The organism is Marinobacter sp. (assembly GCF_034669625.1).
GTDB lineage: Bacteria > Pseudomonadota > Gammaproteobacteria > Pseudomonadales > Oleiphilaceae > Marinobacter.
Genome location: NZ_JAXMOY010000017.1, coordinates 1 through 57,671, shown reverse-complemented (window position 1 = coordinate 57,671; position 57,671 = coordinate 1). Strand labels below are relative to the sequence as shown.

Below are 57,671 nucleotides of genomic sequence, written 5' to 3'. Positions count from 1 at the left end.
GGCAGCTCCGTAATGATGATGGCATCGCGCTTGGTCTTGGCATCATGCTCGACCTCGTGACGGGCACGAATGTAAATCCGGCCACGGCCTGTACGGTATGCTTCAACGATGCCCGCACGGCCATTGATGATGCCTTGAGTCGGGAAATCCGGGCCGGGGATGTGTTCCATCAGCTCATCGATGGTCAGGTCCGGATTTTCAATCAAGGCAAGACAACCATTAATGACTTCAGTCAGGTTGTGCGGTGGAATGTTGGTTGCCATACCAACGGCAATACCGGAGGAACCGTTCACCAACAGGTTCGGTACCCGGGTAGGCATAACTTCCGGAATTCGCTCGGAACCGTCGTAGTTATCGACGAAATCAACCGTTTCTTTCTCAAGATCTGCCAGCAGCGAGTGAGCCACTTTCTCCATGCGGATTTCGGTGTAACGCATGGCGGCCGCGTTATCACCGTCGATGGAACCGAAGTTACCCTGACCATCAACCAGCGGGTACCGGAGAGAGAACGGCTGGGCCATACGAACGATGGTGTCGTATACAGCAGAGTCACCGTGAGGGTGATACTTACCGATAACGTCACCTACCACACGGGCAGATTTCTTGTACGCCTTGTTCCAGTCATTGCCCAGTTCGGACATGGCGAACAGCACCCTACGATGCACTGGCTTGAGGCCATCCCTTACATCCGGCAATGCTCGACCTACAATTACGCTCATGGCGTAATCGAGGTAGGACTGTTTCAACTCGTCTTCAATATTGACCGGCAGGATCTCTTTGGCTAATTCACCCATCGAGAAAGGTTCCTTTGCGTTATCTGGAAGTCGTCTCGAGGCCGTGTCCCGGCCTCGTCTTTATTCTTCATCAAGCCGCCCAGCATACCATAGTCCCAACAGACCCGGGGTAGCCGTAGCGACTTGTTAATCAAACACTACCGTCTTGTTTTCGTAGGTAATCACGCGATCTTCAACGTGCGAACGAAGACCCCGAGCCAAAACGTTCTTTTCAACGTCTTTACCCAGACGGACCATGTCCTCAATCGAATCCCGGTGACTGATACGAATCACGTCTTGCTCAATGATCGGACCTTCGTCCAGGTCCTGAGTCACGTAATGACAGGTTGCCCCGATCAGTTTCACACCGCGGCTGTATGCCTGGTGGTATGGCCGCGCTCCGGCGAACGAGGGCAGAAAGCTGTGGTGAATGTTAATCACCTTGCCCGCGTACTTCTCGCATAAGCCCGCTGGCAGTATTTGCATATAGCGCGCCAAAACAATGACATCGGCTTCGTACTTGTCGAGCAGCTCTTCAATCTGGCCAAAGGCCTCAGCTTTATTTTCCTTGCTCACCGGAACGTGGTGATACGGAATGTCATGCCATTCCACCATGCGACGTAAATCATCATGGTTGGAAATCACGGCCGCCATTTCGGCATTCAACTCTTTGCTGTGCCAGCGATGAAGGAGATCCGCCAAACAATGGGATTCCTTGCTGCACATCAGGACCACACGCTTTGGACGCGCCGAATCGGCAATATGCCAGCGCATATTGAACTCACGAGCAATCGGCTCAAATGCTGCGCGGAATTGGTCCAATCCGAAGGGAATTGATTCAGCTTTGATCTGGTGCCGCATAAAGAACCAACCAGACTGGGTATCTGAATGGTGACTCGCCTCGGTAATCCAGCCGTTATAGGTGGACAGAAAATTACTCACCTTGGCAACTATTCCCGTCCTGTCCGGACAAGAAATAACAAGACGATAGGTATGCTCCATTAAGCCATTCCTTAACTAAAATCCGGGGAAAGCGAATGCGTTAGAAAACCACCAGCGAAGACGCACGAGGAACTATCAACACGCACCTATAAAAATGACCAGCTATGATAGCGTATATGACCGCCAGAAACGAGGATTCCCCATGCACGACAGTTACCACAGCCTCGACATTAAACTTCGCTCAAGGCTCCTGTGGAGCCTGACAGCATCAATGCTGCTAAGTTTGATGTCATTTTCTACGTTTGCCAGGAACGAGCCGCCAACCAATTAAACACTGGCCAGCCACCAAAGCCACCTTTTACAGGGAAGAATGATTCGCACCCCAACCCAGCGAAGTACTCAAACAACCCGAGTTGGCCGCCGCCCTTCAACGCACTGCCGATAAGGGCATCAAAGGCTTTTACGAAGGAAAAACGGCGCGCCTGCAGCTGGCGGCATACCCCGAGTTGAAACCGGTTACTCTGGAGGCATCACGTGCGAACGCCATGGAGGCGACAAAAGCTATCCTTCAGGCGCGAGGGTGAGAGCTTGCTAACACCCTTGAAGCCACCGCAACCACCAGCTGGTTCGGATTCAAGGCTTTCTCGAGGACCCGGCGGCGTACGGGTAACACAATAATGGGTTATTTATAGCATTATCACAGCGCGCCCGATTGATTGAATCGGCCCGGTTGGCTTTCCGGTAGGAGAGCCTGACGCTTGCTCCACCGTAAATTCAAACAGCTGGTCTTCGATGAGCGGAGGCAATTGATCGATAGCAACTTTTAACGGCTCACCTTTCCTGACCAATCCTAAAGAGACTGGCGCCTCCCAACCTTCTGCTTTGGTCCAGAACTGAAGCGCTTTGCCGTCTGGAATGTCTACCGCGGCCAGAGGTACGAGCTGCATCTGGCTGGCATGACTTGCTTGAATCACCCAGCTCGGCGTTCTGTCTTCGGGCGCGACCAAGACTGCAATAAAGCTTGGCCCGCCCGTGGCTGGTTCCAAGACTTGCAGTTGAAGCCCGAGAACGACAGCCAGTAATAGGCAAGCTGCAGACAGCCCTCGCCACAAAGACAGGTTGCTCCAGAATGAAGTGCTTCTTTCCGTCTTAGGGGCCGCGTTTGCTCTCTGGCTCTGATCCATTGCGTCCAGACTTCGCTCAATACGAGCAGACAGCGGCTGAGGGGCGGGCACAGGTTCTAATTGATCCGTAATCGATAAAAAATGTTCTTGCCACTGATTCACCTGCTTTTGTAGTTCTATGCTTCCGGCCAATCGGATTTCAAAAGCAGCACGTTCTTCCGTACTTAATGTTCCAAGCACATATTGCCCTGCCAAAGAGTTATCCGTTTCAGGAGTATTGTTTTCATGATTGTTCATTGCAAACACTCCTTTAAGGCATTCAGGCTGCGCTTAATCCAAGACTTTACCGTACCAAGAGGCTTATCAAGCAAGTTGGCTATTTCGTCTTGTGTATAACCATCTACATAGGCATGTAAAACACAGAGCTTACGCTCAGGCTCTAGCCGGTCTAAGCATTTATGAAGGGCCGCCTGCCCGAGGTGATCTTCAGCGAGTTCGGAGAAATGATCAGGCTGGTGCTCTGCCTCCATGGCTTTTTTGTCGCAGAGGTCGAGTAAAAAGTCGGGCTCAGCAAGAACTCTTCGCTTGCTGTATTTCAGCGCATTCAGCGCCAGGTTTCGAGTCAGCGTATAAATCCAGCCACGAGCCGAGCCAAGGTTGGTATTGTAACTATGAGCACTTTGCCAGATTTTGATGAAGGCATCATGGACCACATCTTCCGCCAAAGGGCGGTTTTGCAGAATTCGCATCACAACTGCGAGCAATCTCGGTGTTTCCTGAGCATAGAGTTGCATTAGAGCGTGCCGGTTACCTTCTGCACAGTTTTTCAGAACACGTTCATAATCAAAAGTTGTTGATGGCGGCACGCAGTTCTTCCTAATGAAAAACCCAGCGTACAAGACCGGGCTTTTCAAGTCATTAAGGACACAAGGCTAAAGCTTCATGTAATGGCTGGGCGTAAAGAGGTTATTTAGCTTTCCAGAACAGATAGTCGCCAGAATAGTTCACGACAACTTTGTGGCCAATTTTATCGACGTTACAGCCTGCTTCCGGGGCCGCACCACCCTGTAAATTAATACGCTGAATATAGGTTACACCCTCTAAAGCGCCAGGCCGGATTGATGCATTAGCTTTCACCAACTGCATAGGTATGCTGCCTTTTGAAGAAGGTGCTACTGCTAATTGTGTTCCAGTGACTGAAGAGCCGTCTAATGACTCCCACGTCGCAGGAGGCCCAAAATAAGACACAGAATGCACTCCGTCTTTATCACTCAAAATAGCGCGTGGACCTGCGAAGGCCCAGCTTGCTTCTTTCATATTCTGCTCGCCAGCTTTGCACTCCCAAGTGATGTTGCCTTTCGCTGAGGTGTGCATGGCTACGATATTGCCCGCTGGAACCTGTACTTCGGTTGGCAGGTTATTCTGTGAAAAATCACCCGCGTACGATTGACTCGTTGCCGCCATCAACATGGATACCGCAGCCACTTGCAGGCCTCTTACAAAATATTGATTTTTCATAGTCGTTTTCCTATTTGATTGTGAGTTCCGATTTGCACAATAGTCAATGCCCTACTGCTAACCGGTACTACAATTCAGAACGCGTTCTGGATGCAGGAAAACGAAAAAACTTTCTGAAATATTCTGAAGGACTAAATTGTCGATCTCGACCCGAACAATGCGATTGGTGGCACTCTGGTGGATCAGCAGGTTACCGTCGTGTGTTGGACGCAGGGACGAGGAACTTTCACCACACACCCATAAAAATGGTCAGCTATGATAGCGTATGTGACCGTCAGAAATGAGGATCCCCCATGCACGACAGCTACCACAGCCTCGACATTAAACTTCGCTCAAGGCTCCTGTGGAGCCTGACAGCATCAATGCTGCTAAGTTTGATGTCATTTTCTACGTTTGCCAGCAACCAAGCTATTCTGGAAGGCGAACGATTCCATCCTACTCAAGGCAGTCTGGGCATGGTTGCCACCAGCCACACACTCGCGACCGACGTAGCGCTGGATGTACTGAAGAACGGCGGTAATGCGGTGGATGCGGCGGTAACCGCCGGCTTCGCCCTTGCCGTCACCCAACCGAGATCCGGCAACATTGGCGGTGGCGGTTTCCTGCTGTACTCGCCAGGTGACGGCAAAGCGCCGGAAGCGATTGATTATCGTGAAACCGCCCCTGCCGCCGCAACCGAAGCCATGTTTCAAGACAGCGACGGTAACGTGGTGAAAGAACGCAGCCGGTTCAGCCATCTGGCGGCGGGCGTTCCGGGCACTGTCGCCGGGCTGGCCCTCGCTCTGGAGCGCCATGGAACGATTTCGTTAAATGAAGCGCTCGCCCCGGCCATTCGCTTGGCGAAAGACGGATTCATCGTGCCCCATCGATTTACGATCGGACTGGAACGAGCCGCCAACCGATTAAAACGCTGGCCAGCCACCAAAGCCACCTTTTACAAGGAAGACGGTTCCGCACCTCAACCCGGCGAAGTGTTCAAACAACCCGAGTTGGCCGCCGCCCTTCAACGCATTGCCGATGAGGGCATCAAAGGCTTTTACGAAGGGAAAACAGCGCGCCTGATCGTTGACGAAATGCAGCGAAACGATGGCCTGATTACGCTGGATGACCTGAAGCGCTATCGCCCCACCATCCGCCAGCCGGTGCACGGCACGTACCGCGGATACGATATTTTTTCTATGTCGCCACCCTCCTCCGGCGGCACGCACATTGTGCAAATACTAAACATTCTGGAGGGCTACCCGATTGGTGACATGGGCCACAATTCTGCCACCACCATTCACTACATGGCTGAAGCTATGAAACTGGCCTACGCAGACCGCGCTCAATACCTTGGCGACACAGACTTCGTTGAAGTCCCTCTTGAAGGACTGACTGACAAGGAATACGCAACGGAACTGAGAAACACCATCTCACCCGACAAAGCTAGGCCTTCCAGTGAAATCAAACACGGCAAACCTGCGGATTGGGAAAGCCCTGAAACAACCCACTTCTCTGTCGTGGACCGTTGGGGCAATGCGGTGTCGAACACCTACACCATCAACTTCAGTTATGGCTCCGGCATTACCGTCGCGGGTGCCGGCTTTCTGTTGAACAACGAAATGGACGATTTCAGCGCCAAGCCCGGCGTACCGAACGCCTACGGACTCATCGGTGGGGAAGCCAACAAGATAGAGCCAGGCAAACGTATGCTCAGTTCCATGTCACCCACCATCGTGCGCAAAGGGGACAAAAACCATCTGGTGACCGGTAGCCCGGGCGGGTCACGCATCATCACCACTACTCTGCAAGTGCTGATGAACGTGATCGATCACAAGATGAACATTCAGACTGCGGTGAACGCACCGCGCATCCACCACCAATGGTTCCCGGATGAAATCCGCATCGAACAAGGTGTTAGCCCAGACACCATCAGCCTGCTTGAGGCCAAAGGTCACACCGTGACCACCAACACCGCCATGGGGGCGATTCAAAGCATCATGATTGGCGAAGACGGCACGCTTTACGGCGGCGCTGACGCCAGGCGAAGCACGTCTTCAGCCAAGGGCTTTTGAAAGAACACGAAAGCGGCGCGCCGCTTTCGTTATTTGCCGGACTCTAGCTTGTCCTGGGTCCGCAATTCAAAGTCACTTGCATCATGACGCTCATGCAGCTGTGACGACAAATCACCCCAAGCCTTATTAACCATCCGCCCTCGCTTAACCGCAGGGCGCTGAGCCACCTCATCCGTCCAACGCACCACGTTGGTGTAGGTGTGCGTCTCCAAAAACTCAGCCGCTTCGTACACCATGTTCTTCACCAGAGCGCCGTACCAAGGCCAGATGGCCATATCAGCAATGCTGTACTCGTCGCCCGCAATGTAGCGGTTATCCGCCAACTGACGATCCAGCACATCCAGCTGCCGCTTCACTTCCATCGCGTAACGGTTAATGGGGTACTCATACTTTTCCGGCGCGTATGCATAGAAATGCCCAAAGCCACCGCCCAGGAATGGAGCGCTGCCCATCTGCCAGAACAGCCAGTTCAAGGTTTCTATCCGTTTGGCAGGATCTTTCGATAAAAACTGCCCAAACTTCTCAGCCAGATACAGCAGAATGGAGCCGGACTCGAACACCCGCACAGCCGGATCTACACTATGATCCATCAACGCCGGAATTTTGGAGTTGGGGTTCACGTCCACAAAACCGCTACTGAACTGCTCCCCTTCCATGATGTTAACCATCCAAGCATCGTATTCCGCTTCCTTGATCCCCAGCTCAAGCAACTCCTCAAACATGATGGTCGCTTTCACCCCGTTCGGGGTCGCCAGAGAATACAACTGGAAAGGATGATCACCCACCGGCAAGTCTTTTTCATGAGTAGGACCCGCAACCGGGCGGTTGATATTGGAAAACTTGCTTTCACCCTCTTGGTGCCACTTCCACACCTTAGGCGGGGTGTATGTAGGATCGCTCATCAATAACTCCCGTAGTTAATAATCATGTGTCCACCGTATCAGCAACCGGTAACACTCACCATAACAAAGACATTACCCATTACACCGGTTATAAACCATACTGACAATCTCGCACTATCTGTAAGTCATCAAGGGCTAACCAGCCTCATTTCAGTAACGGTAAGCCTAACGCCTAATAATAACCAGAGGTACGCCAAGTGTCTGAAGATTCGGTTTTCATTGGCAAAGGCCGCCACATTCAGAACTTACTGTTACGCCGCGCTAACCGTCATGGCCTGATCGCTGGCGCCACCGGCACAGGCAAAACCGTCACCCTGCAAATCCTTGCCGAAGGCTTTTCCTCCCAGGGCGTACCGGTGTTCATGGCCGATGTAAAAGGCGACCTTTCCGGCATTTCACAACCGGGCACCACAAAACCCTTTCTAACCAAACGCGCTGCGCAGGTGGGCCTTGAACCCTATGCATTTGAAGGCTTCCCCACCGTTTTCTGGGATGTACTAGGCAAACAGGGCCACCCGATGCGGGCCACCATTTCTGATATGGGGCCGTTGTTGTTATCACGCCTGCTTGAGCTCAACGACACTCAGGAAGGCGTCATCAACATTGCGTTCAAACTGGCCGACGATCACGGCATGGCGTTGCTGGATCTGAAAGATCTGCGGGCGCTGATGACCTTCGTTGCTGAGCAATCCAAAGAACTCTCGGCGCTCTACGGCAACGTCAGCAAAGCCTCCGTCGGCGCTATACAGCGGCGCCTGTTACAACTGGAGCAACAAGGTGGCGATCATTTTTTCGGCGAACCAGCACTGGAACTTGCCGACCTGATGCGCTGTGATTCGGCCGGGCGCGGGCACATCAACTTGTTGGCCGCCAACCAGCTGATTGAACGGCCACGACTCTACGCCACCATCCTGCTCTGGTTGCTAGCCGAACTGTTTGAAGAGTTACCCGAGGTTGGAGACCCGGAAAAACCCAAACTGGTGTTCTTTTTCGACGAAGCCCATCTGTTGTTTGATGACGCGCCCAAGGCGCTGCTGCAAAAAGTCGAACAAGTGGTGCGACTGATACGCTCCAAAGGCGTAGGCGTTTATTTTGTGTCGCAGAACCCCACCGACATACCCGACAAAATACTGGGCCAACTCGGCAACCGGGTTCAGCATGCCCTACGGGCCTTCACTTCACGGGACCAGAAAGCCGTTCGAGCCGCCGCCTCGACCTTCCGACAAAACCCGGAGCTGGATACCGAAAAGGTCATCACGCAACTTGGCGTAGGCGAGGCACTCGTATCCACTCTCGATGATAAAGGCACGCCATCCATCGTGGATCAAACACTGATACGACCGCCCTCTTCCCGTTTGGGGCCTGCCGCCGCTAAAGAACGTAAAGCCATTCTCTCAGCCAGCGAATTTGGCGTTCGATACAATGAAGTGATTGACCGGGAATCGGCCTTCGAAAAACTGCAAAAGCGCGCAGAAGATGCCGCAAAAGAGGCCGAACAGGCCGCTGTCACCCACGAACGGGTCTACGAGGCGCCCACAAAGACAAGCAAAAAGCCCGCACCCAAACGGCGCGCATCCCGCCAGAGCGTGTTCGAAACACTGGCGAAAAGCATTGCGCGCACAATGGGCCGAGAAATGACCCGCGGCTTTTTGAGAGGGCTGCTGGGTTCCCTGTTTAAGGGGCGTTAAAGCGCGGTGCAACTCTCAAGAATATCACCGGAGCTTCCGCCGGCCCTATGCTTCAGCAAAAGGCCTTCAGCGTCGGAACCGGAGCCCTTCACCCACCATTCGATACCGCCGCCGACATACCGCGCGCCACTGCCGGAGACCGCTATGCTCATATCATAGCTGTTGCCCTTATAATCAACTTCGGCGGTGTCGCTGGTTCGATAGGAAACGGCTACCGTTTTACCACTCTCGCACTGATAGTTCTGAGTTACCGATGAGGGGATGCCCGCACAGGCAGAGATGAGAAGCGCTGAAGCGAGCGCCAACAAAGAATAAAGTTTCAAGCGTACCTCCATTGTAAGTAGGCAACCTGCCCGCAGCCTCTTCTAGAGGTCTTGATGAGGCGTATCGTGTGACAGGTGCGCTTAAATCAGGTTCGAATGCGATGCAGACGCAGGCGAAGCTGTTTCTCGGATTCAATGATCGCCAGAAGCGCTATCCCGACACAAATAACAATCACACCTTCCTGGAAAGGAACGGCGACAGTATCAAACAACGCCTGGAAGGGCGACAGGTACGTGATGGCGAACTGGGCAAGGGTTACGGCGATCACCGTGGCCCAGACCACCTTCGTTCCCCTAACTGCTTTCCAGGTCAGTGAGGTGCCGTAGATATTGCGAATGAAGAACAGATGGAACACCTCCATCACCACCAACGTGTTGAGCACCATTGTACGCGCTAGGTCAATGGAATAACCCTGAGCCATGGCATAGGCATAGATACCGAAGACCCCACCCAGAAACAGGGCCGACACAAGCACAATGTGCCATGCCAGCTCTCTGCTCAGCAGCGCCTCGTTTCTGGCGCGCGGCGGGCGACGCATGCTATTCGCTTCGCTCGGCTCAAACGCAAGGGCCATGCCGAGCGTGATCGAGGTGATTAAATTGACCCAGAGAATCTGGATCGGCGTAATCGGAAGTGTCATGCCGAACAGCAATGCCACAAAAATGCTCATGGCTTCCCCGGCATTGGTGGGCAACGTCCAGCTGATGACCTTTTTGATATTATCGTAAACCGTTCGACCTTCCCTGACCGCAGCCACGATTGATGCGAAGTTGTCATCGGCCAGAACAAACTCGGATGCTTCTTTGGCGGCCTCGCTGCCCTTACGTCCCATGGCGATACCAGCATCTGCACGTTTGAGCGCAGGCGCGTCGTTTACGCCGTCTCCGGTCATGGCCACAGTCATGCCTTGAAACTGCAGCGCCATGACTAAACGTAATTTGTGTTCTGGGCTGGTACGGGCAAATACATCCACATCCAGAACGGCGGCCGCCAGAGCACGCTCATCCATGCTATCGAGATCTGCACCGGTCAAAACCTTGTCGAAATTCTGTAGCCCAACCTGCTTTCCAATAGCCGTTGCGGTACCCTTGTGATCCCCGGTGACCATCTTCACGCGGATGCCTGCGCCCTGGCACTCAGCAATAGCGGAGATGGCTTCGAGGCGCGGCGGATCAATCAACCCCACCAAACCAATCAGCGTCAGCCCGTTTTCTACGTCCGAGAACTCAAGAACCGTATGTTCCGGCGCCACCGGTTGCAAAGCAAACGCCAGCACCCGTTGCCCCTGTGCCGCGATATTCTCCGCTTTGTTCTGCCAGTACACTTCATCAAGTGCCTCCGTGCTACCGGCAACCGTGCGCTGCGTGTTGCACATCGAGAATATCTGCTCGGGCGCGCCCTTCACGGAGACGTAGGCTTGATTGTCATGATTATGATTGAGCGTCGCCATGAAACGGTGCTTGGCGTCGAAGGGAATGACATCGGTGCGCGTCCAGCCGACTAACTTGTTACGGATATCGATGCCGATTTTGCCAGACATCGCCAACAAAGCCCCTTCCATGGGGTCGCCCTCCGCCGTCCAGGCGCCGTCACACTCCCGCAAGGAAGCATCGTTACACAGAGCCGAAACACGACCGAGTTCGTAGAGGGCATCGTGCTCCTGAGCGTTCACCACAACATCGTTAAGCTTGATATTGCCCTTGGGCTCATACCCGGCACCTTCTAGCGAGAACACTTCAGCACCCGTCACCACCGAAGCAACCATCATCTCGTTGCGTGTCAGAGTCCCGGTCTTGTCGGTACAGATAACCGATATCGACCCCAGCGTCTCGATGACGGGCAAGCGCCGAACAATCGCATTGCGCCGGGCCATTGCCTGTACGCCCACCGCCAACGCGATGGTCAAAACGGCGGGCAAGCCTTCGGGGATGGCCGCAACGAACAAGCCGACAACGGCCATAAAAATCACGGAGAATTCGAAATTCTGGACGAAATAGCCAAACATCAGAAGTGCAGCAGCGACGAGGAGAATCAAGGCCGTGAGCCACCGGGAAAACACGTTCATCTGCCGGATTAACGGGGTTGTCAAAACCTCGACGGAAGACAGCAGCCCGCTGATACGGCCAATTTCCGTGTTCGTACCCACGGCGACGACCACACCACGCCCCAAACCACTGGTCACAAGTGTGCCGCTATACGCCATGCACGTACGGTCGCCAAGAGGCGCAGTCGCACTAACGGGTTGGGTATGCTTTTCAACCGGGACAGACTCGCCCGTGAGAATGGATTCCTGAATCTGAAGCGCGCTTACACGAAGGAGCCTCAGGTCGGCTGGCACCTTGTCCCCTGCTTCCAGCAGAACAATGTCGCCGGGTACCAGAGCTTCGCCTTCAACCGAGCTCCGCACGCCTTCACGCAGCACCGACGCCTTCAGTGCCAGCATGCGACGAAGGGCGTTCATCGCCTTTTCCGCTTTACCTTCCTGAAAGAAACCGATACCCGCGTTGGCAATCACGACCGCCAGTATTACCAGCGTATCGGCCAAGTGCCCCAGTGCGGCGGTGATGACGGCGGCACCGAGCAAAACATAAATGAGAATATTATGAAAATGCCACAGAAAACGGATCAACGGGTTTCGTTTCGCTGCCGCCGGCAGTCGATTCGGTCCATATGCTTGAACACGCTTTGCCACCTCTTCGGATGACAGTCCTTGTTCATTGGCATTCAGAGCATCGATAACGCTCTGCGAGGCAAGCTCGTGCCACTTGCCGTCTGCGTCCATGGCATCAACACCTCACCGGTATCAGCGTGCACCGATTCGCTGCTGCGAACCGGGCGAACCAACTCACTCAACTCTCATTCAGTTTAGAGCCACTGCTTGAGTTCAGCTAATACCAGGAAAGTTTTTCACCAATCACTAACGATGCAGCAAACGCGGCCAGAACACCGATCCCCGAGACCGAATGCCCTAGCCGCCCCAGGCTTCAAAGACTAGGGTGCCGTGTTCAGCGATCCTTCTAACATCGGAAGCTGCACCGTGCCCGCCACATTCACAAAGGGTACCAAGGCATCCTGCGACCAGCTTTTTGGGTACTGCAAGTGATAACCGGACACCAACAACGCCAGCTCATCACCGGGTGCCAAGGACTCTGCCACGCCTACCATCTGAATGACGGCCTGATCTTTCAAGCCGCGCACCGGCATCACCTGATCGTCAATCAAGTCCCAGCGGCTTTCGCCTTCAGCTCGCTTACCCAAACCGACAAACACAATCGGATCACAGCCCGGCGCGTATGGGTCCAGCTCGATATCACAAGCAGATTTCCCGGTCAGATCCGACACCGTCAGTTTCATGGTCGGAATGCCGCCCAGAACGGCGCCTTCTTCACCCACTTTACCCAACATTAGAGCAAGTGGAGGCTGGGTGATGGTAGCAGCGGCTTCGTATCCAGACGCCACAGGTTGATCGGAAGCAAATGCTCGCTCAACCGCATAGCGGCCTGTAAGGATGTCGCTCTCACTGACCGGCGCCGGGAACTCATCCATGGGCACCATCACCGATTGATCATCGGCAAGCGACAAACACACGTTGGATTCGGTACCTTCGAAATAGCCCGACAACGGCTTACCCTGCAGATGATGCTCCAGCCAATTCAATGTGGCATCAGCTATCGAAATGCTACCGCAATGAAACTTTCCAGCCGCTCCCTGAAAGCCCGGAATTTCAAGCAAACCGGCCGCTGGGTCAACGTAGGTACCCGGTTGCGCTTCATCTGGCGCCTCTACCGGCAGTATGTGGCCCGTCTGATGGGTCAGCAGCCGCACATCCCCATTCGTTTGCGCCGACAGACATGAAAAGTTGCGCCACGCTTCGTTGAAGTTAAACAGCGTGTCCTTCATGCCTTGGGTCAGCAGCACATCAACGTTATTAAACGGTGTCGGAGGCACGTCGTAGGCAGGAGGATTAATCCGATAGGAAATCAGATCAGCGTCTCCCGAAACAGCCAGAGGTGCCCCTGCGCAACGATATGCCGGGCTGTGATAATAGACAAAGTCCAAGCCCGCCTCGGGGAACCGGTTCAAGGAAACGCCCTGCGCAAGACTTTCCCTTAAAATCGGATCCAGGCCGCCATTGCCCTTACCCGTCGAACCATTTTCGCCGATGCCAACCAGTATCAGATCCCAGCCGGTCTTAATCACCCCCCCGGGGTTCAGACTGTAACGTAAATCGTTCCACGTCATATCCGGCACCAAGGCATCTAGCCGTTGCTTCGGATCCAGGCCATGAAGAAGGAATTGGAAACCGCCCCCGTAACTTCCCCCGATGGCACCCGCCACCAGATTCGGATTCAACGCTTCGGGAAGGTCGGCTTCATTGCGAAACTGCAGGTAGTCCAGGTTGGCCTCCGCCCAATCAAGAATCTGCACCAGATCTTGCCCCTCGAACTCCGGGTCCATTACCCGCACGGTACCCGTACTTTCGCCAAAGCCACGCTGGTCGATGGAAATCACCGCGAAACCAGCGTCGCGGTAGCTATCGTAACCATCGGTGCTACGCGATCCGCCGAAGCCATGCCCTTGCAGAACAAGAGGATGCCCAGCTTCGCAGTCAATACCGCCCGTAGGCTCAAGCACCTGGAAAGTAATGGTCTCATTACTGGCGGAATTGAGCGAAACCGAATAACTGCGCCCCCCTTCACGGGGTGAGCCATCGGCACATGAAACCAGCACAGGGTTAGGCAATTCGCACTGCGGTGCCTGACTGTTACCGGGATTGTCGCAGGCTTGGGCCGGCGGATCTGTGCGTTCGGCTGTTTGATCAGACCCGCCGTTATCGGAACTAGAATCAATGCACCCAGTGACAGCAAACGCTAAGACCATCGGCGCCAAAGCAAAGCGAGCAGGTAGGAATGTAGAACGGGAGGGCATCGACTGTTCTCCTTATTGTGTTTTGATTAACCCAATAGAGAAAACGTGTCGTGGAAAAATACGTTCCCATGCAAAACCAGAAAGGCCTAACATGACATCATGGTGCGGCAGTCGTTCAATAATAAAATGGGTGGTCGTTCATCAAAAACAGCGCCAACCACCCATCTAAATCATTCAACTTTGATCGTGATTTTGTCGGAAATCACTGGCGAGCTGTGAGGCACGTGTGCGTGGTTGCCCAGTAAAAGCTGCAAAGTATGGGTGCCAGGGGCGAGTTTTATTTCGGTCTCCGTCTGGCCGCCGCCAAAATGCTTGATCTTATCAGTAGCCGGCAGTGGCTTACTCAGATCAGTTGGCACCTCGGTATCAATCAGAAGGTGATGGTGCCCGGTATTGCTTTTATCGACACCAGCCGGCGCCACACCCATATTCCGAAGACCAAACACCACTTTGACGTTTTGCTGAACCGTGGCCCCATCACTCGGTTGAACAAAGTAAACTTCCGCATTAGCCGGCGCTGATGACGTCATGCTGCCAGCGAAAGTACTCATCGGTGCAACCAGCAAAGCCGACAATAAGGTAATCGTGCTTTTTTTCATGCTCCTACCCCCTATCTCCGTTCACTGCCATCCTTGTTGGAGCAGAGCACGCAGCCTGTCCAACAACATAACAAGGCTAGACCAAGATGAGCATCGCTGCATATCCGGAATGGGAGTTACGGCAGCCGGGCAAACGCTGCGTCGGTCTTAGCCGCCATAACGAAGTCGTTCCGATGCAGACCGCCGATGGCGTGGGTCCACCAGCTGACGGTCACCTTGCCGTATTCCAAAAGAACAGCGGGATGGTGATTTTCTGCCTCGGCCAGGTCTCCCACCTGGTTGGTGAAAGCCTGAGCTTGAGCGAAGTTTTTGAACTTGAACACCTTCTGCAACTTTTCTTCGACATCCGCATCGACAAGGTTCCAGTCCGGGATTTGCCCATGCAGGAACGACCGCTCGTCCTCGGTTGCCTGGGGCGCGCCTTTGCGGCACGCCTCGCAGTGTTGCTTCGCCAATTCACTCATATTTTCCCTCCTCGAACGCCATGTCCTTAATGGTGCGTGAGCGCGTAATCAATTCCAGCACACACGGCGGCAACCTGCGCTGCGTTGCATTGCTCGGGAGTCGCACGCGGGCTGTCGGGATAGACCTCGGTCGTGGTTCTGTAGGGGGCGCTCGTGATGCTGGCACACAAACCCAGCTGTTTCAGTGGGTATTGGATAACGCCTTCCGAAGCCACAGGCGAACCGAAAATCTCACCTCTGTCATCGGCTGGAGCAATATGTGTGATCTCTTCCACCGTTTCGATGATTGCCTGCTGAAAGTCAGGTTGAGGACTCACACTATCATCCACCAAGTAAAAGCCGTCGGGGATATCACCCGGTTCGAACGGCTGGCCGTCTCGTGCTGCCAAGGCGGGGCGAAACTCGCTCTCATCCGTATCAGTGGTCTCGTGCAGGTCCATATGTAACCGCACACGATCGCGAATTGGCGCTATTAATTGCATAAGCGCCGCTGATTCTTCCGCGGGACTGTTTTCGTGGAACGAGCGGTTCGGATCGACCGCGTTCGGGTTCCAACGATGGATACGCTCGTATGCCCAAGGGCTAACACAGGGAGCGACCAGCAAGTTAACGCGGCCTGCATAATCCGCCGCACGCTGCTCAACAAACTGCAGCGCGCCGTGTACACCACTTGTTTCGTAGCCATGAACCCCGCCCGTTATCAGCACAACCGGCAGATCATCACGCCAATCGCGACTGCGGATCGCCATCAGCGAATAGCGCTCAGTGCCGTAGTCCAAACAACCGTACTCTTCAACGTCAAAGCCCAGGCGCAAGCGCTCGACCACACCCAACACCTCGGATTCGTAGCTGCGCTGGCGTGACTGTTGCGACAACCACTTCGCGCGCTCCTCATCGCCCCAAGGCTTGCCGGGTTTGCCGATTGGATAGAATGCGGTGGCTAAGTTCATATCGCTTTTCTCCAGTAATCATCGATGCGATCGGCGATTCTAGCATTCACAGGTGAGCCGAAGCAGACGACCGCCAGCCCCATCTTCAAGAACCCAAAGTGCACCTTCAGGCCCAAGCTCAACCTCTCGGATACGCTCCCCCATGGAAAAACGCTCTGCTTCTTCGGCCTCCTGACCATCAATTCTGATTCGCACCAGAGACTGTGATCGAAGCCCGCCAATAAAAGCCTGCCCCTGCCAGTCGGGAAACATAGAACCGTAATATAGCGCCAGCCCAGACGGTGCCACTGTTGGCACCCAGTAGATCTCCGGCGCATTAAATTCAGGGCGCGTATCATGATCAGGAATGGGGAAGCCGGAGTAATGATCCCCCCAGGAAACGATGGGCCAACCGTAATTCTCGCCCGCCAGGGTCAGGTTAAATTCGTCGCCGTGTCTGGGGCCCATTTCGTGGGTCCACAGCTGCCCCTGTTTGTCGAAAGACATTCCTAACAGATTGCGGTGCCCCAGCGACCAGAAGGTTTTCGCAAGCTCTCCCCTATCCTGAAACGGATTATCAAGTGGAACGGAGCCGTCCGCGTTTATCCGAATAACCTTACCCAAATTTTGATCCCACCTTTGAGCCGGCTTCAGCTTTTGCCTATCACCAGAGGTGATAAACAAATGCCCCTCCGGGCCGAATGCCAGCCGGTGAGAGTAATGCCCCGTACCTGAAACTTTGGGGGTTTGCTGCCAGATGACTTCGAGGTCTTCAAGTGTTGGCGGTTCAGCCTCGAGGTTCAAATAGGCCCGGGCAACAACGGCCCCTTGTTGCCTCCCGGCACCCTGCTCCGCGTACGATAGATAAACCCGGCGGTTGTCCGCATAGTCAGGATGAAGAATCACGTCCCCCAGACCGCCCTGACCACCATATGCCACCTCTGGCACGCCTTGGATAGACACTCTCGCGCGGTCTTTCAAGCGAACCAAATACAAAGCCCCGGATTTTTCAGTGACGAGGAGATGCCCATCCGGCAGAAAAGTCATGGCCCAGGGTTCATCGAAATCACCATAGCTCTCGGCCATTAGCTTCGAACCTGCACTGCCTTGAATCACATTAGCTGCAGGCTCAGCGTAGGTATGAAAGGACAGCAAAACCGCTATCAGGGATAGGTAAGGTATGAATCGCGATGGTTTCATCATTCGCTCCATTTCGAAGACAGCATTGAATCTCAAAATATCTGAAAACTTGCCCCAGCGCCCTTATCTCAAGTTTAGCGCGTTGTTACACGCAAACCCCAGATGGATAGAGTTACTGCAACAAGCGATGTAAGCGCAACGCTGATCAATAGAACTGCAACAATGAGTTCCGCGCCACCTCCAGCCTCGCGCCCCGCCGAAGAGATCGGTGTCATTTGGCCCGCACCGCTGAATGCACCAACCAAGCAACCCAGCCAATTTGCGTAACTCGAGTAGACCCACATGCAATACATAGTTTTGGATAGAGCTTCAGGAAGCTTAAAAACTGGCCAAACCGCACCAATGGCAATGAGCAGAGCACCACTCAGCAATCCGATGGTATGAGAAGAAAGACCAAGCCTCGGAATCTGCATCTGGGGCAGAAGAAGACCAGTTATTAGAGCTAGTAGGATAAGAACGAAACCATGACGGATGATCCTGCGATTCATAACCTAATCCTCCTGAAAGACGCCCAGCGACAGCTGGCATGTAATGCTTTAGAGTATAGGTGAAAGCGTATTCCTCATTCCTTGCCTATATTCAACGCCATCCGCTGTTAATGACCTGTTTCGACAAACTCCCCGTATAAACCCTGCATCGCACACGAGTGGAGATATCCATGTTTTCCTTTTTTAAGAAAGACCCAGCTAAAAAGCTCAAAAAACAACACTCAATACTGCTCGAGAAAGCCATGCAGGCCCAAAGAAAAGGTGATATCAGAACTTACTCTGAGCTCTCAGCTGAAGCTGCTGAAGTATTAAGCCAAATACAACACCTTGAACCGCCCAAAACCTAACGTCAGTAAAGTTCACAGTGTAGGCGAGGCAAAAAACAGTCGGCAGGGCTGGTGCCGCGCCCACCTTCCACTATTATCAAGGTAGGCTCGCGTTTGAGGCGACGTTACTGTGGGACTGTCGATCAACAAGTCGGAGTTTACGGCGGAAGAATTTGAGCGTTTTGCGGCCAAGGTTCGGATGGATCTGACAGCACTCTCTGGCCTTCTGAGCTGGCCCGGCTTTGGTGAGGGCGATAGCTCCATCGGCGCTGAGGTTGAGTTCTACATCGTCAATTCTGACCTGAACGTTCAGCCCATTAACACAGAAATCACCGCCCGCGTTAAAGACCCCCAACTAACGCTTGAGCTCAACCGGTTCAATCTTGAATACAACCTCAGCCCTCAAGCTTTCAAAGGCACTCCGTTTACCAGAACAGAGCAAGAACTGCTCGCGGCCATTCAACGAATCAATCGGCACGCCTCACCATTAGGTGGAGAACTGGTACCGATCGGCATTCTGCCCACACTCCGCCAGTCCGATACGGGCCCGGAGGCGATGACCGACGAACCCCGCTACCACGCTCTATCCAAGGCGCTGGTGAAGCAACGGGGTGAGCCATTCAGCATCCACATCAGTGGCGACGATGCCATCAATCTGGCAACCGACGACGTCACCATGGAAGGGGCGAACACCTCATTCCAGCTACATTGGCGTGTCCCCGCCCGTCGTTTCGCCGATTACTTCAATGCGATCCAGCTGGTTACGCCAATTGCCCTGGCCCTGGCCAGCAATTCACCCAGCCTGTTTGGCCACCGCCTCTGGGACGAAACCCGCATTGCCCTGTTCAAACAATCCATTGACAGCCGCTCCTCCAGCCATAAAACGTGGCGCCATCCGCCCAGAGTCTTTTACGGCAACGGCTGGGTACACAGCGCCTGGGAATTGTTTGCGGCGTCCGCATCGTTATACCCCCCCATCATTCCATTGATGTCAGCGGAGGATCCGATGGCCGTGATGGCTCGAGGCGAAGTGCCGGAACTGGCCGAACTGCGCCTGCACCATGGCACCACCTGGCCCTGGAACCGGGCCATCTTTGATCCCGCGGAGGGTGGCCACCTGCGTATCGAGCTTCGCTTCATGCCCGCCGGCCCGACTCCCGTAGATATGTGTGCAAACGGACTGTTTGTAATCGGAGCGGCATTAGCTGTGCTCGACGATATTCATCATCTAACGTCGATCCTGCCCTTCAATTACTCCGAACACAATTTCTACCGCGCCGCTAAATATGGCCTGGACGCAGACATCGTTTGGCCACACAAAGATCAGGTTCAGTTGCAAGATACCCCGCTGTTAACCGTGGCCCGTGCGCTGCTGCCGCTCGCCCGTGAAGCATTGAAAAAAACAGCCGTGGACGAAGCCGAAATTCACCGCTTGCTGGGTATCATCGAAGGCCGAATTACTACCAACATGACCGGCGCCCGTTGGCAGCGCCACATCACCGAATCTTTGCTGCAGTCTCTGAGCCCCGATGAAGCATTCCGAAGTATGCTGGCCCTTTACATGGCCAACCAGAAGAAAAACATCCCGGTCCATGAATGGTCTCTGTCACCATGAGCACATCAAGCTGTCTTGATTATCTGCATGACCCATCCCCCCGGACACTGGGGCGCTCCCCACTAGAGTGGCTGGAGCGGCTACAGCGGCCGACAATTGTTCAGGTTGCAGGCCGCGATCGCTCTCGAACCCGCGCCATGGCCACACTGCTTCACGGCAATGAGCCTTCGGGACTGTTTGCGCTTCATCGGTGGCTGCTTGAGCAGCACACACCCGAGGTCAACATGCTGTTCCTGCTGGGAGGCGTCTATCCCGCAAAGCGGCCTCCGATACTGTCGCACCGTCAGCTGCCCAATGGGCGTGATCTTAACCGGTGTTTCCAGGAACCCTTCAAGGATAAAGAGGGAGCGATCGCCGAGGCCATACTGGCAGAGCTTCACAAGGCGAAACCTGAATGCCTGCTGGACATGCACAACACCTCCGGCACCGGCCCGGCCTTCGCGGTGACCATAACCAATGATGCCGCTCATCAGGCGCTGACTTCGCTGTTCACCGACCGTCTTATCATGACGGATCTTCGTCTGGGTGCGCTGATGGAATACTCGGAGCAGGAAGTACCCACAGTGACCATCGAGTGCGGAGGTTCACAGGACGAACACGCCCATCAACTGGCATACGAAGGGCTCGTTCGGTATACCTTGAGACCAGACGTTTTGTCGCTGGAAAAAGCGGAGTGGAACGTCGCCGTCATGCGCAATCCGATTCGTGTGGAATTGGCTGCTGACGCGACCATTGAATATCGCCTGGAGCCCAGTGGTCAGACTGACCTCACGCTTCCGCCCGATATCGAACGGCGCAATTTCGGAATTGTTTCCCCGGATGAACCGCTCGGATGGATTGAACAAAAAGACCTCAGCATACTCACAGCGATCGGCCACAACCGGACCGAGAACATGGAACAAGTGCTGAAAATCAGGGATGGAAAAATTTACCCCGCCCAAGCAATCAAACTCTTCATGATCACCACCAACCCAGCAATTGCCAAGAGTGACTGCCTGTTCTACGCCGTCAAAGAAACCGGCGACCCGATTTTCTAAACCTGAAGCGCGTCAGAAGTTATCCCATAATTTTCAGAGCAATGTATGGTGCCACAATAAAAACCAATGTCATGATTTTGTAAGTGCTCAGAAAGTCAAAATACTTAGAGTCTAAATCTTTCTCATCGACCCTAAACATTTTTCTATGAATGGAAGCTAATCCTTCCCTCATAAAGGCAACAATTAGTGTCGCCAAAAGCAGATAAGCAATATTTATTACAGATGCCCAGCCCAACAACTCAGTTAATTGTGGAAGTGTGATCATAACTTACCCCATGCTGCAGGACGGACATTAATATGTGTGTCATACGGATCAGCAAAGTACCCTGCGGATCACCGACTAAATTTACCCGTTTTTCGGTCGCCAGATCAGCCTCAACGTAGGAAGCTATTTGTTGTAAAACCCCGTCGTATAAAGACCTTCTTACAGGAGTATACGAGGCTTTTCAGTGCAGGGTATTCCCCCACACACCAATGTTGATATGCCCAACACATCCATTAAGATTATAATGCCGCTCAAAGTCAGACCCAGTCTACGTTTAAACTCCAAACCCCGGGCCGATTACTGTGAGCACCCTGCATCGAACCAAAAAACAAGCCAAACCCGTTCGCAAGAACCTGCACCCGAGGAATATCCACAACCAAGGCTACGACTTCCCCGCTCTGGTAAAAAGCCACCCGGCATTAGCACCTCATGTAAAACCGAACGCTCACGGCAACCTGTCCATCGACTTCGCAGATCCGTTAGCGGTAAAAACGTTCAACGCCGCGTTACTAAACCGGTATTACAACGTTGTCGACTGGGATATCCCGGAAGGTGCGCTTTGCCCTCCAATCCCCGGCAGGGCCGACTACATGCACTATGTGGCTGACTTGCCGGGGCTTGAAAACCCCAATATCAAGATGCTCGACATAGGCACTGGCGCGAATGGCGTCTACCCGCTACTGGCCTGCCAAATTTACGGCTGGCAGTGTGTCGGAAGTGACATCAACATTCCGTCGCTGGAAAACGTTGCCAAAATCATCGCCCACAACCCCGCACTCAAAGACCGGATTACGCTGCGTACGCAGCATGATAAAAACCACATTTTTGAAGGCATTATTCAGACTGGGGAGTTCTTTGACGTCAGCGTATGCAACCCACCCTTTCATGCTTCGCTTGATGAAGCCCTCAAAGGTAGTCAGCTTAAGCTTAACAACCTTGCCCGTAGCCGCGGTGAGCAAAAAGCAAACACCCAATCCCCTACTCTGAATTTTGGCGGCTTAGGTGCGGAGCTTTGGTGCAAGGGGGGCGAACAGCTGTTCCTTAAAAAGCTCATTAAAGAAAGTCAGCTGTATGCCACTCAGTGTCGCTGGTTTACCAGCCTGGTTTCAAAGGCAGACAACGTTAAGCCGGCAAAGAAGCTGATTCGTAAGCTCGGGGCAGTGGATATCCGGGAAATAGAGATGGAACAGGGAAATAAGGTGACGAGGGTGTTGGCCTGGACATTCATCTGACCGCCCGTATCTTCATTCAGCTAATCAATCACCAGTTAATGGAGGAAAAAACCACAAACAACACTATGTAGTTGAATGCCGAAATGAATTTAAAACGTGTTGGCAAGTTATTTTTGAAAAAATAGAAAGTAGTCAAAAACACAAAAGCCATACATGGAACGACAACCAAGAGAATCGCAAACCCTCGAGCCATACCAGCACCGGCAGGGTCATTACCTGTGCTGTAATCTTCAAAAAATGTCGTAAATATTAAAATCCAAGCAATTGCTTGCAATACAAGAATTACAAATGCTTTACGAGGTATATTTGAACCTTCATTAGTTTCCATTTTGACTCACTAACGCTTGGCACAGCAGCGTCAACTCAGTGGTTTCCAGCGGCCGCGCACTGCTGCAAATTGTTAATGGCCAGGACGACAACACCCTGACCCTTTCTGAATTGGTGGGCACGCTACTGTGCCGTATGAGCAAAAAACACATCAGTCTCCCTGCTTGGGCTTCAATAAACTACCGCAAGATTCACACTCATAAAAATACTGGCAGGAATCAGTGGGCATAGTTTCCACTTTCTCGTAGCCACAGTTTGGACATTTGATCGTCGATTCCAGAACTATATCAGCCATAACCCTAGTCCATAGTGCGAGGAACCAGAATACGAAACTCGCAGATTGTTCAGTGTCGTTCGGGAAGAATAGCTGATTGGAATGAACATTTGGAAGCAACTCCCGGGTAGCCGGTGGTAAAACGCCAGCTGAAGCTCCCCCGCAACGATTCGGCATTCGTTGGCCATTTCGAGGTGAGAAGTGAAGAGGCGAATCGCCTCTAGTGTCCGGCACCGAATCCATTCGAAATGTCATTCCGGAAAAAACCGTCCACACGCAATAAATCAAATTAACACTTCCTGAACATCCACGCCTTACAATAAGATAGGCTCCTCAAATCAATGATGAACAAGCGATTTTTATAGCGGCACCTGAATTGCTCCACCTCACACAAAATAGGTTTTAGATGTTAGTCAGCAGTTACAACGGAGGTTTAGTTGCCTGTTCCATCATAGTTGCCATTCTTGCTTCCTACACCGCCCTGAATATGGCCAGTCGTGTTTCCAACGCCTCGGGTAGAACGGCTTCGCTGTGGCTGATTGGTGGTTCGTTCGCCATGGGGTTTGGCATCTGGTCGATGCATTTTATCGGCATGCTTGCCTTTAGCCTTCCCATTGATCTGGGCTACGACGTTCCTTTAACCCTGCTGTCGCTGCTCATTGCCATTGCCTCATCTGCGCTCGCACTTCACCTGGTGTGTCAGGACAAACTACCTTGGGTCCGCCTATTGTTCGGCGGCATTCTGATGGGGCTAGGCATCGCTTCCATGCACTATACCGGCATGGAAGCGATGCTCATGCATCCTTACATTTTTTATGTTCCCTGGCTGGTTGTGCTATCCGTCATTATCGCCATTATTGCCTCCCTGGGAGGCCTTTGGCTGGCCTTTCGCCTGCGTCAGGAATCCAGTCGGGCAAAGTTTAGCCGTATAGGTGCAGCTCTGGTCATGGGCTGTGCCATCATCGGAATGCACTACACGGGAATGGCCGCCTCCAAGTTCCCGCTCAACAGTTTCTGTGGTGCAGCGAACAGTGGTATCGACACAAAATGGCTAGCGGTGTTAGTCATCATTGTGAGCCTCGCGGTGTTTGCCATTGCCCTTATTGTGTCCATGCTTGATGTACGCACCAGCCGACTGTCCAACTCGCTTGATGACGCCAATAACGAACTACTCAAACTGGCCCTGCATGACAGCCTGACCCACCTGCCAAATCGCGCCCTGCTGGGTGACCGGCTAGAACAGGCAATACATCGAGCCGAGCGAAACCACAGCGAATTTGCAGTGCTCTTTCTGGACCTGGACGGTTTCAAGGCGATCAACGACATGCACGGGCACCATGTGGGCGACCTCTTGTTAAAAGAAGTCTCGCTCCGCCTTCTGATGAGTAAGCGTGAAGGGGATACAGCAGCAAGGCTGGGAGGGGACGAATTTATCCTGTTGCTGGAACCTGGCACACCCGAGAATTCCGCCATTGTTGCCCAGCGGTTGATTGATTCAATCGAACAGCCTTTTGAGACCGCGAATACTCTCCTTCAAATATCAACCAGTGTCGGTATCGCCCTTTACCCGCAGGATGGTCAAACCGAACATGAGTTGATGGTCAACGCCGACGCAGCCATGTACCACGCGAAAAAGCAGGGTCGCAACGGCTACTGTTTTTTTGAACACGGTATGAATGCCAATGTGCACCTGCAAATGCAGATGCAACAGAACCTGCGACACGCTGCCGAGCGCAACGAATTGGTTTTGCATTATCAGCCCAAAATCATCGCACCAAATGGCCCCATGACCGGCTTGGAAGCATTACTGCGCTGGCAAAGCCCTGACCACGGCCTCCTACCACCCGATCGCTTTTTGCCATTGGCCGAGAGCTCAGGGCTGATCGTACCCATTGGCAACTGGGTCATCAACGAAGCTTGCCGACAGATGAAAGTCTGGTACGACCAGGGCCATCGTGACTGGAGCGTGGCGGTGAACCTCTCTGCTGTGCAACTGGAGCACGACAGCCTGGTGGAAGTGGTTCGTTCTGCGTTAACCCGACACTCGTTGGCATCCTCGCACCTGGTGCTTGAGATTACCGAATCAACGGCCATGCGCGATGCCGAAATCAGCCTGAAAGTGTTGAACAAACTGTCAGCACTTGGCGTATCTATTTCCATCGATGACTTTGGCACAGGCTATTCAAGCCTACTCTACCTGAAACGCCTGCCGGCCAATGAGCTGAAAATCGACCGCGGTTTTATTACCGAACTGGCTCAAGGCAACGATGATGAAGCGATCATTCAGGCAATCATTGCTCTGGGTAAAACACTGGGAATGGAGATTGTCGCAGAGGGTGTTGAAACCCCGGAACAACAGGAACTGCTCACTCGGCTGGGCTGCCATACCCTACAAGGATATCTGTTAGCCAAGCCCTGCCCGCCCGACATCTTGATCGATACAATGACCGGACTGGCCAAAGGCACCTAACCAGCTCTCGCTAATACTTAACGTGGAGGGGAACGGCCACAGAACCGATTAGTCGTCGGTTCCCTCAAACATCCGAATGCGGGCACTATTAAGGTGTTTCTTCATCGCTAGTTCTGCATTTTCAGCATCACCATCGATGATATGCCTCAGAATCGTATTGTGCTCTTCCTGAACAAGCGCCATGCGATTAGCGTCAGACGATTGCAACGACAACGTGCGGGTGATGTTCATTCCCTCTTTAATATTCTCCCGCAGTGACTTCATCACCGTCGAGTAATACTGATTATTAGCGGCCTCGGCAATGGCGAGGTGGAACTCGAAATCCTCGTCACTGGCAATGGTATTCAGCCTGTTGGCCTCATCAATTTTTTCAGCGGCGGCAACAATACGGGCAAGCTGATCAGGCGTACGACGCTTAGCGGCCAAACCTGCTGCACTGCCTTCAAGATCAGTGCGAAACTCAAAACACCGTTGAATACCCGCAATGCTGGAAATCTTGGAGAATGAAAGAACCGCATCATCCGGACGCTTAATCACGAAACTACCTGACCCCCGCCGCGACACAATCAGGTTGTCTTCCTTGAGTCGCGTTAACGCCTCTCTCAGCACAGGCCGAGAAACGCTGTATTTTTCGCACAGCTTGGCCTCGCTAGGGAGCTTCTCGTTCGCCGGATACTCGCCACTGATGATACCAACCAGAATTTTCTGGTATGCCACGGATGAAAGCGACCGACTGATCTCGTGTTTTTGCATCTGCATAGTTATAGAACCAAAAACAGGGTGGAAAACGCCATGATAGACAACTTTTTACAGCTCTGGCGGCCATTTTAATTAACCACTCACTTAATAGAAGCCAGCAGTTTTGACGCCATCAACGTCTTTATTATTGGTAAATTGGCGCAAATTTCGCCGAACTTTATCACTTTAAATGATTTTTCCGCAAGCAAATTCCCTGACGCCTACTGCTCCTTAAAGCCCTCTTATCGACCATTGTCTAGTAAAACATTACAAACGCAACAAAGTTGTAAAAAGTTGTTTGATTTGTAAATTCCCATAACGTAAAGTCTGGCACGTATTCAATTTGATTAAGGTGTATGTGCATGACAACAAATACTCAATATATGCAGATAAATCAGAAAGTTATTGACGACCTTCGCCGCGTATCGACAGCAACGCTGCACACAGCTCTTTTCAAGAGAGGCTTGCGTAACACCTACATCCAGGGCGTTAGCCTCATCAACAAGCAAAAACTAAAGATGGTCGGCCAGGCATTTACCCTGCGCTACATCCCCGCCCGTGAAGACCTTGATACCGTTGCGGCGTTCAAAAGTCCTGAGCACCCTCAGCGCCTTGCCGTTGAAACCGTTCCGGAAGGCATGGTGCTGGTTTCTGACTGCCGACAGGACGCATCTGCTGCCTCTGCCGGGAGCATCCTCCTCACTCGACTGGAAGTTCGCAAATGTGCAGGATTTGTTTCCGATGCCGGCATCAGAGATTTCAGCGACGCGTCTGAGATGAACCTGCCGATCTTTTGCGCCAAACCCAGCGCCCCAACAAACTTAACCAAGCACCACGCTGTTGATCTACAAGTACCGATTGGTTGTGGCGGCGTAATGGTTAATCCTGGTGATGTGTTGGTCGGCGATGGCGACGGCATCATCGTTATCCCTCAGGAAATTGCGCAGGAAATTTCCGAAGAAGCGCTAGCGATGGAGCTCTTCGAAGATTTTGTGCTCGATAAAGTTCGGACGGGAAGCAAAGTCATCGGACTGTACCCTCCCAACGAGGCAACTCTGGAGGAGTACAACAGCCAAAAGGCATAAGGCATAAGGCAAGTGAGGTGGGAACAAGAATCCACAATGATCGTCACACCTCGCTCTTCATTGATTGCTGTCAGAATTGAATGCCTATAAAAAACAATCAAATAAAAAGAGACGAAGCCATGATATTGAAAAATCTAAAAAAACAACTCCTTTGCGTTATCGGAGCCTGTTTGCTCACCACAACCGTAGCTGCAGCCGATTACCCTTCCCGCGATATTCGTCTGATCGTGCCCTGGCCAGCCGGCGGTGGCGCCGATGCCATATCACGAAAGCTTGGCAACATTACCGAACAGAACCTCCCGGTTTCAATTTACGTCGAAAACATCGCCGGTGCCGTAACCGCTTCTGGCTTGATGCAGATGATGCGTGCTCGTCCAGACGGTCACACCATTGGCGTTCTGACCTACGACAGCGTAATCACGCTTCCCCGCGGCAAAATGGTTCCAGGCTACTCGCTGGATAACATGACTCCGATTGCCCGGATCACAAGCGAAGCCGACGCAATAGTGGTGTCGGAACAGTCTGGTTTTACCAGCTTCGAGGAACTGATTGAAGCCGCCAAAGCAAAACCCAATAGCGTCCGGGTGGGCGTTGCACCCAGAGGGTCCGGGCCCTTTCTTGCCGTTCGTCGCCTTGAGCAACAGGCAGGCGTTAAGTTTAACGTTATCACCTACCCTGGATCCTCAAGCGCTGAGGCCGAAGCCCTGCTGTCCGGAGAATTGGATGCAGCGATTTCAAGCCTGGGTGACTTCAGCGGGGTCATAGAATCTGGCGATGTAAAAGGCGTGGTGGAACTGTCATCGATGCAGAATCCATCGTTTCCTGATGTGCCCCCCATCAGCACTCTGGGCTACGACTTGGAGACCGGAAGCTTCATCTTGCTGGCTGCACCGAAGAACACACCGGACGAAGTCATTGCTTCACTCGAAACGTCGTTCAAAGATGCCTTTGAAAGCGAGGAGTTTCAAACCTGGGTAGAGGGTGTAGGCGTAACACCAAACTGGCTGGGCGCCAATGATGTGCAGGCGTGGATTGATGACCGGCAGTCTGAAACGTTCAAAGTTATGGACGAACTCGGTCTATAACGATGCGGCGCACATCCCCCTGCAATGCTGACAGGGGGATGATACCCAGAGGTGCATGATATGTTTTATTTATATAAAAAAATCATCTTTCAGTTTTTAGTTTTTATTGTTTCTGTCGGATATCTCGTCACTGCTTTCAATATCGGAAATCCAATGTTGGACGGCCAACTTCAGGCGTCTTTTTTTCCGCTGATCATTGGCTCATTTGCCGTGCTGTTCAGTGGAATACTCCTTTTCAAGGAATGGGCTCTTGTAAAAAACAAAGCGGCGGATCCAGGTGATGACAGCAGCCCATACACGGCCCCAATCCTTGTTCTTCTGATCTTCATTTACATTCTTGCCTTTTCAGCGATCGGGTATTTCATCCCCTCAACACTGTTTGTTTTTTCAATGATCCTGTTGTTTTCCGAAAAGAAAAAAATTGTCCAAAAGGCCGTCATTTCAATCGTGATCGTCACTTTGGGGTATCTCGTTTTCGAACTACTTTTCGGAGTTAGGCTCCCGACCTTGAGGGGTTAACTTATGGAATTCATTACACTTGTAGCCGGCAGTTTCTCAACGCTGCTCAACCCCATGGTACTGGCCTACGTAATCGCAGGCTTTATCATCGGCACTATCTTTTCCGCCATTCCAGGCTTGACCGCAACCTTGGCGCTGGCTCTGTTATTACCACTGACCTACAGCCTGGATGTCACCATCGCGTTGATGGCCTGCGCCAGTATTTATATGGCGGGTATGTGTGGCGGCAGCATCACAGCGACCACCATTAATATCCCCGGGGCGCCCTCATCCATGATGACAGCCCTGGATGGCTACCCACTGCAGAAACAGGGCAAAGGCGCCCTGGCTCTGGGGCACGCAGCCATTGGTTCAATGGCCGGCGGGGCGATAGGCGCTATGCTGCTTATTGGTCTGGCGCCCTTCATTGCAGAGGCATCGTTGCTGGTACAGACCACCGGGAAGTTTTCATTGTTAGCGTTTGCCATGATAGTTATCGTCATCGCGCAACGCGGCAAGGTTGTTAAAGCTGCCATGGCCGCATGCATTGGTTTAATGCTGGCGACCATAGGCCTGGATGCTATGGAGCCCGTTACCCGCTTCACCTTCGGATTCAGCAGCCTCACCGCAGGCATCGACCTGATGCCGGTCATTATTGGCACCTTTGCCATCAGTGAAATTCTGATGCAGGCCGGGGCAGCAAAAGAAGACCGAAAAACGACCGAAGCCATAAGCGCGGTTAAAATCAGACGCCGCGATTTCATCCCCCCACTGTCGTCCATTCGTGAAATCGGCCTTATCTGCTACATCAAGTCGTCGTTGATTGGCTATTCGGTCGGAACTTTGCCCGGCGCAGGTGGGTCGATGGGCAGCTTTCTGGCCTACGTCGAAACAGTACGCACCTCACCGAACCCCGAAAGCTACGGTAAGGGCAACCCTAAAGGGATTGCGGCCTCCGAAAGCGCCAACAATGCAGTTTGCGGTGGCGCCTTGGTTCCTATGCTGACATTCGGTATTCCGGGTGATCCGATTACCGCCATCATGCTCGGCGTTCTGGTGATCAACGGCATTCAGCCAGGCCCTCAGTTGATGGCAGGACAAGCTGATTTGATTGCGCCGGTGCTCGCATCACTCCTGTTCAGCGCGGTGGTGTTGATTCCATTAACACTGTTCCTGCTGGGGCCCTATTTCATCAAGATTGTTTCGATCCGTAAGGACGTACTCTATGGCGCTATTGCCCTTCTTGCCGTGGTCGGCAGTTACGTAGCCACGTATTCAACCTTTCAGATGATGATGGCGTTGGTATTGGGTGTGCTGGCGTACTACATGAGAAAGAATGTTTTCCCGGTGGTCACCATGCTGCTTGGCTTTATTCTTGGCCCGAATCTGGAAGAGTTTTTGCGCCGTTCCCTCGCTCTTTCCAACGGCAACCCAATGACATTCTTCACCAGTCTGGACAGCTTGTTCTTTGTCATTCTCACACTGATTTTCGTCTACTTTCTCGCAATCAAAAAGCCACTCCAAAAACCTACCGGTGCAGCTCAAAGCGCCTGAGTAAGTTATTTAGCCCGCCCTACCCGTCAGCACAAGCCATCGGATAGGGCTAATTGTCGATACGTTAGGATCCAATCCTTTTTCTGTTATATGCAACGTAGGAGCAAGAATATGCAACCCAAAGGTCAGCAACTGATCGGCCAGGATACTTTTTTCGCAACAGGTGCTCCCATTCAGGCAGTCAACCCTGCCACCGGTGAGCGCCTTGAGCCGGCATACCCAAGCAGTGGTGCCGCCGAGGTCGATCGTGCGTGCGCGCTAGCCGACTCGGCAAGCGTCGAGTTTCGAACATCATCACTGCAGCAGCGTGCGACTTTTCTGGATACCATTGCAGATCAGATAGAAGCACTCGGCGATGAACTGATCCAGCGCGGGATGCTCGAATCCGGCCTTCCGCGGGCACGCTTGGAAGGTGAGCGGGGCCGGACCTGCGGCCAATTACGCCTGTTCGCCTCCGTGGTGCGCAAAGGTGAATGGCTGGATGTCCGCATCGACCCGGCTTTGCCAGAGCGTAAGCCTTTACCCCGAGTCGATTTGCGCCAGCAGCATATCGCTCTAGGCCCTGTTGTGGTGTTCGGTGCCAGCAACTTCCCGCTCGCATTCAGCGTTGCCGGTGGAGACACCGCGTCGGCCCTGGCAGCGGGTTGCCCGGTCATTGTTAAGGGACACTCCGCTCACCCCGGCACCTCCGAGTTGGTCGGCCGCGCGGTGCAAACCGCAGCCAGGCAGTGCGAAATGCCAGAAGGCGTGTTCTCACTGCTGTTTGGTTCCGGCAACGAGATCGGTCAGGCGTTGGTCTCAGACCCACGGATCAAAGCCATCGGGTTTACCGGCTCACGCCGTGGCGGTATGGCATTGATGGCGACGGCTCAGGCTCGTCCTCAGCCGATTCCTGTTTATGCCGAGATGAGCAGTATCAATCCGGTATTTTTATTACCCGAAGCTCTGCAATCACGCAGCCAGGCGCTGGCGGAGGGATTTGTCGGTTCCCTAGCGATGGGAGCTGGTCAGTTCTGCACCAACCCGGGCCTGGTCATTGCTGTACGCAGCCAAGCACTCGATGAATTCGTGGCAGCAGCCAGCAAAAGCATCTCCGCTGTGGCAACCCAGACCATGCTAACGCCAGGCATCCATGATGCCTATGTGCAGGGCGTCAAAGCACTGTCTGACAATGACAGTATTCGCTCACTGGGCAACGGCGAGACTAGCGAAGCGCCAAACCAATGTCAGGCCTTCCTGTTCACCACTTCTGCCGAAGCGTTTATCAGTGACCATAGCCTTCAGGATGAAGTGTTCGGCGCCTGCTCCGTCGTGATTGAATGCGACGACATGGCACAAGTGAAGCGTATTGCAGAAAAACTGGAAGGGCAGCTCACGGCTACCATACAGATGGATGAAGGTGACATTGAGCAAGCCAAGGTACTACTTCCCACTCTGGAGGAAAAGGCTGGCCGGGTGATGGCCAATGGCTGGCCAACTGGCGTTGAGGTATGCCACGCAATGGTTCATGGCGGGCCCTTCCCGGCAACTTCAGACTCACGTACCACCTCCGTTGGCAGTGCCGCAATTCATCGCTTCTTGCGCCCGGTTTGCTACCAGAACCTTCCTCAGGCGCTGTTGCCTGAAGCTCTCCGTGACGGTAATCCGCTGAATATTTCTCAGCTAGTGGACGGCAAACGAATCGTTTAAAAGCATTCGCAGCGAGGCTTGCCCCACAAGTCTCGCTGCTCATTATTCACACAAACCAAAACCCTGCGCTTATACAAGCGCGGTGACCAAGAATTTCAACGCAGCTTTCATTTAAGAAAAGGTTGAGATATACAAAGCTTCAACCTTGTCCCTGGCCCACTGGGTTTTGCGCAGAAACTTCAGCGAAGACTTGATTGACGGATCGCTCTTGAAGCAATTTATGTTGATCCTTTGGGCCAGTCCATCCCAGCCATAATGCTCCTGCAGCCTTTTTAAAACTTGCTCAAGCGTAATGCCGTGCAAGGGATTATTCGGTTGCTCATCGCTCATATTATAAAGACACCATTGGTTAGTTCCGGTTTTCTCAAGATAGGTGTGGTCAAAATAACACACTGAGCATGCCTGCTGCTGGCCATCAACAATACGAGGCCGCCCAAAAGCCGACAATTGCCAACCGTTTTCAGTCCAGACGAAGCGTTTTTAGAACAAAACATTCACGCCACTCTGTTGAAATCCTGCCCGCTTAAGAATACTGTACATATAAACAGTATTGAGAGATTTTCCCATGAGCGAATTGCTGAGCAACCTTCTTCAGGATGCCCGTGTGTGGCAGGGCCACCAGCACAAGAAGACAACCCAGCCGGCGGAACCCACCGGGTATCAGTCGCTGGACAATCAACTCGGCGGTTTGGGATGGCCAAAGGGCGCGTTGAGCGAATGCCTGCTGGATACCTGTGGTATCGGCGAGCTGCACCTGGTGTTGCCGCTCATGCAGCGGGTGTCCAGCGAGGGCAAAACCATCTTCTGGTTAAACCCGCCACACACACCCTACGCCCCTGCTTTGGCCCGGGAGGGGGTTAATCTGGACCATGTGGTAATGATCACTACTCAAGACCAAAACGACTTTTTGTGGACACTCGAAAACTGTCTTCGTTCTCCCGTTACTGGGTTGGTGCTGGCATGGCCGGGCACACTGGCCAGTCGGGATGTTCGCCGGTTGCAGCTGGCTTCTGAGGCTGGGGGGAATGTGTGCGTGCTTTTCCGAAGCCGCCGCCATGTCGATCAGAACTCTCCGGCCGCTTTACGGCTGGAGCTTGTTCCGAGTGATCGCCAGGAACTTAAAATTAACATCATCAAGCGCCGTGGTAGCTGGCCCGGCCAACGTTGCTCACTGGCGATGGGGCACCGGGCAAATCTTGTCTGTCACGACTCCCCCCGCGTGATTCAAGGGCCATGGGCCGAGGCGGCTCGGTAACCTTATGCTCTGGCTATATCTGCACTTTCCACACCTATTGCTGGATCACATCCAACGGAATCAAAATTCCGGGGGTGCTTTGGTGATTGTGGATGGCGCAGGGCAAAGCGTTACTCAAGCCTGCGCAGCCGCTAGGGATCTAGGCATTGAGGTGGGCATGCGCCTGAAAACCGCTCTCGGTCTGGCGCCCAATCTGCACATCATGCAAGCAGAGCCGAAACAGGAAGCCTGGCTTCTGGAAGATCAGGCACGCTGGCTGTATCACTACGCCGCACACATCACCTTGTCGCCACCCGATGGTCTTTGGGCGGAAGTCAGCAGTCTGCAAAAGTTGTATGGCGGCCTACCGGCCATTTGGCAAACCGTAGAACAGGCGTTAACCGAACGTCAGCTCACTGCTTGGATCGCCATTGGCCACACACCACTGGCCGCCCGCTTATTAGCCCTCACAGGCAAAGGCGAATGCACCGCAGACAAAGGCCATATCTTGACGGCGCTTAGCAACTTACCGCTGCAGACCGCCGGTTTTGATAAGAAGTCCTGCACTCGTCTGCAACGTTTGGGGCTTAGCGCTCTTAGCGATGTGTTCGCCCTACCCGCTCCAGAATTAGCTCGACGGTTGTCACCAGAACTTCTGAGCACGGTGCAGAAAATCCAGGGCACCCGTGCAGACCCCAAAGCACCTTGGCAGCCGCCTCATACATTCAGGCATCGGGCGGATTTCATTCAGGAGGTAGAGCATACTCAGGGGCTGTTGTTCTCATTGCAGCGCATTCTGGCAGAACTTGAGGAAGACCTCTGCTGGCGCCAGCAAGATACCGACACCCTGCTACTCACGCTGCAACATCGGCATCGGGAATCAACACGGCTTCGAATCCGAACCACGGGGCCAGAACATCGGGCCGACGTGTTTTTAAAGCTGATCCGCTTGAAGCTTGATCAGCAACCCTTGAGTGCACCGGTTATTGCGCTCACGTTCACAGTCAAGCGATTTACCGGCCGGGAGGCGCCAACGTGTCAGGATTTGCTCGGCGAAACTCAGGATCTGAACGAGGCCTGGCACACGCTGATCAGCCGGCTTCAGGCCCGACTGGGAGATCAGGCGCTGAAACAACTTGCACCTTCCGAGGACCACCGGCCGGAATGCGCCTGGTCTGCCAATGAAGTACGCCAACCCACCCAAAAACGTTCGGCGGCGTCAGCCCCCCTTCCCCATCGCCCCTTGTGGCTGTTGAAAGGCCCCAGGCCTTTGGACCAAACACCCACGCAGTGGCACTCCGGCCCGGAACGCGTCAGCAGTGGTTGGTGGGATGGCCAGCGAGTTCACCGGGATTATTACATCGCTCAATTACCGAGTGGTGAGATGGCCTGGGTATTCCGTGACCATCAAGATGGGTGGTTCATTCATGGGTGGTTTGGCTGATGGCTATGGGCTATGCGGAACTGTTCTGCTTCAGTAATTTCACCTTTCTGACCGGGGCATCGCACCCCCATGAGTTAGCCGAACGGGCTTTGGAACTAGGCTATAGCGCCATCGCGATTACCGATGCCTGCTCAGTAGCCGGTATCCCCAGAGCCTGGGCCGCGCTGAAAAACAGCCCCGTGAAACTCATTACCGGCAGTTGGTTCGAGCTGGATGATGCACCCACCAGCTCGGCCATTCCGCGTTTTGTCCTGCTGGCAAAAGATCGTCGGGGTTATAGCCAGTTATGCAAACTGATCACCACGGGCCGGCGCCGCGCCGAAAAGGGTCATTATCAGCTCTTCGCGCGCGACATCGAAACCCACGAATTGGATCACTGCTTTTGTCTGTGGCTACCTCCCAAGCAGGAAAATGTCACTTTCTCTCAAGCCAGCGCTTGCGGTGAATGGCTGCTACGGCTGTTCGAGCAGCGGTTTCGGATTGCCGCCAACCGCACTCTGGAGGTGGGCGAAGAACAGCAATTAGCGCGGGTTCGTGAATTGGCCGACCACTTACGCTGCCCGGTGGTCGCCACTGGCGAGGTACACATGCACAGCCGGGAGCGGCAGCCCTTGCAAGACGTACTCACCGCCCTGCGCAACCACAAAACCTTGGAGAATGCCGGGCTCTGCCTGTTTCAGAACGGTGAGCGCTACCTCCGCCCGCTCTCGGTGCTGCAAAAACTATTTCCGGAAAGCTGGTTGCGCGAGGCGGTTCAAATCGCCAACGCCTGTCAGTTCGAACCCGGCAGCCTGCGCTACGAATACCCGCCCGATTTAGTGCCCGCCAACGAAACACCTGCCGGCCTTTTGAAGCGCCTGACACAGGAAGGCGAACGCCGCCGTTACCCCAACGGCACGCCTTTGCAAGTTCAGGCGTTGATTCGTAAAGAGTTAGGGCTGATCTCGGAAATGAAGTACGAGCACTACTTCCTGACCATCCACGACATAGTTGCGTTTGCCCGAAGCCAAGGCATTTTGTGCCAGGGGCGAGGTTCTGCGGCCAACTCGGCGGTCTGTTACTGCTTAGGTATTACCGAGGTAAATCCGGCCAAAGTTGAGCTGCTGTTTGAGCGCTTTATCTCGAAAGATCGGGACGAACCGCCGGATATCGATGTGGATTTCGAGCACCAACGGCGCGAAGAGGTCATCCAGTATATTTACCAACGCTACGGTCGCGAGCGAGCAGCACTGGCCGCAACGGTGATTCGTTACCGGCCCCGCAGTGCCATCCGAGATGTCGGCAAAGCTCTGGGCTTTGATGCCGCTTTAGTGGAAAAGCTGCTGGACGGTATCGACTGGCGCGACAAGACCACCAACTGGCGCCAGCAGATTCTGGATAAAAGTCTGACTCAGAACCCACATGTGGCCAACCAATTTTTTACACTGGTGAACACCTTACTGGGTTTTCCCCGGCACTTGTCCCAACACGTCGGTGGCTTTGTCATTAGTGCAGGGCCGCTGTCGGAACTGGTGCCGGTAGAAAACGCCGCCATGCAAGAACGCACCGTCATCCAATGGGACAAAGAGGACCTGGAAAGCCTCGGGCTAATGAAGGTAGATGTCCTCGCCCTTGGCATGTTAACCGCCATCCGAAAGGCTCTGGAGTTGATCAGTTCGGAAAAAGGCACCCCCTTTACCATTCAGGATGTCCCTCAAGAAGATCCCGACACCTACGCCATGCTGCAAAAAGGCGACAGCATCGGAGTGTTTCAGGTGGAGTCCCGCGCTCAGATCAATATGCTGCCCCGGCTGAAGCCCGAGACTTACTACGATCTGGTCATCGAAGTCGCCATTGTCCGCCCGGGCCCGATTCAGGGCGATATGGTGCACCCTTACCTGCGCCGAAAACACGGACTGGAGCCTGTAGAGTTCCCCAACGATGCAATTCGTCAGGTACTGGAGCGCACGCTGGGGGTCCCCATTTTCCAGGAACAGGTGATCAAACTGGCCATGGTGGCAGCCGGTTTTAGCGCCGGTGAAGCCGACAAACTCCGTCGCGCCATGGCCGCCTGGAAATCCGATGGGGACCTCTCCCCATTCCGAGACAAGCTGATCAACGGCATGTTAGAACGTGGTCACGATCCGGAATTCGCCGAGCGCCTGTACCAGCAAATATGCGGCTTTGGCGGTTACGGATTTCCGGAATCCCACGCCGCCAGCTTTGCCCTGCTGGTGTATGTCTCCGCATGGATCAAGCGCCACCATCCGGCCGCATTCTACTGCGCCTTACTCAACAGCCAGCCCATGGGGTTTTACTCCCCAAGCCAATTGGTGCAAGACGCCCGTCGCCATGGCGTAACCGTTCTGCCGCCCGACGTAAACTTCAGCCATTGGGAGCACACACTGGAAGAGCAGCCACAACACCTGCGTTTGGGCCTGAGAATCGTACAGGGCCTGTCCCGCCAAGGTGGCCAGCGCATTCACGAAAACCGACCGCAGAACGGCTACCGTTCCGCCAGCGAACTGCGCACTGGCGCCAGCCTGAATCAACGGGACATGGAGTTACTGACCGGCGCCAACGCCATGGCCGGCTTCACCGATAACCGTCATCAAGCCTACTGGCAATTACTGGAATACGAAGAACCTCCAGCACTGTTTGCCCAAGAGCCCGAAGCGGATTACCAGCCCGAGCCTTGCAACCAGTTACCCACCCCCACGGAAGGCCAAAATGTACTGGCCGACTACCGCAGCCAAGGCCTGACACTTCAAAGACACCCTCTGGCTCTGCTTCGCGAACAAGGCCATCTCCGGCACTGCCTAACCGCAGAACAACTTAAGGCCACCCGCCCCGGCATACCGGTACAAGTAGCCGGCCTGATCACCGGCCGTCAGCGGCCAGGCTCAGCTGCTGGCGTCACTTTTGTCACCCTTGAAGATGAAACCGGCAATATTAACGTCGTCGTCTGGTTGGCAACCGCCCGCCAACAACGCAAACCGCTACTCACCGCGCGACTATTACATGTGAAAGGGGTTATCGAAAAAGAGGGGGAGATCGTCCATGTGATGGCTGGAAAGCTCTCGGATTTGAGCCACCTGATTAACTCGTTGCCGGTCAATTCCCGGGATTTTCACTGAACACAAAAAAACCCGCCGAAGCGGGTTTTTTTTTGGTACAGCATGAAGTGAAGATCAGCTCAACAGCTTGATCATCACACCTGCTGCAACCGCAGAGCCAATAACACCAGCCACGTTCGGGCCCATAGCGTGCATCAGCAGGAAGTTCTGCGGGTTAGCCTCAAGACCAACCTTGTTGGATACCCGCGCTGCCATTGGCACCGCCGATACACCGGCAGAACCGATCAGCGGGTTGATTGGGTCTTTGCTGAACTTGTTCATCAGCTTAGCCATCAGAACACCTGACGCAGTACCCACACCGAACGCAACAACACCCAGCCCCAAGATACCCAGCGTCTGGCCATCCAGGAACTTGTCTGCCATCAGCTTGGAGCCAACCGACAAACCCAGGAAGATGGTGACGATGTTGATCAGCGCGTTCTGAGCCGTATCACTCAGGCGCTCAACCACGCCACACTCACGCATCAGGTTACCGAAGCAGAACATACCCAGCAGCGGTGCTGCATCTGGCAGGAACAGCACTACAGCAATCAGAACAACCAGCGGGAAAACGATCTTTTCCTTTTTGCTGACCGGACGAAGCTGGCTCATCTTGATAGCCCGCTCTTCACTGCTGGTCAGCGCCTTCATGATTGGTGGCTGAATCATCGGAACCATTGCCATGTATGCGTATGCAGATACAGCAATTGCACCCAGAAGATGCGGAGCCAATACACTGGCTACGTAGATAGAGGTTGGGCCATCTGCGCCACCGATGATACCGATCGCAGCTGCTTCAAGGATGTTGAAGTCCAGCACGCCAGTCCAGTCCAGCAGTGCGGCACCAAGAACCGTACCAAAGATACCGAACTGAGCTGCGGCGCCCAGCAACATGGTCTTCGGGTTCGCCAGCAGAGGACCGAAATCGGTCATCGCGCCAACGCCCATAAAGATCAACAGCGGGCCAACAGTACTGCCGATAACAACGGAGTAAAAGTTATACAGCATGCCGTTGCCGTAACCGAAGTCTTGGGCAAGCGAGTTCGCCATTGCCATTTCGGAATAGCTGGCCTCTTTCACCGCTACTTTGAAGGCTTCCTTCAGTTCAGGTGTTACCGCCTGCCCTGCTTGATAAGCCACATCCAGTGGCACTGCCAGTGCCGCCAGAATCTGCGTAGCATCGCTCTTCAGCGCAAAGTGAATCGCATTTTCCGCCGCAGTCAGGGCCAACCCTGCCTCCGGGATGTTCGCCAGAATACCGCCGAAACCAATTGGCACCAGCAGCAGTGGCTCAAAGCCCTTGCGAATCGCAAGGAACAGCAGCAGCAGGCCGATGGCGATCATCACCACCTGACCAAACTCTATGTTGAACAGGCCACTGCCTGTCCAGAGTGTCATTATCTTATCCATGGAATGCTGGCCCTTATGCGATTGTCAGCATTTCATCATCAACAGAGACGGCGTCACCGACTTTGATGAAGACTTCACCGATGGTTCCGGCCTTGGGTGCGCGAATCTCGGTTTCCATTTTCATGGCCTCGAGAATGATCAGCACGTCACCTTCTTCAACCGTGTCTCCTGGAGAAACCAGAACCTTCCAGATGTTTCCGCTCAAAGGCGCGCCAACAGGCTCACCGCCGCCGGCAGGTACTGGTGCAGCCGCTGCAGGCGCAGAGGCGGAACCGCCCTGACCTTCGATCTGGCTGATTTCACCACCTTCGGTAACGGCAACAACGTACTTCTGGCCGTTCACTTCAACGGTGTAGTTCTCAGGACCTGCAGCTTTCTTGGCCGGAGCTACGTCGTCTGCACTTGGCACCGGCTCAAAGGCGTCCGGGTTACCACGATTCTCAAGGAACTTCAGGCCAATCTGCGGGAACAAAGCGTAAGTGAGAACGTCGTCCACTTCCTGCTCAGCCAGCTTGATGCCTTTCTCGTCGGCCAGACCTTTCAGCTCTGCAGTCAACTTGTCCATTTCTGGCTCAATGTTGTCGGCCGGACGGCAGGTAATTGCTTCGGCTCCATCCAGAACACGCTCTTGCAGCTCTTTGTTGAAAGGCGCCGGTGCAGAACCGTACTCGCCCTTCAGAATCGCAGAGGTTTCTTTGGAGATAGACTTGTAGCGCTCACCGGTCAGTACGTTCAGAACAGCCTGAGTACCTACAATCTGGGAAGTCGGCGTTACCAGCGGGATGTAACCCAGGTCTTCACGTACCTTTGGAATTTCGGCAAGAACTTCGTCGAACTTGTCAGTCGCGTTCTGCTCGCGCAGCTGGTTTTCCATGTTGGTCAGCATGCCACCCGGAACCTGAGCAATCAGGATTCGGGAGTCTGTACCACGCAGGCTACCTTCAAACTTCGCGTACTTCTTACGCACTTCACGGAAGTAAGACGCAATTTCTTCGAGCAGATTCAGATCCAGACCGGTATCACGATCGGTACCTTCCAGAATCGCAACCACCGCTTCCGTGGGTGAATGGCCGTAAGTCATACTCATGGAAGAGATCGCGGTATCTACGTTGTCGATACCCGCTTCCGCAGCTTTGATCGCCGTAGCAGTAGACATGCCCGTGGTGGCGTGGCACTGCATGTGAATCGGGATATCCAATTCTTTCTTCAGGCGGCTGACCAGGTCGTAGGCAACGTAAGGCTTCAGAATACCCGCCATGTCTTTGATGGCGATGGAATCTGCACCCATGTCGGCGACTTCTTTCGCCAACTCAACCCACATATCAATGGTATGCACCGGGCTGGTGGTGTAAGAAATGGTGCCCTGTGCATGCTTACCGGTTTTACGAACTGCTTTAATTGCAGTTGCCAGGTTGCGAGGATCGTTCATTGCATCGAAGATACGGAACACATCAACGCCGTTTTCGGCAGCACGATCTACAAAACGCTCTACCACGTCATCCGCGTAATGACGGTAACCCAGCAAATTCTGGCCACGCAGCAACATTTGCTGTGGCGTGTTAGGCATTACTTTTTTCAGTTCGCGGATACGCTCCCATGGGTCTTCGCCCAGGTAACGAATGCAGGAGTCAAAGGTAGCACCACCCCAAGATTCCAAAGACCAGAAACCCACTTGGTCGAGTTTCTCGGCAATCGGCAGCATGTCGTCTAGCCGCATGCGGGTGGCAAGCAGGGATTGGTGGGCGTCACGTAGAATTACGTCCGTAATCCCCAGCGGTTTTTTCGTGTCAGTCATCGTGTCAGCCTTCTGTTAAAAGGTTCTAATCCGTTCCCGGGTCACTTCTTGTGGCGTGACCGGTATTGTGCAATCGCCTTCTTAATGGCCTCGGCGGTGTCAGGGTCAACCGACGTTGGCGCCTTCGGCTTGGCACGTGGCGTTCTAGCCGGGGTTGCCGGCTCTGGCGGAGCAAGCCGCAGAATGATTTTCGACATCAGGCCGGTTGCGAATACCAAAATAACCAGAAACGCGAACACAAAGCCCATACCGGCGATCATCAAATCTACGGCGTGTGACATCAGCTCATTCATATTGAACAGCTACCTGTATTGGTTTGTGATTTCCCCGTTCCTATCACACACTTTTAGACAAACGTCTAATAGCGCACAAAATCAAAACGGGAGGCAAAATCCCGCGTAATTTACCGTTTTCATTGTTGTGGAGCAACCAAAAGCCTATTTTTCTATAGGGATTTCCCGAGCGTACCCGAAAAAATCGGCGTTAAGCGCTCGAGAACGCACTCCTTGGTCAGATATAACGCACCCGAATTTTCCGACCTTTCACTTTTCCCTGCTCCAGCCGGGACAGCGCCTTGCCTGCCCACGCCACATCGACGGCCACGAAACACTGAAAATCGAACAAATCAATCTTTCCTACCGCTGACCCAGGGATTCCGGCCTCGCCCGTCAGAGCGCCAAGCACATCGCCGCGACGAACCTTCTCTTTGCGTCCACCAGCCAGACAGAGGGTTTTCATAGGCGGGACAACAGGTCTTACAGGCTCCGCAAGCAGTTGCCCGGTATCACCCCACTCTGCTGTCAGGCCGCGCGCGCTTTCTAATCGAGAAATCTTGTGGCCCTGTTTGGGCGTGCACAATGTAACCGCATGCCCCTGCTCACCAGCACGCCCTGTGCGACCAATCCGGTGCGTATAAACTTCGGGATCCCGAGCGGGCTCCGCATTGATAACCAGAGGCAATCCTTTGATATCCAAACCGCGTGCCGCAACATCGGTTGCCACCAAAACCGTACAACTCTGGTTCGCAAACTGAACCAGGGTGCTGTCACGCTCTCTCTGCTCCAGATCACCGTGCAAGGCCGAAGCAGCGAACCCCATCTGCCTGAGCGCGTCCGCAAGATCGTCGCAGTCCCGCTTGGTAGTGCAGAAAACCAAACTCGCTGTCGGCTGGAATCGGGACAGCAATCCGGCAACCGCCTCCACTTCCTCTCCGGGCGCAATTTCATAAAACAGCTCTTCAATCGTGGCTGTAGAATCTTTCACCTCGATCCGAACGTCTTCCGGGTCCACCTGAAAACGCTCACTCAGGGTACGAATGGGCACCGGCCAGGTTGCCGAGAACAACAGGGTCTGCCGCGAGGAAGGTGTTTGCGCAAGAATGCCAGCCACAACCTCCTCAAACCCCATATCGAGCATGCGGTCCGCTTCATCCAGAACCAACGTATTCAGGTTCTCTAGCGACAAAGTACCTTTGCGCAGGTGATCTTCGATTCGTCCCGGCGTGCCGACGATGATGTGCGCACCATGGCTGAGTGATCCGATTTGAGGCCCAATCGAAACACCACCGCACAAAGTCAGCACTTTGACGTTCTCTTTGGCGCGTGCCAGCTCCCGCAAGGCTTTAGCCACCTGATCCGCCAACTCACGGGTAGGACAAAGCACCAAAGCCTGAACCGAAAATCGTTTGGGCTGAAGTTTTTCAACCAAAGGAATACCGAACGCAGCCGTTTTGCCACTCCCGGTTTGAGCCATGGCAATCACATCTTTGCCCGCCAAGGCCGGCGGCAAAGCCTTTACCTGAATGCCGGTAGGCTGCGTGAAGCCCAGCTGCTCAAGGTTAGCCAGCATGGTCGAAGAAAGGCCAAGCTCTTTAAAAGAAGACATAGAAAAATCCGTGGGATGAATAATCGTGGGTGATTGAGTTCGCTCTGACGGCGTATACTAGAGATAATTTGGTTAAGTTTATCACGAATCTACGGAGTCACTGATGGCGTCTTTGCAGGACCAATTACTCAAAGCCGGGCTCGCCGATGAAAAAAAAGCCCGCACCATTCGCTCTGAGAAGCGCAAACAACGTAAACAGCAGCCTAAAGGTGCCGCCCAAGTCAACGAAGTTGAAGAACGGGCACGCCAAGCTCGCCAGGAGCAGGCCGAGCGAGACCGGCAACTGAACCTGGAACGCCAAAAAGAAGCCAACAAGAAAGCCATCCAGGCCCAGATTCGCCAACTGGTAGAAACTAACCGCCTGGATCGCAGCCGCGGTGAAACGTCTTACCAGTTTGTGCACGAGAAAAAAATCAAAAAGATTTTTGTCGACGACCAGATGGTGGATCAGTTGTCACGAGGCCGGCTGGCCGTTGTTTTTGTTAACAGCGAGTATGAGCTGGTCGCAGAGGCCGTGGCCCGCAAGATCATGGAGCGGGACGAATCTGCGGTTGTGGTTTTGCACGATCGCACGGCAGAAGATCAAGGTGATGATGACCCATATGCTGGCTACGAAATACCCGATGACTTAATGTGGTAATGATAACCATCAGCCCCGCTCAATGCGGGGCTTTTTTTGAGCACACGTAATTTCCGCCCGTACAAATCAAAACGCACCCACCCAAAACCCCACGCCTCATTGACCAACTCACCGCTTATTGTTACATTTTCCAATGTATCAATAACGACAGAGTTCAAAGCATGAACGAAAGCAGCCAATTCATCGAGAACAAAGGGCTTCGCCTCCATGTCCGCGAGTGGAACAAAAATGCCGATACGACCATCGTGCTTGTCCACGGCTACCCCGATTGCAGCCATATCTGGGACGCCACAATAGGCGAGCTTGCAAAGCGCTTTCATGTCGCCGTGTACGATGTTCGCGGTGCGGGAAAATCCGACGCCCCCCACCGTACCAAGGACTATGCCCTGGAGCATCTAACGGCTGATTTTCGTGCCGTTCTCGACGCAGTTAGCCCCGAAAAGCCCGTGCATCTTGTTGGCCATGACTGGGGCTCAATACAATGCTGGGAGTTTGCCACTCATCCCAACCTTCAAGAGCGCATAAAGTCATACACCTCAATTTCAGGCCCCAGCCTGGACCACGTTGGCTATTGGTTAAAACAAGGTCTGAAGAGCGGAAAACCAACCCAAATTAACAAAATAGCCAAACAAGTCGCTCACTCATGGTACATCGCTGCGTTTCACCTTCCCGTTTTGGCCCCCACGCTATGGAAATCGGGACTGGATAAACTTTGGCCTCGCTTGCTTCAGCACGTTGAAGGTATTGAAGAATGTCCACATTTTGACAGTCAGCGGAAAGATGGTGCGATGGGCGTTCGCCTATACCGCGCCAACGTAATCCCGCGAATCACCTCGCCACAAGAGAAGTCGACACAACTTCCCGTACAACTTCTTGTCCCAAAACGAGACAAATTTGTAACCCCGATGCTGTTTGAAGACTTGCACAAGTGGGTTCCGCGACTTTGGTGCGAAGAAATCAATGGCGGGCACTGGATACAGGTTAGCCATCCTGAAGTTGTCGCGAATCGTCTTTGTCGCTTTGTTGATTTCATTGAATCCGGCGCACCCGATAGCGATGCCCCACCCGGATTGGATCGCCACCGCGTTCAGGGAACGCGAAAGGTATTCAGCGGTAAACTGGCGGTTGTGACCGGAGCAGGAAATGGCATTGGGCGAGAGACACTGCTCGAGCTCGCTAAAGCTGGCGCAGATGTCATTGCAATCGACATTGACACTGATGCCGCTGCGCGTACCGCTGAACTCGCCGGCCTTCTCGGCGCTCGAGCCACGAGCTATACCATGGACGTGGGAAGCGCCGGTAGCTGGGATAAACTCGCACGCGAGCTAGCCAAAAAAGAACAAGTCCCCGATATTCTGATCAACAATGCCGGCATCGGGATGGCTGGCCCCTTTTTGCAAACCAGCCGCGCAGACTGGAGACGAATTCTCAATGTGAACCTCTGGTCTGTCATTCACGGCTCTCAGCTCTTCGGCAAACAAATGGCCGAAGCTCAAAACAATGGCGTTGTTATCAACGTCTCGTCAGCAGCAGCTTTCTCCCCCAATCGCTCCATGAGCGCCTATTCCACCACCAAAGCCGCTGTTCGCATGCTTTCCGATTGTATGCGGGCCGATCTGGCCCATCACGGCGTCAGAGTCATCACTGTATGCCCAGGCATTGTGAACAGCGGAATTACCGACCGAACACGATTTGTGGGCAAAAGCGCCGAAGCTGAAAGCGAAGACCGAAACCGGGCATCCAAGTTGTATGCCCGTCGAAATCTCAGCCCCGCAGCCGTCTCCTCCAGCATTATTAAGGCATTGAAAAATGACCAAGATGAGGTGCTGGTTGGCCCGGAAGCATACGGCCTGAACCTTATCGGACGGGCCTCTCCGTCACTGAGCCGCTGGCTGGCAAAGCTAGAGCTGGCTTAACAACAACAGGAGATTAACAATGGCAACAATCACTGCTTCAAAAGCTAGCAAGATAAACTGGCCGCGCTTCCAAAAACAGCAAAAAGGCTCTTCAAGCCCGCATTCTCTCACTCCGCGTCGTGTGGAATTCAACTGGGCAGACACGCCGTTGGAATGGATTCCCGGGCAACCGTTTGCGAGTCACTTCATCAATCAAATCAATATGATCCTGCCAGCTGGAGAATATTGGTTCTGCCGACTTTTTAACAAGGCTCTTCCACACATCACCGATGAGAAACTCCGAGAGGACGTACAAGCCTTTATCCGACAGGAAGCCATGCACGCACGCGCTCATGGCGGCGCCGTCGAGGAATACTTGCAAAACCACAACATAGAAACGGCCCGAAATACCGATTTCATGGATAGCCTGTTCAAGGTGGCTCTGGCCGACAACCCGTTTGGACAAAAAATCCCCAAACGATTAGAACGGAACTGGCTGGTATTTCGCTTAGGTTTAGTCGCAGCTGTCGAACACATGACATGCGTTCTTGGCATGTACGCGCTGGAAAACAAAACGTGGGACGATGCTGGTGCGGATGAGGTGCTTCTCGATCTGTTGCGCTGGCACGGCGCTGAAGAGGTTGAGCACCGTTGTGTGGCCTTTGATTTATATCAGCACCTTGGCGGCAGCTATGCATCTCGCTCCTATTTGGCGCTGATTACCTTCCCTCTTATTTTCGGATTATGGGCCGACGGCGCAGCACATCTGATGAAACAGGACTCACGCTTCGCCAAAAAACGACCCAGCATTTTCCGGCCGTGGATTTGGCGTGAATGGAGTCGAGCTGCGAAAACAGGCCACCTGCCAGGCCTGACCTGGCTGACCCTGAAAGAGCTATCCTTCCTGTCACCGTTCTATAATCCCTCTAACGAAGGATCAACAGAGCTGGCCTTGAATTATCTGAACGGCTCACCCGCCTACCTCGCCACGCAGAAACCGGAAACGAAGACCACCGCATCTGCGTGAAGCTTCAGAATTAACAAATATCACGTCTGATCTTCCTCCCGGCAGCAGCACGCCGGAGAGGAAGTCCGTGTAGCTTCAACAAACGTGAAATACCTAAAGAAGCTGTCGAGTGGAGACAGTTTCTTTATCGCTCCTCTTGCATATTTTCTATGACAGCAGAGAGACGATCGCCCAAGAAATTGCGCAGGGAACGGTTAAGTGCAAGCTCAGCTTCAGCACGAATTGTTTGATGAGCGAGTGGGCGAAGCTCCCAAATCAACTGAGAAAGCTCACGAATGGTCTCAGAGGGCGGCAGCTCATCGCCAAACTCATCGTAGCGTGCAACAGCAACCTTCACCAAACCGTCCGCTGCCCGCTGCACATTGCCCCGTAAAAGGCGCAACAGATCGATGATTTCATCAAAAGACATACCCAACTTGACCAACTGAGCGCCGGCTTCAATAAGCCTCGGACTCGGAGCCACAAACTTGGTGCGTTTGCGCTCTATCAGGCCCAGCTTGACCGCGTCATCAATCATGCTCTTACTGCTACTCTTCAGACCGAACATTTTGAGGAGATCCGCAAGGCTGTACTCACGGGGCGCTTCAGATGAGAAAGCAAGCGTGATCGCCTTCTCCAAGCCCAAAATGTCCTCTAAATGACGTCCATCGGTCCATGCGGCAAGCAATTCACGAATATTATCAATGGAATACCCGCGATCTAGCAGGTTATTGATAATGTCGAGCCGAGCGGCATGCGAATCAAAGTAGATGCCCAAACGTCCGCGTTTTTCAGGAGGCTCGAGAATTCCCCGGTCCTGGTACGCACGGATGTTGCGCACTGTGGTACTGCCACGGCGCGCGAGGTCGTCGATGGTGTATTCGCCTTCGGCCAACTGGCGTTTACTTGTTTTTCGTCCACGACGATTAATGATGGGATTATTCATGCCTGCATTATATAACAGACGTAGTCATTGGCAACTAGCGCCCCTAAGGCAGATAGATAAATTTCAGACATAAAAAAACCCAGCACTTAGGCTGGGTTTTTAGTTGTCTCTCAACAACTTAATAATGGCGCGGCTGGGAGGATTCGAACCTCCGACCGCCTGGTTCGTAGCCAGGTACTCTATCCAGCTGAGCTACAGCCGCTAAAAACTTGTTTGCGAAAAATGGCGCGGCTGGGAGGATTCGAACCTCCGACCGCCTGGTTCGTAGCCAGGTACTCTATCCAGCTGAGCTACAGCCGCACATCTAGTCGCATGTGGTTGAAAGCAACTTCAACCTGTTCTCATTCTTCCGAGAAAGAATGGCGGAGAGGGAGGGATTCGAACCCTCGGTACGATTTCTCGTACGGTTCCTTAGCAGGGAACTGGTTTCAGCCACTCACCCACCTCTCCTTGAGAACGGTGCGTATACTACCACAACTTTTCTGTTTTCATAGGGTTGACACGACTTTTTTCTAATCGATTTGCACTAAAATTAAAAAAGCCGCTCAAGTTACCCCTGAACGGCTTTTTTCTGATCAACTATTGCCCGGTTCTGGCTCATCGGAGCCTTTTTCGGACTGAATGCGCTGATAGATTTCTTCACGGTGAACCGCTACGTCTTTAGGAGCATTCACTCCAATACGAACCTGATTCCCCTTTACCCCGAGAACAGTGACGGTCACTTCGTCACCGATCATCAGCGTTTCGCCAACACGGCGGGTTAAAATAAGCATATTTCAAACTCCCTATTGCAAAGCTACCTGTTCCGACTGTTACTACTTTTTACTTATTGCTTTTATAAAGGGATCACCTATCAAACTATAGACGCAATAACACTTATGCCAAAATAGCTCTTGATAGATATTACCAATGACCCAGAGATACGCCCCTCAGCATCCTGCTATCAAGCGCTCTCATCTACCCCAGCGTTTTCCAGCCCGAACGTGCTATGCAACGCGCGGACGGCCAACTCGAGATACTTTTCATCGATCACCACCGAAACCTTGATTTCAGACGTGGAGATCATCTGAATGTTAATGCCTTCTTTCGACAATGCCTCAAACATCTGGGTAGCAACACCGGCATGGGAGCGCATGCCAACACCCACGATACTGACTTTGGCGATTTTGCTGTCGCCACCCACTTCACCCGCGCCAATTTCCTCAGAAATACCACGCAGAATGCCTTGGGCACGCTTCAAATCGGGGCGATTCACGGTGAACGTGAACGCTGTTTTGTTGTCCTGACCAACGTTCTGAACAATCATGTCAACTTCGATGTTGGCATCGCTGATTGGCTTCAGAATTCTCAGGGCGCTACCCGGAGTATCCGGCACACCGGAAATAGTCAGCTTGGCTTCATCACGATTAAAAGCAATGCCGGAAACAACCGGTTGTTCCATGGCCGTATCATCCTCAAAAGTGATCAGGGTTCCTTCGCCTTCCTGGAAGCTGGAAAGCACCCTTAACGGAACGTTGTATTTACCTGCAAACTCGACAGCACGGATCTGTAGAACCTTTGAACCCAGGCTCGCCATCTCGAGCATTTCCTCAAATGTAATACGATCCAGCCTGCGCGCACTATCTACAACACGCGGGTCGGTCGTATAAACACCGTCTACATCGGTGTAGATCTGGCATTCATCGGCCTTCAGCGCTGCAGCCAGTGCAACAGCAGTGGTATCGGAACCACCGCGACCAAGCGTGGTAATGTTTCCCTGCTCGTCCACACCTTGAAAGCCGGCCACCACAATCACTCGGCCTGCATCAAGATCTGACTGCATCCGATGCGCATCAATGTCTTTGATGCGAGCCTTGTTGTGACTGTTATCGGTCAAAATCCGAACCTGGCCACCCGTATAAGAACGAGCGTCACAGCCACGTTTTTGCAGCGCCATGGACAGCAAAGCAATTGTCACTTGCTCACCGGTGGAAACCAGTACGTCCATTTCCCGTGGTGTAGGCTCTTCCATAATGTCGCCGGCCAATGCGATCAGGCGATTTGTCTCACCGCTCATTGCCGAGACCACGACAACGATATCGTGCCCTTCCTTGCGGAACCGACATATCTTGTCGGCCACCGCCTCAATCCGCTCGGTTGTGCCGACGGATGTACCACCAAACTTTTGAACCAACAGAGCCATGTTTTGCCAAACTCCGAACCGGGGACCCAAAGCGGAGCCCTAAGGCTCCGCCATCGTATAAAGCGGGCGGATTATAAACCCGTGCCCACTCCGGAAAACAGCGTCTTACTGGATATTTCCTTCAACCCAGGCAGGCACACCCGCCAGAGCGTCGGCCAGCTTCGACGCATCATTGCCACCACCTTGAGCCATGTCCGGACGGCCACCGCCTTTTCCATCCACTTGGGCACACAGGTGCTTCATCAAATCACCCGCTTTAACCTTGCCTGTAGCGGACTTGGTCACACCGGCAACCAGAACAACTTTGCCGTCTTCGACAGTGGCTAAGACCACCACACCTTCACCCAGCTTGTTCTTCAGCTGGTCGGCAGTTTCCATCAGCGCCTTTCGATCAGCTCCATCCATCTGCGCCGCAACGACTTTGAGGTCACCCACTTGCACGGCAGACGCCGCCAGATCACTACCAGCAGAACTGGCCAACTTCGCTTTCATCGCTGCGATGTCTTTTTCCAGCTGACGATTGCGGTCAAGAGTTTGCTGGACTTTGTCTACCAACGTTTCCGGAGTCGCCCTCACCAGCTTGGCGGTTTTGCGCAACGTGCTCTCGGTTTCATCTACCCACCCCAGCGCGCCAAAGCCAGTGACCGCTTCGATACGACGAACACCCGAGGAAATACCGCTTTCGGAGGTGATTCGCATCATGCCGATATCGCCCGTACGAGAGACGTGAGTACCGCCACAAAGTTCCACAGAATATCGATCAGAACCCATGCTTAGCACTCGCACCACATCACCGTACTTCTCACCAAACAGTGCCATGGCTCCTTTTTCCTGCGCGGTTTCCATGTCCGTCACATCAATTTCAACTGGCGTATTCTGGAGTACCTGCTCATTTACCTGGCGTTCAATTTCTTTCAACTGCTCAGGTGTAACCGCTTCAAAGTGGGAAAAGTCGAAACGCAGTTTGTCCGGGTCAACCAATGAGCCCTTCTGGTTTACGTGCTCACCCAGCACCTTGCGTAAGGCTGCATGCAGCAAGTGCGTAGCGGAATGGTTGCGCTTGGTACGCTCGCGACGTTCATGATCGATGCGAGCATCCACCTCTTGCCCCACACTCAACTCACCTTCAATGAGTTTCCCCACGTGCAGGTGGTTCTCTCCGTCTTTACGGGTATCCGCAACTTCAAAGCGACCACCATTCCAGGTCAGCAGCCCGGTATCACCCACCTGACCACCGGATTCGGCGTAGAACGGGGTGCGTTCAAGCACAACCACACAGTCATCGCCGGCCACGGCCTTGCGCTCTTCACCGTTAACCAAAACCACGCGCACACGTTCTTTTCCATCGATGTGGTCGTAACCCGTGAACTCGGTTTCGCCGTCAATACTCAGACCTTCAGCGTTGTAATCAACTCCGAACTTGCTGGCCGCCCGGGCACGTTCGCGCTGAGCTTCCATCGCTTTTTCATAGCCGGTGTAATCCAGAGTCAAACCGCGCTCACGAGCGATGTCATTCGTCAGGTCAACCGGAAAGCCGTAGGTGTCGTAAAGCGTGAAAACCGTTTCGCCAGGAATCTCAGAACCTTTCAGTTCGGCAATATCCTGCTCGAGTAAACGCAGCCCTTTATCCAGAGTTTTAGCGAACTGCTCTTCTTCCTGCAGCAATACCTTTTCGATCTGCTTGAGGTTGCTAACCAACTGCGGGAATGCTTCGCCCATCATGCCCGCCAGAGGCTTGGCCAACTTATGGAAGAACGGCCCATTAGCACCCAGCTTGTTACCGTGGCGCGCAGCCCGTCGAATGATCCGGCGCAAAACAAAGCCACGACCTTCATTAGAGGGCATGACGCCATCTGCAATCAGGAAAGAACAGGAACGAATATGGTCTGCCACCACGCGGAGAGAGGCCTCCGTGGTCGCCGCACCGCCGAGGATGTCAGACGCCGCTTTCAGCAAGTCTTGGAACAGGTCGATTTCGTAGTTACTGTGCACGCCCTGCAATACTGCCGCGATACGCTCAAGGCCCATACCGGTATCCACCGAAGGCTTAGGCAGGTTCAGCATTTCGCCATCAGCAGTTCGGTTGTACTGCATGAACACCACGTTCCAGATTTCGATGTAACGGTCACCATCTTCTTCCGGGCTGCCGGGAGGGCCGCCTGCCACATCCGGGCCATGATCAAAGAAGATTTCAGTGCAAGGGCCGCAAGGACCGGTATCGCCCATCTGCCAGAAATTATCTGACGCGTAACGGCCACCTTTGTTATCACCGATGCGAACAATGCGCTCGGCAGGCACGCCCACTTCTTTATTCCAGATATCGAAGGCTTCATCGTCATCCGCGTAAACGGTCACCCACAACTTCTCGATCGGCAGATTAAGCCACTGCTCACCGGTCAGAAAGGTCCAGGCAAAATTGATCGCTTCACGCTTGAAGTAATCACCAAAGCTGAAGTTGCCCAGCATCTCGAAGAATGTGTGGTGACGCGCGGTGTAACCTACGTTTTCGAGGTCGTTGTGTTTACCGCCGGCGCGCACACACTTCTGGGTTGAAGTCGCCCGAGTGTAGTCGCGCTCTTCCCGACCAAGGAAGGTATCCTTGAACTGGTTCATGCCCGCGTTGGTAAACAGCAATGTTGGATCATCCGCTGGAACCAGCGAACTACTCGGAACAATGGCGTGACCGTGCTGTTTGAAATAATCGAGGAACGTCTGTCGCAACTCTGCGGTTTTCATAGCCCTTTGATACCTTTCCAGAAACCCGCCGAATAGCCGGCAGGTCCGCGATTGAAATACGAATACTTACATGCGTGTGCAAATCCGCTACTCTAGCACACGCCGAGAACATGAAAAACGTGAAACCTCATAGGAGAACCCATGCCCCGCCGCTTCCACGACGCCGAGGAACTACTAGCGCCAGCCACTGCATTAAAGCGGGCATTGGCCATTATCTACGACGGCTTGATCAGCATTGCTGTGCTCTTGGTGGCCACATGGGGTTACACCATGGTTTCCGGCTGGATTACAGGCTGGGATACCTACGAACACATGGCAGAAGAAGGCCAGCTATCCGGAGACCCCGGGCTAACGTTTGTTCTGTTCCTTGTGCTGTATCTGTTCTTTGCTTATTTCTGGACCCGCGCCGGCCAGACGCTGGGCATGCAGGTTTGGCGGGTGCGCATCGAAAACCTTGACGGCACATCCGTCACCTGGACCCAGTCATTGCTTCGCTACGGAACGGCGTCTGCCGTCGTTTTTCTGGCGATGCTCGGCGGTCATTACCTTGGTGCTGTCACATTGTTTCTGACGGTACCAGCCATCATTGCCTTGTTTTACCCGATCAACGGACTGTCAGTCACCGACCGGATTTCCGACAGTGTGGTTGTAGCATTGCCGAAACCTACCAAGAAATAACCTAACTTCGGGCCGGCTTAGCCGGCCCGTCTCATTAACACCGCTCCCACCGCAGCATTGAGGAGTATCGGCGCCAGCACCGCAATCATCGGGTTGAAGCCGTAAACCATGCTCATCGGCCCCAGCAAATCCTGCATGTACTTGAACAGCAGCCCCACCAGCAAGCCGGTAAACACCCGGAAGCCCATGGTGACCGAACGCAGCGGCCCGAAAACAAATGAGATAGCCACTAGCACCATGACGGCAGTCCCCAGAGGCATTAATGCTTTTTTCCAGAACGCCAGCCAGTACTGTGCGGCGGTCAGCCCCTGCTCACCCAAATAACGGGCGTAGGTGAACAAGCCGGTCATTGAGAGGTTTTCAGGCTTCACAATCAGCACGCTCAAAACTTCCGGAGACAAACCGGTATCCCAACGCAGTGACGCCTGCTCGTTGCGCACCGTACGCTCACCTTCGAAACGGGTTGTGACCACATTTTCGAGAATCCAGTGATCGCCATAGAAGGCCGCAGTCTCCGCGAAACTCGATTCGGTCAACTGCCGCTGGTTATCGAATTCAAACAACGAAACGCCCATCAATACACCGTCTGGCTGCACCGCGTTCAGGTGTATGAAGGTGTTACCTTCGCGATGCCAAACCCCATGGGCCTCGGCCACATTCTTGCCGGCACCCAACGCCACCGCTTTATCGCTCTGGGCAATACGCTCAGTGGTCGGGGCCACATACTCACCAATGAACACGCCAAGCAAAACCACGATCAAGGCCGGCTTCATGGCTGACCAAACGATGCGTTTCAGCGAAACGCCGGCTGCCCGTATAATCGTCAATTCAGAAGAACTGGCCATGGTTCCCAGCCCCACCAAGCACCCCATAAACGCGCCCAGAGGCAGGTAATCATATATGCGGCGGGGCAACGTCAGCGCTACATACCAAAGCGCCTCCAGGGTCTGGTAGCCGTTTCGGGTATCTTCAAGCTCGGCGATGAACGCGAAAATCAAATCCAGCGACAGCACCACAACCATCACCAAAAACATGGCGCCGCCGACGGTACTCATCACGTAATTGTCAATCTTACGCATGGCCATTCGCCTCCTTTACAAGACGGCGACGATTCAACCAGGCCGGGCCAAACTGCAACCACAAACCCAACGAAAGGAACAGCGCATGAACCCACAACATGCCCAGCCACTCCGGCACCTTGCCATCAGCCAGTGCATCTCTGGCAACGATCAGCAGCCCTAGGTATGTGATGTACACCAACATCGCTGGCAGCAAATGGAAGAAACGGCCCTGTCGCGGGTTAACCCGACTCAGACGCACCGCCAGCAACGTTATAATCGGAACAATCAACGGCAGAGAAATCCGCCAGTGCAACAGCGCACGATCTTCCGGTTCATTCGAGTGCCAAAGGTCGAGCGTTGAAACACCTTCTTCCAACTCTTTGGTGCCTGCCTCTCCACTCTGGATTTTCAAGCCATAAGCCTCGAAGAGCGTAGCGTTATAATCGAGCTGGCCGGGCACACCCTGAAATCGACCTCCGCCTTCAAGAATCAAAAACCGGCTGCCAGTTTCCTCATCAATCAGCTGTGAACCGGTTTCAGCCGTAATCAACGTTATACCTTCGCCGTCACGGTCATATTCAGCAATAAAGACACCTTGAAGTTGGCGCTTATCATCGCTGAGTGACTCTGTGTAGGTAACCCTTGTCCCCGAAGTAAAATCCTGGAACCGGCCCGGCGCGAGCATTTCAAACTCGGTGGCTTTGCGCTGTTCATTAAAGATCTGCTCAACTTGTTTCATGCCCCACGGCGATACGTATAGGCTCATCGCGCCGACAACAAACATAACAGGCAAAGCGCCAAGGAGCGTTTTCGACAGCAACTGACGTTCACTCACACCGCAAGCAAACAACACCGTCATCTCGCTCTCGAGATACATACGGCCATAGGCCAACAAAATGCCGATAAACAAACCCAGCGGCAGAATCAGCTCAAGAAAACCCGGAAACCGGTAACCCATGATGGCAAACAATACGCCCGCCGCAATTTCACCCTCTGCGGCACTACCCAGGTACTTGATGAACCGGCCACTCATAAAAACCAGCAACAAAATGCCGGAAACGGCGAACATGCTCACCATAATCTGGCGAATGAGGTAACGGAAAATGATAGTCAAATCAGTCTCTCTGGTGGCGCCCGGTTAGAAGATGGTGGATACAGGAAACTGCGCGTATTCTATGTAACCTTGCAGCCGAATGACAGTAAAGCACTCATACATTAAAGCCATCCGTGCAATATAAGGCACGCGCTTGATTATTCGAGGCTTAGCCCCAATCCTATTGAACATGCACTAAGCCCTACTCGGCCCAACATTCGAATCACACAACAGGAGTTGTCATGAATTTCAGCCTGAGCAACAAAGCCATCACGGCGACCAACACCGATTGCCTCGTTATCGGACTGCCCGAAAACGGTGAGTGGCCGGAAACCACCAAAGCAGCAGACCAGGCTTTGGGAGGGCTGATCAAACAACTGGAACAAGCCGGCGACCTGACGGGCAAAAATGCCTCGGTTAACACCCTGCCCCTTACGGAGCAGCCTTGGCAACGAGTTATTGTAATCGGCACAGGCAAAAACGACGACCGCCATCAGGCCATTTACCACAAAGCTTTAATTGCCGCCGTTGGCGCAATTAAAGACGGCCCTTCCAATAGCGCCGTCATCTGCCTGACCGACACCCAAATTCAGGGTTCAGAAGCCATCGCTTCAGAAGACGCGCGCTTGAACCTACTTGGCCGCACGCTGGAAGAACAACTCTACACATTCACCGGATACAAGAGCGAGCAGCCCCCGGCCCGCAAACTGAACAAAATTATTGTTCAGGCATCTGACGCTGACCAGTCTCAGAAAGACGCCTTCAACCTGGGCCTCGCCACCGGCCGCGGCATGAACTACACCCGCGATCTGGGCAACACCCCGCCGAACGTTTGCCACCCGGTATGGCTGGCAGAACAGGCGCAAAACATGGCCAAAGAGCACGACTGCATCAAAACCGAAGTACTGGATGAGAAGCAGATGGCAGAGATGGGCATGAACACCATACTGGCCGTTGGCAAAGGCTCCGAGCAGCCTCCCCGCCTGATTGTTATGGAATACCGCGGCGGCAAAGCTGACGAAAAGCCTTACGTATTGGTCGGCAAAGGCATCACCTTCGACAGCGGCGGCATCAGCCTCAAGCCCGGCGCAGGCATGGACGAAATGAAATACGACATGGGCGGCTCCGCCAGCGTATTCGGCACCATGCAAGTACTGGCCGAAACCAAGCCCAACATCAACGTGGTTGCTGTGATTGCTGCCGCCGAAAACATGCCCGACGGCTCCGCATCACGCCCCGGCGACATTGTCACCACCCTGAGCGGCATGACCGTTGAAATCCTCAACACCGACGCCGAAGGCCGCCTGGTATTGTGCGATGCCCTCACCTACGTGAAGAAGTTTGACCCGGAAGCCGTCATCGACCTGGCCACCCTGACCGGCGCCTGCATCATCGCACTGGGTCATCAGGCCACCGGCATGCTGGCCAACAACGACAAACTGGCCAACGAACTGCTGGCCGCTGGTGAAAGAACCGGCGACCGCGCCTGGCGCCTGCCTCTGTGGGATGAATACCAAAGCCAGCTCGACAGCAACTTCGCCGACATGGCCAATATCGGCGGCCGCCCCGCAGGCACCATCACCGCCGCCTGCTTCCTGTCGCGGTTTGCCAAAGAATACCGCTGGGCCCACCTGGACATCGCCGGCACCGCCTGGGATTCCGGCAAAGCCAAAGGCTCCACCGGCCGCCCGGTTCCCCTACTGGTCGACTACCTGATGTCTCATGCAGGGTAACCAACCGCCCCATCCACCGGAGCCCGGCAGCCCAGCTGCCCGGCCCTCCGGCCAGGATGCCAAAAACCAGCGCTACTGGTTCCACATCCTCGCCCAAAACACCCCAGCCGCCCGCAACCTCCACGCTGCCAAACTGGTGGACAAAGCCTGGCAGCAAGGCGACCGTGTGTGTGTGCTATGTGAAAACCAGCAACAGGCCCAAGAACTTGATGATCTACTCTGGAACTTCACCCCAGACGCCTTCATCCCCCACAGCATCGCAACCGACCCAACCACCCCATGCTCAGACCCGGTCGGCATCCTGCTCTACCCACCGCCAGCTTCTGATTGGGACACCGTAATCATCCTGTCCTCCATCCTGCCTGACGAAGCAGATCAATACCGAAGATTGGCTCTGATCGCCCAAAACGACCCGGCGGTACTCAACCAGGCTCGGGATCACTACAAACAGCTGCGAAAGCTGGGTATAGAAGCCCGCTTACACGACATGCGAAAACGCTGACCAACACGTTTGCCACTTAACAGGGATACGTTCGCCCGAACCAAAGCGACCATGTATAATGGCCGGTTTCAAACTTCCCCATCGTGAATCAACCAACGGTCACTGCAGAAACCCATGGAAAAAACCTACCAGCCAGAAAACATCGAGCGCCAGTGGTACGAAAACTGGGAATCCAAAGGGTACTTCCGCCCCAGCGGAGAAGGCCAGT

The 57,671-nt window shown here is 53.7% G+C and carries 49 protein-coding genes, 3 tRNA genes and 1 pseudogene (1 of these 53 running past the window's edge); 21 read left to right on the top strand and 32 right to left on the bottom strand.

The window, feature by feature from the left end:
* The 5 genes from gyrA to VOI14_RS13315 form a co-directional block, all read right to left on the bottom strand.
* Window positions 1–794 carry the 5' end (the start) of a DNA gyrase subunit A gene (gyrA, locus tag VOI14_RS13335; protein WP_323752535.1) on the bottom strand. Its footprint begins 1,825 nt before the window's first position, so 794 of the gene's 2,619 nt are visible here — the first part of the coding sequence; the start codon lies at window positions 792–794; the stop codon falls past the left edge of the window.
* A gap of 126 nt (window positions 795–920) precedes the next feature.
* Window positions 921–1,775, bottom strand: a complete 855-nt coding sequence (purU, locus tag VOI14_RS13330) for a formyltetrahydrofolate deformylase (protein ID WP_323752534.1) — start codon at window positions 1,773–1,775, stop codon at window positions 921–923.
* Between the two features lie 626 nt (window positions 1,776–2,401).
* On the bottom strand, window positions 2,402–3,136 hold the full coding sequence (locus VOI14_RS13325; RefSeq protein ID WP_323752533.1) for an anti-sigma factor domain-containing protein: 735 nt from the start codon (window positions 3,134–3,136) through the stop codon (window positions 2,402–2,404).
* The gene (locus tag VOI14_RS13320) at window positions 3,133–3,588 is read right to left on the bottom strand and encodes a sigma-70 family RNA polymerase sigma factor (protein ID WP_416361427.1); all 456 of its coding nucleotides are present in this window, start codon (window positions 3,586–3,588) and stop codon (window positions 3,133–3,135) included. Before VOI14_RS13320 ends, VOI14_RS13325 begins: the two co-directional genes overlap by 4 nt.
* A 217-nt stretch (window positions 3,589–3,805) precedes the next feature.
* On the bottom strand, window positions 3,806–4,357 hold the full coding sequence (locus VOI14_RS13315; protein ID WP_323752532.1) for a DUF3455 domain-containing protein: 552 nt from the start codon (window positions 4,355–4,357) through the stop codon (window positions 3,806–3,808).
* Between the two features lie 362 nt (window positions 4,358–4,719).
* Between VOI14_RS13315 and ggt the strand changes: the two genes are divergently transcribed.
* Window positions 4,720–6,411 (top strand): gamma-glutamyltransferase, encoded by a 1,692-nt coding sequence (gene ggt / locus VOI14_RS13310; RefSeq protein ID WP_323752541.1) that lies wholly within the window; start codon window positions 4,720–4,722, stop codon window positions 6,409–6,411.
* A 29-nt stretch (window positions 6,412–6,440) separates the two neighbouring features.
* On the opposite strand, the gene yghU is transcribed toward ggt, so the two are convergent.
* Complete coding sequence (yghU, locus tag VOI14_RS13305) at window positions 6,441–7,313, bottom strand: glutathione-dependent disulfide-bond oxidoreductase (RefSeq protein WP_323752531.1); 873 nt, start codon at window positions 7,311–7,313, stop codon at window positions 6,441–6,443.
* 197 nt (window positions 7,314–7,510) lie between these two features.
* Here yghU and VOI14_RS13300 point away from each other — a divergent pair, with 197 nt between their 5' ends.
* A complete protein-coding gene (locus VOI14_RS13300) occupies window positions 7,511–9,001 on the top strand; it encodes a helicase HerA-like domain-containing protein (protein WP_323752530.1) in 1,491 nt (496 codons plus the stop codon).
* Here VOI14_RS13300 and VOI14_RS13295 read toward each other — a convergent pair.
* From VOI14_RS13295 to VOI14_RS13260, 8 genes are all read right to left on the bottom strand, one after another.
* A complete protein-coding gene (locus VOI14_RS13295) occupies window positions 8,998–9,324 on the bottom strand; it encodes an MliC family protein (RefSeq protein WP_323752529.1) in 327 nt (108 codons plus the stop codon). The genes VOI14_RS13300 and VOI14_RS13295 overlap by 4 nt on opposite strands.
* Window positions 9,325–9,410: 86 nt before the next feature.
* Window positions 9,411–12,107, bottom strand: a complete 2,697-nt coding sequence (locus VOI14_RS13290; protein WP_323752528.1) for a cation-transporting P-type ATPase — start codon at window positions 12,105–12,107, stop codon at window positions 9,411–9,413.
* Between the two features lie 209 nt (window positions 12,108–12,316).
* Window positions 12,317–14,254 (bottom strand): CocE/NonD family hydrolase, encoded by a 1,938-nt coding sequence (locus VOI14_RS13285; RefSeq protein ID WP_323752527.1) that lies wholly within the window; start codon window positions 14,252–14,254, stop codon window positions 12,317–12,319.
* Window positions 14,255–14,424: 170 nt separating this feature from the next.
* Window positions 14,425–14,853, bottom strand: a complete 429-nt coding sequence (locus VOI14_RS13280) for a DUF4399 domain-containing protein (protein ID WP_323752526.1) — start codon at window positions 14,851–14,853, stop codon at window positions 14,425–14,427.
* Window positions 14,854–14,969: 116 nt separating this feature from the next.
* Window positions 14,970–15,317 carry a 4a-hydroxytetrahydrobiopterin dehydratase gene (locus tag VOI14_RS13275; protein WP_323752525.1) on the bottom strand — a complete coding sequence of 116 codons (348 nt, stop codon included), beginning with the start codon at window positions 15,315–15,317 and terminating at the stop codon, window positions 14,970–14,972.
* Window positions 15,318–15,343: 26 nt separating this feature from the next.
* Window positions 15,344–16,267, bottom strand: a complete 924-nt coding sequence (locus tag VOI14_RS13270) for a M14 family metallocarboxypeptidase (protein ID WP_323752524.1) — start codon at window positions 16,265–16,267, stop codon at window positions 15,344–15,346.
* 39 nt (window positions 16,268–16,306) lie between these two features.
* Complete coding sequence (locus VOI14_RS13265; RefSeq protein WP_323752523.1) at window positions 16,307–17,446, bottom strand: PQQ-dependent sugar dehydrogenase; 1,140 nt, start codon at window positions 17,444–17,446, stop codon at window positions 16,307–16,309.
* Window positions 17,447–17,520: 74 nt separating this feature from the next.
* On the bottom strand, window positions 17,521–17,934 hold the full coding sequence (locus VOI14_RS13260; protein WP_323752522.1) for a hypothetical protein: 414 nt from the start codon (window positions 17,932–17,934) through the stop codon (window positions 17,521–17,523).
* 170 nt (window positions 17,935–18,104) lie between these two features.
* On the opposite strand from VOI14_RS13260, the gene VOI14_RS13255 reads away from it, so the two are divergent.
* From VOI14_RS13255 to VOI14_RS13245, 3 genes are all read left to right on the top strand, one after another.
* Complete coding sequence (locus VOI14_RS13255; protein ID WP_323752521.1) at window positions 18,105–18,281, top strand: DUF6435 family protein; 177 nt, start codon at window positions 18,105–18,107, stop codon at window positions 18,279–18,281.
* A gap of 109 nt (window positions 18,282–18,390) precedes the next feature.
* The gene (locus VOI14_RS13250; protein WP_323752520.1) at window positions 18,391–19,875 is read left to right on the top strand and encodes a hypothetical protein; all 1,485 of its coding nucleotides are present in this window, start codon (window positions 18,391–18,393) and stop codon (window positions 19,873–19,875) included.
* Entirely contained in the window at window positions 19,872–20,912 is a 1,041-nt protein-coding gene (locus tag VOI14_RS13245; RefSeq protein WP_323752519.1) for a succinylglutamate desuccinylase, read from the top strand. The genes VOI14_RS13250 and VOI14_RS13245 overlap by 4 nt, the downstream gene beginning before the upstream one ends.
* Window positions 20,913–20,931: 19 nt before the next feature.
* Here VOI14_RS13245 and VOI14_RS13240 read toward each other — a convergent pair whose 3' ends face one another.
* Window positions 20,932–21,177: a DUF6868 family protein gene (locus VOI14_RS13240; protein ID WP_323752518.1), complete on the bottom strand. Its 246-nt coding sequence runs from the start codon at window positions 21,175–21,177 to the stop codon at window positions 20,932–20,934.
* Window positions 21,178–21,479: 302 nt separating this feature from the next.
* On the opposite strand from VOI14_RS13240, the gene rlmF reads away from it, so the two are divergent.
* Window positions 21,480–22,409, top strand: coding sequence for a 23S rRNA (adenine(1618)-N(6))-methyltransferase RlmF (rlmF, locus tag VOI14_RS13235; protein ID WP_323752517.1), 930 nt, complete (start codon window positions 21,480–21,482; stop codon window positions 22,407–22,409).
* Between the two features lie 28 nt (window positions 22,410–22,437).
* Here rlmF and VOI14_RS13230 read toward each other — a convergent pair whose 3' ends face one another.
* Together VOI14_RS13230 and VOI14_RS15645 are read right to left on the bottom strand one after the other, a co-directional pair.
* Window positions 22,438–22,737 (bottom strand): hypothetical protein, encoded by a 300-nt coding sequence (locus tag VOI14_RS13230; protein ID WP_323752516.1) that lies wholly within the window; start codon window positions 22,735–22,737, stop codon window positions 22,438–22,440.
* Between the two features lie 72 nt (window positions 22,738–22,809).
* Window positions 22,810–23,031, bottom strand: a pseudogene (locus tag VOI14_RS15645) (GDCCVxC domain-containing (seleno)protein).
* Between the two features lie 385 nt (window positions 23,032–23,416).
* Between VOI14_RS15645 and VOI14_RS13220 the strand changes: the two are divergent.
* Window positions 23,417–25,480, top strand: a complete 2,064-nt coding sequence (locus VOI14_RS13220) for a putative bifunctional diguanylate cyclase/phosphodiesterase (RefSeq protein WP_323752515.1) — start codon at window positions 23,417–23,419, stop codon at window positions 25,478–25,480.
* A gap of 48 nt (window positions 25,481–25,528) precedes the next feature.
* Here VOI14_RS13220 and VOI14_RS13215 read toward each other — a convergent pair whose 3' ends face one another.
* Entirely contained in the window at window positions 25,529–26,239 is a 711-nt protein-coding gene (locus VOI14_RS13215; RefSeq protein WP_323752514.1) for a FadR/GntR family transcriptional regulator, read from the bottom strand.
* 341 nt (window positions 26,240–26,580) lie between these two features.
* Here VOI14_RS13215 and VOI14_RS13210 point away from each other — a divergent pair, with 341 nt between their 5' ends.
* From VOI14_RS13210 to VOI14_RS13190, 5 genes are all read left to right on the top strand, one after another.
* Window positions 26,581–27,303 carry a ribonuclease activity regulator RraA gene (locus VOI14_RS13210; RefSeq protein ID WP_323752513.1) on the top strand — a complete coding sequence of 241 codons (723 nt, stop codon included), beginning with the start codon at window positions 26,581–26,583 and terminating at the stop codon, window positions 27,301–27,303.
* 170 nt (window positions 27,304–27,473) lie between these two features.
* Window positions 27,474–28,388 carry a tripartite tricarboxylate transporter substrate binding protein gene (locus VOI14_RS13205; protein WP_323752512.1) on the top strand — a complete coding sequence of 305 codons (915 nt, stop codon included), beginning with the start codon at window positions 27,474–27,476 and terminating at the stop codon, window positions 28,386–28,388.
* Window positions 28,389–28,448: 60 nt separating this feature from the next.
* Window positions 28,449–28,907: a tripartite tricarboxylate transporter TctB family protein gene (locus VOI14_RS13200; protein ID WP_323752511.1), complete on the top strand. Its 459-nt coding sequence runs from the start codon at window positions 28,449–28,451 to the stop codon at window positions 28,905–28,907.
* A 3-nt stretch (window positions 28,908–28,910) separates the two neighbouring features.
* The gene (locus VOI14_RS13195) at window positions 28,911–30,440 is read left to right on the top strand and encodes a tripartite tricarboxylate transporter permease (protein WP_323752510.1); all 1,530 of its coding nucleotides are present in this window, start codon (window positions 28,911–28,913) and stop codon (window positions 30,438–30,440) included.
* A 111-nt stretch (window positions 30,441–30,551) separates the two neighbouring features.
* Complete coding sequence (locus tag VOI14_RS13190) at window positions 30,552–32,129, top strand: aldehyde dehydrogenase (NADP(+)) (protein WP_323752509.1); 1,578 nt, start codon at window positions 30,552–30,554, stop codon at window positions 32,127–32,129.
* 111 nt (window positions 32,130–32,240) lie between these two features.
* On the opposite strand, the gene VOI14_RS13185 is transcribed toward VOI14_RS13190, so the two are convergent.
* A complete protein-coding gene (locus VOI14_RS13185) occupies window positions 32,241–32,459 on the bottom strand; it encodes a VF530 family protein (RefSeq protein WP_323752508.1) in 219 nt (72 codons plus the stop codon).
* Between the two features lie 235 nt (window positions 32,460–32,694).
* On the opposite strand from VOI14_RS13185, the gene imuA reads away from it, so the two are divergent.
* Genes imuA through VOI14_RS13170 form a run of 3 tightly spaced genes read left to right on the top strand, consistent with a single transcriptional unit; the run spans window position 32,695 to window position 37,923 of the window.
* Window positions 32,695–33,384 carry a translesion DNA synthesis-associated protein ImuA gene (imuA, locus tag VOI14_RS13180; protein ID WP_323752507.1) on the top strand — a complete coding sequence of 230 codons (690 nt, stop codon included), beginning with the start codon at window positions 32,695–32,697 and terminating at the stop codon, window positions 33,382–33,384.
* 4 nt (window positions 33,385–33,388) lie between these two features.
* The gene (locus tag VOI14_RS13175) at window positions 33,389–34,807 is read left to right on the top strand and encodes a DNA polymerase Y family protein (RefSeq protein ID WP_323752506.1); all 1,419 of its coding nucleotides are present in this window, start codon (window positions 33,389–33,391) and stop codon (window positions 34,805–34,807) included.
* Window positions 34,807–37,923: an error-prone DNA polymerase gene (locus tag VOI14_RS13170; RefSeq protein ID WP_323752505.1), complete on the top strand. Its 3,117-nt coding sequence runs from the start codon at window positions 34,807–34,809 to the stop codon at window positions 37,921–37,923. The genes VOI14_RS13175 and VOI14_RS13170 overlap by 1 nt, the downstream gene beginning before the upstream one ends.
* Before the next feature lie 54 nt (window positions 37,924–37,977).
* Here VOI14_RS13170 and VOI14_RS13165 read toward each other — a convergent pair whose 3' ends face one another.
* From VOI14_RS13165 to dbpA, 4 genes are all read right to left on the bottom strand, one after another.
* Window positions 37,978–39,312, bottom strand: coding sequence for a sodium ion-translocating decarboxylase subunit beta (locus tag VOI14_RS13165; RefSeq protein WP_323752504.1), 1,335 nt, complete (start codon window positions 39,310–39,312; stop codon window positions 37,978–37,980).
* A gap of 13 nt (window positions 39,313–39,325) precedes the next feature.
* A complete protein-coding gene (gene oadA / locus VOI14_RS13160) occupies window positions 39,326–41,107 on the bottom strand; it encodes a sodium-extruding oxaloacetate decarboxylase subunit alpha (protein WP_305897696.1) in 1,782 nt (593 codons plus the stop codon).
* A gap of 41 nt (window positions 41,108–41,148) precedes the next feature.
* Complete coding sequence (locus VOI14_RS13155; protein WP_323752503.1) at window positions 41,149–41,400, bottom strand: OadG family protein; 252 nt, start codon at window positions 41,398–41,400, stop codon at window positions 41,149–41,151.
* Between the two features lie 217 nt (window positions 41,401–41,617).
* Window positions 41,618–42,991 (bottom strand): ATP-dependent RNA helicase DbpA, encoded by a 1,374-nt coding sequence (gene dbpA / locus VOI14_RS13150; RefSeq protein WP_323752502.1) that lies wholly within the window; start codon window positions 42,989–42,991, stop codon window positions 41,618–41,620.
* 103 nt (window positions 42,992–43,094) lie between these two features.
* Here dbpA and VOI14_RS13145 point away from each other — a divergent pair, with 103 nt between their 5' ends.
* The 3 genes from VOI14_RS13145 (at window position 43,095) to VOI14_RS13135 (ending at window position 46,553) form a co-directional block, all read left to right on the top strand.
* Window positions 43,095–43,631, top strand: coding sequence for a DUF2058 domain-containing protein (locus tag VOI14_RS13145; protein ID WP_323752501.1), 537 nt, complete (start codon window positions 43,095–43,097; stop codon window positions 43,629–43,631).
* A gap of 161 nt (window positions 43,632–43,792) precedes the next feature.
* The gene (locus VOI14_RS13140; RefSeq protein ID WP_323752500.1) at window positions 43,793–45,547 is read left to right on the top strand and encodes an SDR family oxidoreductase; all 1,755 of its coding nucleotides are present in this window, start codon (window positions 43,793–43,795) and stop codon (window positions 45,545–45,547) included.
* A gap of 19 nt (window positions 45,548–45,566) precedes the next feature.
* The gene (locus VOI14_RS13135; protein WP_323752499.1) at window positions 45,567–46,553 is read left to right on the top strand and encodes a metal-dependent hydrolase; all 987 of its coding nucleotides are present in this window, start codon (window positions 45,567–45,569) and stop codon (window positions 46,551–46,553) included.
* Between the two features lie 124 nt (window positions 46,554–46,677).
* On the opposite strand, the gene VOI14_RS13130 is transcribed toward VOI14_RS13135, so the two are convergent.
* The 7 genes from VOI14_RS13130 to alaS form a co-directional block, all read right to left on the bottom strand.
* The gene (locus tag VOI14_RS13130; RefSeq protein ID WP_323752498.1) at window positions 46,678–47,478 is read right to left on the bottom strand and encodes a MerR family transcriptional regulator; all 801 of its coding nucleotides are present in this window, start codon (window positions 47,476–47,478) and stop codon (window positions 46,678–46,680) included.
* 125 nt (window positions 47,479–47,603) lie between these two features.
* A tRNA-Arg gene (locus VOI14_RS13125) sits at window positions 47,604–47,680 on the bottom strand.
* Between the two features lie 21 nt (window positions 47,681–47,701).
* Window positions 47,702–47,778: transfer RNA gene (locus VOI14_RS13120), tRNA-Arg, on the bottom strand.
* Window positions 47,779–47,838: 60 nt separating this feature from the next.
* Window positions 47,839–47,928 (bottom strand) — tRNA-Ser (locus VOI14_RS13115).
* A gap of 125 nt (window positions 47,929–48,053) precedes the next feature.
* The gene (csrA, locus tag VOI14_RS13110; protein WP_133005221.1) at window positions 48,054–48,251 is read right to left on the bottom strand and encodes a carbon storage regulator CsrA; all 198 of its coding nucleotides are present in this window, start codon (window positions 48,249–48,251) and stop codon (window positions 48,054–48,056) included.
* Window positions 48,252–48,421: 170 nt separating this feature from the next.
* Window positions 48,422–49,660 carry an aspartate kinase gene (locus VOI14_RS13105; protein ID WP_323752497.1) on the bottom strand — a complete coding sequence of 413 codons (1,239 nt, stop codon included), beginning with the start codon at window positions 49,658–49,660 and terminating at the stop codon, window positions 48,422–48,424.
* A gap of 105 nt (window positions 49,661–49,765) precedes the next feature.
* Window positions 49,766–52,396 (bottom strand): alanine--tRNA ligase, encoded by a 2,631-nt coding sequence (gene alaS, locus VOI14_RS13100; RefSeq protein ID WP_323752496.1) that lies wholly within the window; start codon window positions 52,394–52,396, stop codon window positions 49,766–49,768.
* A 141-nt stretch (window positions 52,397–52,537) separates the two neighbouring features.
* Between alaS and VOI14_RS13095 the strand changes: the two genes are divergently transcribed.
* Entirely contained in the window at window positions 52,538–53,074 is a 537-nt protein-coding gene (locus tag VOI14_RS13095) for an RDD family protein (protein ID WP_323752495.1), read from the top strand.
* Window positions 53,075–53,091: 17 nt separating this feature from the next.
* Here the strand turns inward: VOI14_RS13095 and lptG are convergent, their stop codons facing one another.
* Together lptG and lptF are read right to left on the bottom strand one after the other, a co-directional pair.
* Window positions 53,092–54,153, bottom strand: coding sequence for an LPS export ABC transporter permease LptG (gene lptG, locus VOI14_RS13090; protein ID WP_323752494.1), 1,062 nt, complete (start codon window positions 54,151–54,153; stop codon window positions 53,092–53,094).
* Window positions 54,146–55,249, bottom strand: a complete 1,104-nt coding sequence (lptF, locus tag VOI14_RS13085) for an LPS export ABC transporter permease LptF (protein ID WP_323752493.1) — start codon at window positions 55,247–55,249, stop codon at window positions 54,146–54,148. The genes lptG and lptF overlap by 8 nt, the downstream gene beginning before the upstream one ends.
* Window positions 55,250–55,470: 221 nt before the next feature.
* Here lptF and VOI14_RS13080 point away from each other — a divergent pair, with 221 nt between their 5' ends.
* Window positions 55,471–56,961 (top strand): leucyl aminopeptidase, encoded by a 1,491-nt coding sequence (locus VOI14_RS13080; protein WP_323752492.1) that lies wholly within the window; start codon window positions 55,471–55,473, stop codon window positions 56,959–56,961.
* Complete coding sequence (locus tag VOI14_RS13075) at window positions 56,951–57,463, top strand: DNA polymerase III subunit chi (protein WP_323752491.1); 513 nt, start codon at window positions 56,951–56,953, stop codon at window positions 57,461–57,463. The genes VOI14_RS13080 and VOI14_RS13075 overlap by 11 nt, the downstream gene beginning before the upstream one ends.
* Window positions 57,464–57,671 lie beyond the last annotated feature (208 nt).

What these genes read in the sequence shown, in the direction of transcription:
- VOI14_RS13145 (WP_323752501.1), top strand. Translation starts at nt 43,095, where the DNA reads ATGGCGTCTTTGCAGGACCAATTACTCAAAGCCGGGCTCGCCGATGAA.
- VOI14_RS13080 (WP_323752492.1), top strand. Translation starts at nt 55,471, where the DNA reads ATGAATTTCAGCCTGAGCAACAAAGCCATCACGGCGACCAACACCGAT.
- VOI14_RS13230 (WP_323752516.1), bottom strand. Translation starts at nt 22,737, where the DNA reads ATGGAAACTAATGAAGGTTCAAATATACCTCGTAAAGCATTTGTAATT.
- VOI14_RS13260 (WP_323752522.1), bottom strand. Translation starts at nt 17,934, where the DNA reads ATGAATCGCAGGATCATCCGTCATGGTTTCGTTCTTATCCTACTAGCT.
- oadA (WP_305897696.1), bottom strand. Translation starts at nt 41,107, where the DNA reads ATGACTGACACGAAAAAACCGCTGGGGATTACGGACGTAATTCTACGT.
- VOI14_RS13325 (WP_323752533.1), bottom strand. Translation starts at nt 3,136, where the DNA reads ATGAACAATCATGAAAACAATACTCCTGAAACGGATAACTCTTTGGCA.
- purU (WP_323752534.1), bottom strand. Translation starts at nt 1,775, where the DNA reads ATGGAGCATACCTATCGTCTTGTTATTTCTTGTCCGGACAGGACGGGA.
- ggt (WP_323752541.1), top strand. Translation starts at nt 4,720, where the DNA reads ATGCTGCTAAGTTTGATGTCATTTTCTACGTTTGCCAGCAACCAAGCT.
- VOI14_RS13130 (WP_323752498.1), bottom strand. Translation starts at nt 47,478, where the DNA reads ATGAATAATCCCATCATTAATCGTCGTGGACGAAAAACAAGTAAACGC.
- imuA (WP_323752507.1), top strand. Translation starts at nt 32,695, where the DNA reads ATGAGCGAATTGCTGAGCAACCTTCTTCAGGATGCCCGTGTGTGGCAG.
- VOI14_RS13155 (WP_323752503.1), bottom strand. Translation starts at nt 41,400, where the DNA reads ATGAATGAGCTGATGTCACACGCCGTAGATTTGATGATCGCCGGTATG.
- VOI14_RS13195 (WP_323752510.1), top strand. Translation starts at nt 28,911, where the DNA reads ATGGAATTCATTACACTTGTAGCCGGCAGTTTCTCAACGCTGCTCAAC.
- VOI14_RS13245 (WP_323752519.1), top strand. Translation starts at nt 19,872, where the DNA reads ATGAGCACATCAAGCTGTCTTGATTATCTGCATGACCCATCCCCCCGG.
- VOI14_RS13105 (WP_323752497.1), bottom strand. Translation starts at nt 49,660, where the DNA reads ATGGCTCTGTTGGTTCAAAAGTTTGGTGGTACATCCGTCGGCACAACC.
- VOI14_RS13135 (WP_323752499.1), top strand. Translation starts at nt 45,567, where the DNA reads ATGGCAACAATCACTGCTTCAAAAGCTAGCAAGATAAACTGGCCGCGC.
- VOI14_RS13075 (WP_323752491.1), top strand. Translation starts at nt 56,951, where the DNA reads ATGCAGGGTAACCAACCGCCCCATCCACCGGAGCCCGGCAGCCCAGCT.
- VOI14_RS13185 (WP_323752508.1), bottom strand. Translation starts at nt 32,459, where the DNA reads ATGAGCGATGAGCAACCGAATAATCCCTTGCACGGCATTACGCTTGAG.
- VOI14_RS13190 (WP_323752509.1), top strand. Translation starts at nt 30,552, where the DNA reads ATGCAACCCAAAGGTCAGCAACTGATCGGCCAGGATACTTTTTTCGCA.
- VOI14_RS13220 (WP_323752515.1), top strand. Translation starts at nt 23,417, where the DNA reads ATGTTAGTCAGCAGTTACAACGGAGGTTTAGTTGCCTGTTCCATCATA.
- VOI14_RS13280 (WP_323752526.1), bottom strand. Translation starts at nt 14,853, where the DNA reads ATGAAAAAAAGCACGATTACCTTATTGTCGGCTTTGCTGGTTGCACCG.
- VOI14_RS13215 (WP_323752514.1), bottom strand. Translation starts at nt 26,239, where the DNA reads ATGCAGATGCAAAAACACGAGATCAGTCGGTCGCTTTCATCCGTGGCA.
- VOI14_RS13265 (WP_323752523.1), bottom strand. Translation starts at nt 17,446, where the DNA reads ATGAAACCATCGCGATTCATACCTTACCTATCCCTGATAGCGGTTTTG.
- VOI14_RS13255 (WP_323752521.1), top strand. Translation starts at nt 18,105, where the DNA reads ATGTTTTCCTTTTTTAAGAAAGACCCAGCTAAAAAGCTCAAAAAACAA.
- dbpA (WP_323752502.1), bottom strand. Translation starts at nt 42,991, where the DNA reads ATGTCTTCTTTTAAAGAGCTTGGCCTTTCTTCGACCATGCTGGCTAAC.
- VOI14_RS13275 (WP_323752525.1), bottom strand. Translation starts at nt 15,317, where the DNA reads ATGAGTGAATTGGCGAAGCAACACTGCGAGGCGTGCCGCAAAGGCGCG.
- VOI14_RS13170 (WP_323752505.1), top strand. Translation starts at nt 34,807, where the DNA reads ATGGCTATGGGCTATGCGGAACTGTTCTGCTTCAGTAATTTCACCTTT.
- VOI14_RS13290 (WP_323752528.1), bottom strand. Translation starts at nt 12,107, where the DNA reads ATGGACGCAGACGGCAAGTGGCACGAGCTTGCCTCGCAGAGCGTTATC.
- VOI14_RS13315 (WP_323752532.1), bottom strand. Translation starts at nt 4,357, where the DNA reads ATGAAAAATCAATATTTTGTAAGAGGCCTGCAAGTGGCTGCGGTATCC.
- VOI14_RS13200 (WP_323752511.1), top strand. Translation starts at nt 28,449, where the DNA reads ATGTTTTATTTATATAAAAAAATCATCTTTCAGTTTTTAGTTTTTATT.
- VOI14_RS13285 (WP_323752527.1), bottom strand. Translation starts at nt 14,254, where the DNA reads ATGCCCTCCCGTTCTACATTCCTACCTGCTCGCTTTGCTTTGGCGCCG.
- VOI14_RS13320 (WP_416361427.1), bottom strand. Translation starts at nt 3,588, where the DNA reads ATGCGAATTCTGCAAAACCGCCCTTTGGCGGAAGATGTGGTCCATGAT.
- alaS (WP_323752496.1), bottom strand. Translation starts at nt 52,396, where the DNA reads ATGAAAACCGCAGAGTTGCGACAGACGTTCCTCGATTATTTCAAACAG.
- VOI14_RS13140 (WP_323752500.1), top strand. Translation starts at nt 43,793, where the DNA reads ATGAACGAAAGCAGCCAATTCATCGAGAACAAAGGGCTTCGCCTCCAT.
- lptG (WP_323752494.1), bottom strand. Translation starts at nt 54,153, where the DNA reads ATGCGTAAGATTGACAATTACGTGATGAGTACCGTCGGCGGCGCCATG.
- yghU (WP_323752531.1), bottom strand. Translation starts at nt 7,313, where the DNA reads ATGAGCGATCCTACATACACCCCGCCTAAGGTGTGGAAGTGGCACCAA.
- VOI14_RS13165 (WP_323752504.1), bottom strand. Translation starts at nt 39,312, where the DNA reads ATGGATAAGATAATGACACTCTGGACAGGCAGTGGCCTGTTCAACATA.
- VOI14_RS13175 (WP_323752506.1), top strand. Translation starts at nt 33,389, where the DNA reads ATGCTCTGGCTATATCTGCACTTTCCACACCTATTGCTGGATCACATC.
- csrA (WP_133005221.1), bottom strand. Translation starts at nt 48,251, where the DNA reads ATGCTTATTTTAACCCGCCGTGTTGGCGAAACGCTGATGATCGGTGAC.
- VOI14_RS13240 (WP_323752518.1), bottom strand. Translation starts at nt 21,177, where the DNA reads ATGATCACACTTCCACAATTAACTGAGTTGTTGGGCTGGGCATCTGTA.
- VOI14_RS13210 (WP_323752513.1), top strand. Translation starts at nt 26,581, where the DNA reads ATGACAACAAATACTCAATATATGCAGATAAATCAGAAAGTTATTGAC.
- VOI14_RS13095 (WP_323752495.1), top strand. Translation starts at nt 52,538, where the DNA reads ATGCCCCGCCGCTTCCACGACGCCGAGGAACTACTAGCGCCAGCCACT.
- VOI14_RS13270 (WP_323752524.1), bottom strand. Translation starts at nt 16,267, where the DNA reads ATGAACTTAGCCACCGCATTCTATCCAATCGGCAAACCCGGCAAGCCT.